Here is a 52,742-nt window from a genome sequence, read left to right on the forward strand (position 1 = left end):
CCGCCACCCGCCACCTCCCCAGACTCGATCCCGACGGGATCGAGTCTGGACACAGAACCCGCCCGAACCCGGCAAGCCCGACGGCGTGTCACCCAACCCGGTGATCATTTCCGGTCAGCGCACTAGTCGACCTGGGCGAGTTGGATGAGGTTGCCGCAGGTGTCGTCGAGGATGGCGGTGGTGACCGTGCCCATCGTGAGGGGGTCCTGGGTGAAGCGGACGCCGAGGTCGGTGAGGCGGCGGAACTCGGCCTGGACGTCGGCGACGGCGAAGGAGGCGGCGGGGATGCCGTCGGCGACGAGGGCGTCCTTGTAGGGCTTCACGGCGGGGTGGCCGTCGGGTTCGAGGAGGAGTTCGGTGTCGTCGGGGCGCTCGGGAGAGACGACGGTGAGCCAGCGGGCGGCGCCGACGGGGACGTCGTGCTTCGTCACGAAGCCGAGGACGCCCGTGTAGAAGTCGAGGGCCTTGGCCTGGTCGTCGACGAAGACGCTGGTGATGTAGATCCTCATGGTGCTTCCTCCGGCGGTGGGCGCCTGAGCCATCGGCGGGCGATGTGCTCGAGCGGTTCGGTGTTGAGGTCGTGGAACTTGTAGCGGCCCTCGCGGCGGGTGCGGACGAGGTCCGCGGCCTCGAGGACGGCGAGGTGCTGGCTGATGGCCTGCCGGGACAGGTCGAGTCCGTGCTTGGTGATCAGGCGTGTGCAGATCTCGAAGAGGGACTGGCCGTTCCGTTCGGTCAGTTCGTCCAGGATCAGGCGTCGCGTCGGGTCGGCGAGGGCCTTGAACAGCTCGTCCTCCACTACTCCATGTTAGGCAAGTGTCGGCTTGCCTATCAAGGCGGGGGTGGCGCGGACGCGGTCCGCGGCGGAGGTTTTACCTGGTCAGGACGTTGGGGCGTCCTCGGCGGGGGCGTCCTCGGTGGAGGGGGGCTCGGTGGAGGAGGGCTCGTCCGCGGGGACGCGGTGGCCTTCGGGGAGGCGTTCGGTGCGGCCCTGGCGGTGGAGGTGCTCGAGGAGCGCGACGGTGACGCGGCGTGGCGCGTCGAGGGCCTCGCGGGCCTGGCCGACGGTGAACGGCTGCGGCAGCCGGTGCAGGACGCGCAGCGCGGCGCGGTCGCCGCCGGGGAGCAGGACGACGTCGCCGGGGAGGCGGAGGACGGCTCCGGCGCGTTCGGCGACGGCGAGGATCGGCGGGGTGAGGCCGAGTTCGCCGAGGCGGTCGGCGGTGGGCGCGCGGAAGGGGGTGCCGGCGAGGTCGGCGCGGAGGCGGTCGACGGCGGCGACGACCGGGGGCGGGAGGCCGGGGCCGTGGACGCGTCCGGCGTCGAGGCGGAGCGGGGGCCGGACGAGGGCGGTGACGAGGCCGCGGGCGGGGAGGGACAGGCGGAGGCGGGCGGTCTCGACGGGCAGGCCGGGGGCGAGGGGCCGGTCGGCGGCGTTCCGGGCGACCTCGTCGGCGAGGCGGCGGTGCAGGGCCTCCCAGTGGGCGGGGTCGGCGAGCCAGTCGCCGTCGAGGGCGACGGCGCCGGGCGGGGGCTGGCAGCCCATGACGGTGAGGTCGGTGCGGCGCAGGACGCCGTGGCGGCGCAGGACGTGGGCGCCGTCGGGGCGGTCGGGCCAGGTGGCGAGTTCGCGGGCGCGTTCGGTCCCGGCGCCGCGGCGGACGAGGGTGGGCGGCCGGACGTCGAGGACGCTGGCTCCGGCGACGGCCCGGCGTCCGGGGTCGCGGAGCAGGGCGGTGTCGCCGATGTGGAGGGCGAGGCGGTGGTTGAGGGTGAGGCGGGCGGTGTCGGGGCCGAGGGGGCGGAGGCGGACGGGGACGGCGGCGGATCCGATGTGGAGGGTCATCTGCCGGGCGAGGCGTCCGGAGGCCTCGCCGAAGTGGGTGCGGACGTCGACGGTGGTGGCGGCGGTCCAGGCTCCGGGGGTGACGAGGGCCATGCCGCGGGCGACGTCCTCGCGGGCGACGCCGCGGAGGTTGAGGGCGACGCGGGCGACGCCGGTGGCGGAGTCGACGCGTTCCTTGGTGGTCTCGACGGCGCGGACGCGGACGCGTCGTCCGGCGGGCATGAGGAGGAGTTCGTCGCCGGTGCGGACGGTTCCGGCGGGCAGGGTGCCGGTGACGACGGTGCCGCTGCCGGGGACGGTGAAGGCGCGGTCGATCCAGAGGCGGACGGGTGCGGCGGCGTCGGGGACGGGGAGCCGGGCGGCGAGGCGGTCGAGGGCGGCGACGAGGCCGGGGAGCCCCTCGCCGGTGGTGGCGCTGACGCTGACGGCCTCGGCTCCGGCGAGTCCGGTGGTGGCGAGGCGGGTGCGGGCCTGGCGGAGGGCGTGCCGGGGGTCGGCGAGGTCGGCGCGGGTGACGGCGAGGACGGCGTGCCGGACGCCGAGCGCGTCGAGGGCGGCGAGGTGCTCCTCGGTCTGGGGCATCCAGCCTTCGTCGGCGGCGACGGCGAGCAGGGCGGCGGGGACGGGTCCGGCGCCGGCGAGCATGGTGGTGACGAAGCGTTCGTGGCCGGGGACGTCCACGAAGGCGAGGCGGGTGCCGGACGGCAGGTCGGTCCAGGCGAATCCGAGGTCGAGGGTGAGGCCTCGGCGGCGTTCCTCGGCGAGCCGGTCGGGTTCCATGCCGGTGAGGGCGCGGACGAGGGTGGACTTGCCGTGGTCGACATGCCCGGCGGTGGCGACGACCTGCATCAGTTCTCTTCCGCGGCGGTGGGGGTGAGGGTGGTGAGCACGGTGGTGTGGAGTTCTTCGTCGTCGGAGGGGTGGAGGGATCGGAGGTCGAGGAGGAGGCGGTCGTGGTCGAGGCGTCCGATGACGCGGGCGGCGCGGAGGGCGGGTTCGGTGGCCGCGGGGAGGGAGACGGCGTGGCTGGGGAGGCGGACGCCGGGTGCGCCGCCTCCTCCGACGACGGCGGTCGTGGCGGTGACGCGGACGTCGGGGAGGGCGGTGGCGAGGGCGGCGGCGAGGGTCTCGGCGCGGCGGCGGAGGTCGCGGGGGTCGGCGTCGAGGAGGGCGCGGACGGGCGGGAGGGGGCCGCGGAGGGTCGCCTCGAGGGCGGCGAGGGTGAGTTTGTCGACGCGCAGGGCGCGGTAGAGGGGGTGGCGGCGGAGGCGCGCGAGCAGGCCCGGGTCGCCGAGGAGCAGCCCGGCCTGCGGTCCGCCGAGCAGTTTGTCGGCGGACGCGGTGACCAGGTGCGCGCCGCCCCGCAGGACGGTGCGGGCGTCGGGTTCGCCCGGGAGGGCGGGGTGCGGGGCGAGGAGGCCGGAGCCGATGTCCACGATCAAGGGGACGCCGAGGGCCGCGAGTTCGTTGACCGGCGGGGCGTAGGTGAAACCCTCGATCCTGAAGTTGGACGGGTGGACCTTCAGGACGAATCCGGTGTCCGGTCCGAGGGCGTCGGCGTAGTCGGCGGTGGTGGTGCGGTTGGTGGTGCCGACCTCGCGGATCCGGGCGCCGGTGGCGGTGAGCAGGTCGGGGAGGCGGAAGCCGTCGCCGATCTCGACGAGTTCGCCGCGGCTGACGATGATCTCGCGGCCCTGGGCGAGGGCGGTGGCGGCGAGGGTGAGCGCGGCGGCGTTGTTGTTCACGATCTGGACGTCGGTGCCGGGCGGGCAGGCGTCGCGGAGCGCGGTGAGGGCTCCGGTGCCGCGTGGGCCGCGGCGTCCGGTGGCGAGGTCGTATTCGACGTCGGCGCATCCGGCGGCGGCGGTGAGGGCGTCGCGGGCGGCGTCCGAGAGGGGTGCGCGGCCAAGGTTGGTGTGGAGGAGGACGCCGGTCGCGTTGAGGACGGGCCGGAGGGTGGTGGCGTGTTCGGGGAGTGCCGCGAGCACGGCTGTGACCAGGTCGTTCGCGGCGAGTTCGCCGTCACGGACGCGCTGTTGGGCGTCGGTGACGGCGGTCTTCACGAGGCGGCGGCCGAGTCGCTCCCGCGCGTCGCGCAGGGCGGGGTCGGCGAGGACGGCGTCCGTGCGCGGGACGGCGCGGCGGGGGTCGCCGGTGGTCGCCGTGGCGGCGCGCGGGCCGTCAGAGGGGGTGTCAGAGGGGGTGTCGGCGGGGGTGTCGGGAGGGGTGGTGGTGTGCGGCCGGGGGTCCACCGACATCACCCTAAGGAGGGTGGACCGGTCTAGGAAGCCAGCCGCGCCCGCACTGTGAGACGAATGACATCTCCGGGATGCGGCGCCGTGGGCGTCATGTCCTGACGGGGGCGCGGGGCGGGGTCGTGGCGGGGTGGTCGGCGCAGCGGGGGCCGGTGGCCTCGGAGTGGGCGACGAAGTCGTCGACCATCCGGTGGACGAGGGTGGCGAGGTCGCGGAGTTCGCCGGGGGACCAGCCGGTGAGGGCGTCGTTCATCCAGGTGCGTCCGACGGCGCGGATGCAGTCGACGGCGTCGCGTCCGGTGTCGCTGAGCCGGACGCGCTGGGCGCGGCCGTCGTCGGGGTCGGGGACGCGGTCGACGTAGCCGGCGCGTTCGAGGCGCTGCACCTGGCGGGTGACGTGGGGGGCCTCGACGACGAGGCGGGCGGCGATCTCGCTCGGCCGCATGGGGCCGTCGTTGTCGGCGAGCAGGCGCAGCAGCGGGACGGCGGCGCGGTCGACGGCGATGCCGGACGCGGCGACGACGCGGTCGTGCTGGCGGGCGCGGGTGAGCAGGTGGGCGACGCGGGTGAGCGCCCGCTCGATCTCCATGATCTCGTCGGTCGTCGCCGCCGGGGTGGCCGGGGCGGGGGGCGGGTCGGGGTGGTGCGGGGACGTCATGTGACTCACCTTACAACCTAGTTGCTTAACTTAAGTAAGTATAATCGGCGGTCGAACGAACCCCCTCCCCCCGGCGCGTCCCCCCGGGCGCCCCCTGAGCACGGAAGGCCCAGACCTCCATGACCCGCGCCACCGCGGCGCCGCCCGGCACGACCGGGCGTTCCGCTCCCGCTTCCCACACCGGCCTCGTGCTGTTCGCGCTCTCCATCGCCGGGATGGTGGTGTCGGTGCAGCAGACCCTCGTCATCCCGCTGCTGCCCCGGCTGATGCGGCACTTCGACGCCTCGGTCACGACCGTGACCTGGGTCTTCACCGCGTCCCTGCTGGCCGGGGCGGTCGCCACGCCGCTGCTGTCCCGGTTCGGCGACATGTACGGCAAGAAGCCGATGATCCTGCTGGCGATGGCGCTGCTCACCGTCGGGTCGGTGGTGTGCGCGCTGTCGTCCTCGCTGGCGGTGCTGGTCACCGGGCGCGCGCTGCAGGGCGTGTCCTCGGCGATGATCCCGCTCGCCATCGGCATGATCCGCGACACCTTCCCCCGGGAGAAGGTGACCACCGCGATCGGCCTGGTCAGCGCGACCATGGGCGTCGGCGGCACCGCGGGCATGATCGTCACCGGGCTGATCGCGGACCGCACCGAGAGCTACCGGCCGGTGTTCTGGATCGCCGCCGGGCTCGCCGCGGTGGGCATGGTCCTGGTCGCGGTCAGCGCCAAGGACCGCGGCGCCAAGAACGGCGGACGGCCCGACCTGGTCGGCGCGGCGCTGCTGGCCGCGTTCCTGGTCTGCCTGCTGCTCGGCATCAGCGAGGGCAACGCGTGGGGCTGGGCGTCCGGGCGGGTGCTCGGGCTGTTCGCCGCCGCCGTCGTGCTGTGCGCGGTGTGGGTGGGCGTCGAGCTGCGCGTCCGGGAGCCGCTGGTGCGGCTGAACCTGCTGGTCGGGCCGAAGTCGCTGACCGCGAACCTCGCGTCGGTGCTGCTCGGCTTCTCGATGTTCGCGGCGTTCACGCTGATCTCCAACTTCGTCCAGTCGCCGAAGGACAAGATCGGGTACGGGCTGGGCGGGTCGGTGCTGGACGTCGGCCTGTACATGCTGCCGAGCACGGTCACGATGCTGGTCTTCTCGGCGCTGGCCGGGCGGATCGCCGCGCGTCTCGGCCCGGCGTTCACCCTCGCGATCGGGTCGGTGTTCGCGGGCCTCAGCTACGTGTGGCTGGCCGTGTCGAACGGGCACGTGTACGACGTGCTGGCGTTCAGCGCGATCCAGGGCATCGGGTTCGGTGTCGCCTACGCGGCGCTGGGGACGCTGGCGGTCCAGCACGTCCCGATGAGCCAGAGCGGGATCGCGTCCGGGATCAACTCGCTGGTCCGGACGGCGGGCGGCAGCATCGCGGGTGCGGTCACGGCGTCGGTGCTGACCAGCCGCGTCATCCCGCACACGCCCGTCCCGACGCTGGACGCCTACGTGCTGTGCTTCTGGATCGTGGCGGCGGGCGCGGGCCTGGCGGCGCTGGTGGCGCTGTTCCACGGGCTGCGGCACGGCGCGCACCACCCTCACGCGGCGGACGAGACGGCGCCGTCGGTGGTCGTCGACGGCACCGGCTGATCCGTCCCGCGCACCTTCCCGCCGGGCCGCGTCCGCACCGGACGCGGCCCGACGCGTCCGCGGCCGATCCCCAGGGCTCCCAGGCGGCGCACGCGGCGCGTCGGCGTGCGGGGCGGAGGCGACCGGTCACCCTGGCCGGACCGTGCGGGGCCCTTGACGGGAGGCGTCCGGGCCGTCCCTTATAGGGAGGCGCCCCGAAACACGCTTTGGGGCCGGGGAGCCGACGGAGGACGGCATGGGCGCTTACGCCGCTGCGTTCGAACGCAGCATCTCCGACCCCACCCGCTTCTGGGGGCTGGCCGCGCGTGACATCCGCTGGCTGGTGCCGCCCGACCGGGTGCTGGACGACGGCGCCCCGCCGTTCTACCGGTGGTTCACCGGCGGCGAGCTGAACACCTGCGACAACGCCCTGGACCGCCATGTCGAGGAGGGCCGCGGCGACCAGCCCGCGCTGGTCTACGACTCCCCCGTCACCGGGACCGTGCGGACCTTCACCTACCGGGAGCTCACCGACCTGGTCGCGCGGTTCGCCGGGGCGCTGCGCGCGCAGGGCGTCGACCGCGGCGACCGCGTCGTGGTCTACCTGCCGATGATCCCCGAGGCCGTCATCGCGATGCTCGCGTGCGCGCGGATCGGAGCGGTCCACTCGGTGGTGTTCGGCGGGTTCGCCGCGCCCGAGCTGGCCGCGCGCATCGACCACGCCCGTCCGAAGGCCGTGGTGTCGGCGTCCTGCGGGATCGAGGGGTCGCGGCTCGTCGCGTACAAGCCGCTGCTGGACGAGGCGCTGGAGCTGGCGTCCCACAAGGTCGACCGGTGCATCGTGCGGCAGCGTCCGCAGCTGCACGCCGACCTCGTGCGCCCGCGCGACGTGGACTGGGACGAGGCGGTCGCCGCGGCCCGGCCGGCCGGGTGCGTGCCCGTCGCCGCGACCGATCCGCTGTACATCCTCTACACCTCGGGGACGACGGGCCGCCCGAAGGGCGTCGTCCGCGACAACGGCGGGCACGCGGTCGCGCTGCGCTGGTCGATGGCGAACCTGTTCGGGGTCGGCCCGGGCGACGTGTTCTGGGCGGCGTCCGACGTCGGGTGGGTCGTCGGGCACTCCTACATCGTGTACGCGCCGCTGCTGACGGGCTGCACGACCGTCCTGTACGAGGGCAAGCCGACCGGGACGCCGGACGCGGGCGCGTTCTGGCGGGTGGCGGCGCGGCACCGGGTGAAGGTCCTGTTCACGGCGCCGACCGCGATCCGCGCGATCAAGAAGGAGGATCCGGGCGGGCGGCTGCTCGCCGGATACGACCTGTCGGCCCTGGACACCCTGTTCCTGGCGGGCGAGCGCCTGGACCCCGACACCTACCACTGGGCCGAGCGGATGCTGGGGCGTCCCGTCGTGGACCACTGGTGGCAGACCGAGACGGGCTGGCCGATGGTGTGCAACCCGCGCGGGCTCGAGCCGCTGCCGGTCCGGCCGGGGTCGCCGTCGGTGCCCGTCCCCGGGTACGACGTGCGGGTGCTCCGGCCGGACGGGGCCCCGGCGGGTCCGGGCGAGGAGGGCGACCTGGTCGTCCGGCTGCCGCTGCCGCCGGGCACGCTGCCGACGCTCTGGCAGGACGACGCGCGGTTCGTCGAGTCGTACCTGACGCGGTTCCCCGGCCACTACCTGAGCGGGGACGGCGGGCGGATCGACGAGGACGGCTACGTGTGGGTCATGGGCCGCACCGACGACGTGGTCAACGTGGCCGGGCACCGGCTGTCGACGGGGGTGATGGAGGAGGTCATCGCGGCGCATCCGGCCGTGGCCGAGTGCGCGGTGATCGGCGTCCGGGACGCGCTGAAGGGGCAGGTGCCGCGCGGCCTGGTGGTGCTGAAGAGCGGGGTGGCCGCCGCGCCGGAGACGGTGTGCGCGGAGCTGGTCGCGATGGTCCGGGAGCGGGTCGGGCCGGTCGCGGCGCTGAGGGAGGTCACGGTGGTGGCCGCGCTGCCGAAGACCCGTTCGGGGAAGATCCTGCGGGCCGCGATGCGCGGGATCGCCGACGGCCGGGACGTCCCGGTGCCGTCGACGATCGAGGACCCCGCGGTGCTGGAGGGGCTGCGGCCCGTCCTGCGCGGCTCCGACCCCGCCGCCGATCCCGGAGCGGGTTCGGGTCCCGCCCCCGGCGCGGGGGCGGGTTCCGGCCAGTGACGGCGGGTCGTCCCGCGCGTTAGTGCTGCTCGGTCCTCCTGGGCCAGAAGGTCGCCACCAGGTAGACGCCGATGACGGCGAACGCGATCTGGAAGATCGTCTCCCAGAAGTTCCAGCCGCGGGTGTTCAGGCCGAACAGGTGGGCGACGCCGGTGCCGAGGAACGCGGCGATGATCCCGACGACCACGGTGAGCCAGATCGCCATGTGCTGCTTGCCCGGCACGATGAGGCGGCCCAGCGCACCGATGATCGCTCCGAAGATGATCGCGGTGAAGATTCCCCCGATGGTCATGTCCGCTCCTCCGTCGAGAGGGGCCCCGCTCCGTCACGAAGCCGTCACAGATCAGATACCCCGCGAAGGATCATTGACACGAGGGCCCGGCGCGGACCGGCCGGTCAGTGCCGGGTGACGATCAGTTCGCGGCCCTCGCCCATCAGCCGCCGCAGCGACTTGACGAACAGGAACAGGACCACGCCCGCCACGACCGAGAACAGGCCGAGGACCAGGAAGTAGGTCACGTCGCCCCAGGCGTGCTGGAGGCGCGCGACCTGGCCGCCGACGGCGTCGCCCGCGGCGGTGGCCAGGAACCACACGCCCATCATCTGGCTGGCGAACGCGGCCGGGGCGAGCCGGGTCGTGACCGACAGTCCGACGGGCGACAGGCACAGCTCGCCGAGGGTCTGGAGCAGGTAGACGGCGACGAGCCAGAGCAGCGACACCTTGACGGTGCCGCCGTGGGTGGCGTGCGAGGCCAGGGACATGACGACGAACGACAGGCCGCTCAGGACGAGCGCGACGCCGAACTTCATGCCGGTGGACGCGCGGTCGCCGAGGCGCAGCCAGAGCCAGGCGAAGAACGCCGAGAAGCAGATCACCAGGATGGGGTTGATGTTCTGCGTCCAGGACGCGGGCATGTCCCAGCCGAACACGCTCAGGTTCGTGTTGTCGTTGGCGAAGATGTTCAGCGGGCCGGCGGCCTGGTCGAAGATCATCCAGAAGAGGGCGGCGGCGAGGAACAGCCACACGTAGGCGCGCAGCTTCACGCGCTCGTCCGCGCTGACCTCGTGGCTGCGGAACATGTAGCCGAAGTAGACGACCGGGACGACGATCGCCAGGACCGTCAGCGCGACGGTCACGGCGTCCACGGTGAGGGTGTCGGTGGCGATCGCGATGAGGACGATCGCGATCACGACGGCGACGACCGCCGTGAAGATCCGGAGGAACCGGGTGCGCTCCTCGGGGGTGAGCCGGTGGCCGGGCTCGTCGCCGACGCCGCGCAGGTGCTTGCCGCCGAGGACGTACTGGACGAGGCCGAGTCCCATGCCGACCGCGGCCGCGCCGAAGCCCAGGTGCCAGTTGATGTTCTGGCCCAGGTAGCCGACGACGAACGGGGCGAGGGAGCCGATGTTGATGCCCATGTAGAACAGCGAGAACGCCGAGTCGCGGCGGGCGCTGTCCTCGCCGACGTAGAGCTTGCCGACCATGGTGGAGATGTTCGGCTTGAGCAGCCCGGTGCCGAGGATGATCAGCGCGAGGCCGAGGTAGACGAAGCCGGCGCCGGCCGGGATGGCCATCGAGATGTGGCCCAGCATGATGACGAACCCGCCGACCAGGACGGCCTTGCGCGCGCCGAGGATGCGGTCGGCGACCCAGCCGCCGGGCAGTGCGACGAAGTAGACCATCGACATGTAGACGCCGAGGAGGGCCTTGGCGGTCCCCTCGGCCATGCCGAGCCCCGACTCGGACGGGGGCGCGATCAGGAAGAGGATCAGGATCGCGCGCAGTCCGTAGAAGCTGAACCGTTCCCACATCTCGGTGAAGAACAGCGTGGCCAGCCCCCACGGGTGGCCGAAGAAGGTACGCCCTTCGGGCGCGCCGTCCGACGTCGTTGTCGCCATGCGGTTTCTTTGTCCCCCCACAGTCGCCGCGCCCGGTGCTACCAGCACTCCTCGCGGAACGTACCCGTGTGATCGCAGAATGAAAGACCGGACAAAAGGGTACTTCGGTGACGAGTGTGCCGAATCCGATCTTGCCCGTGGCGTGTTCCACATGATGCGATGACCCTCCGCACGACGTCCGCAAGCGCTTACTGACCATCGGAGGGGCGCGATGACCACCATCTGCACGGCGCTGGCCGGAACCGCCGGACGGCACGGCGACCGGCCCGCCTACTCCGACCGGGTGGACGGCGCGTGGCGAACCCGCACCTGGTCACGGCTCCGGGACGACGCCCTGGAGGCCGCCGCCGGATTCGCCGCGCTCGGCCTCTCCCCCGGCGACGTGGTCGCGCTGATGATGCCGAACCGCACCGAGCACGTCCTCGCCGACCTCGGCGCGGTCCACGCGGGCGGCGTCCCCACCACGGTCTACGCCACCCTCGCCGCCGACCAGATCGGGTTCATCGCCGCCGACTGCGGCGCCCGGATCGCCGTCCTGGACGGCCGCGACCAGCTCGCCCGCTGGCTGCCCGTCCTCGACCGGCTGCCGGACCTGCGCCACGTCGTCGTCCTGGACGCCGACGCCTGCCCGCCCGGCGACCGCTTCCTCACCTGGGACGCCTTCCTCGGCCTCGGCCGCGCCCACCTCGCCGCGCACGCCGACGACGTCGAGGCCCGCTGGCGCGCGGTCGGCCCGTCCGACGTCCTGACGCTGCTCTACACCTCGGGCACCACCGGCGACCCGAAGGGCGTGCGGATCACGCACGCCATGGCGCTCGCCGAGACCGCCATGGTGGACGGCGCCTCGATCCTGCCCGAGCACGACGTCGCGGTCTCCTACCTGCCGTTCGCGCACATCGCCGACCGCGTCCTCAGCTACTACCTGCCGATCCGGCGCGCCGCGCACATCCACTTCTGCCCGGACCCGTCGCAGCTCACGACCGTGCTGGGAGAGGTCCGGCCGCACGGGTTCTTCGGCGTCCCGCGCGTCTGGGAGAAGATCATGGCGGGCGTCCAGGCCGTCATGGCGGGCGAGCCGGACCCCGCGCGCAAGGCCGCCGTCGAGGCGGCGCTCGACGCCGGGCGCGCCCACGTGACCGCCCAGGAGCACGGCAACGCCCTCACCCCCGAGATCGAGGAGGCGTTCGCCCGCGCGGACGCGGCCGTGCTCGCGCCCGTCCGCGCGCTGCTCGGGCTGGACCGGGTCCGGCAGGCGTCCAGCGCCGCCGCGCCGCTGCCCGTGGAGGTCGCCCGGTTCTTCGCGGGCCTCGGCCTGAAGATCTTCGACGCGTACGGCATGACCGAGACGACCGGCGCGATCACCGCCAACCTCGACGACTGCTTCCGGCTCGGCACGGTCGGACGCCCCTTCCCCGGCGTCGACCTCAGGCTGGACGACGACGGCGAGATCCTCGTCCGCGGCGCGACCGTCACCCCCGGCTACCTCGGCCGCCCGGACGCCACCGAGGCCGCGTTCACCCCCGACGGCTACCTGCGGACGGGCGACATCGGCGTCCTGGACGCGGACGGCTTCCTGCGCGTCGTCGACCGCAAGAAGGAGATCATCATCACGGCGGGCGGCGAGAACATCGCCCCGTCGCTCATCGAGAACCTCCTCAAGGAGCACCCCCTGATCGGGCAGGCCCTCGCGTTCGGCGACCGCCGCCCCCACGTCGTCGCCCTCATCACCCTGGACGCCGAGGTCGCCCCCGTCTGGGCCGCCGCCCGCGGCGTCGACGCCACCGACACCGCCGCGCTCGCCGACCACCCCCTGGTGCTGGAGGAGATCGGGCACGCCGTCGCGGACGCCAACACCCGCCTGGCCCGCGTCCAGCAGGTCAAGAAGTGGCGCCTGCTGCCCGCCGAGTGGACCGCCGAGTCCGAGGAGCTCACCCCCACCCTGAAGCTCCGGCGGCGCGTCGTCCACGCCAAGTACGCCGACGCGCTCGCCTCCCTTTACGCCTCATGACACCGCTAAGCTCCCGTCCGGAGGCGGATGAGCGCCTGGTGGTCTCCCCTGCCTTCAAAGCAGGTGGTCCCGAGGACCTCGGGACGGCGGGTTCGATCCCCGCCCGCCTCCGACAGCCTCTCGGGCGGGGTCCCCCTCGGGGAGGAGGGGCGGGTACTTCGTTCCGGGGATGGGGAAGTGCTTCTCGGCGATGATGAAGTCGCAGGTCCGGGGCCCGACCATGGGAGGACGGGTTACGGAGCGGGAGGTTTCCGATGCGGGTTCTCGGTGTGGTCGTCGCGGTTCTCGGGTTCGGATCGCTGATCGCCTTCAACGGCGACAACGACAACGTGGGGCCGATGAGCTGGGCGTCCGGTCATCAGCCGGTCGCGGGGATCGCCGTGGGGCTGCTGGGCCTGGTGGTCGCCGGGCTCGGGTTCGCGTCCCGCTCCAGGCGGTGACCGCTTCGCGCGGCGGGTGACGCGCGTTCCCCGTCGGGCTCCGGAGTCTTTCGGTGACGTGTGGTGATGTATTCGAGTCCGGACGGGCAACACTCTCTTCAGGGATCGTGAACGGCCCGGCGCGGCGCCGGGAGCGGGGTCCCGTCAGGAGGCCGTCTGTTGACAACGCGCGCCGAGGCCGATCCGCTGACCGTCGTATGGATCACCGCGAGTTTCCCGCCGGAGGTCAGCGGGGTGTCGCTGGGGAACGTGGAGCGGGCCCACTGGTTCGCCGGACGGCGGGACGTGCGGCTGTTCCTGCTCGTCCCCGAGGCCGCCGACCATCCCGCCGAGCCCGACGACCCCGACGACGAGCCCCCGGCCGGGATGGACACACGCGGTCTCGAACTGCACGCCTACGCCTCCAAGCGGTGGCTGCCCTATCCGGTGATCCGCGCGCCGAGGCATGCCGCGCTCGCGCAGATCGACGCGGCGCTGGAGAAGATCTCGCCGGATCTGGTGGTCGTCACCGACCCCGAGCGGTGCTTCATGTTCGGCGCCTGGGGAATGCCGGGGGACGCCTACGCGCGGCGACGCGGCGTCCCCTATGTGGCCCAGTATCAGAGCGATTACTACAACTTCGCCCTGAGTTATCCGATCTGGCGTCACCTGCGGACGCCCGTCTTCCGGCCCGTCATGCACGTCGTGTACCGGCGCTTCGACGCCGCCATCTGCGCGACCCCGCACGCGGCGTCCACGTTGCGCGAGTTCAGCGACATCCCGATCGAGCAGGTCCCCTTCGTCGGGGTCGACCTGGACGCGTTCAGTCCGGACCGCGCCGACCCCGCCGTCCTCGGCAGGCTGGCGCCGGGCTACGACGGGCGGGGACGACGCGTCCTCTACCTGGGACGACTCGCCCGGGAGAAGCGCCTGGACCTCATCATCGACGCGTTCCTCAAGCTGAGCACGGCGCCGGGCGACGAGGACCTGTCGCTGTTCATCGCCGGTGAGGGCCCCGCCGACATCACGGGGCAGGTCGCGAAGCTGGCCGCCGCCTCGCCCCGGATCCACATGCTCGGGTACGTCCGCGGCGCCGACCGGGGCGCGCTTTATGCGTCCTGCGACGCGTTCTGCACGGCGTCCCCGTACGAGACGCTCGGACGCACCGTCGTCGAGGCGATGGCGTCGGGGACGCCGGTGGTCGTCCCCTCCAGCGGGGGCATCACCAACGTCCTCGCGGACGGGCGGAACGCCTACCTCTTCCCGCCCGGCGATCCGGGCGCGCTCCTCGGCGCGCTCCGCAGGGCGCTCGGCGACGAGGACCACGTGACCGCCGAGGCGCGCGCCGAGGCCGCGCAGTTCACCACCGAGAACGGCTGCCTGCAGCTCCTCGCCTGCTACCGCCGCCTCGCCGCCCGCCACTCCGGGGCCGCGGGCCGAGCGCGCGGCACGCCGTGAGCGGCGGGCGGCCTCGGCGGGCGGGTGTCAGAGGGTGGCCGACATCCGCTGGACGGCGCCGGTGAGCAGGTCGGGGCGGGTGGCGAAGTTGAGGCGCGCGAAGCCGCGCCCGACCTGGTCGGGGTCGCCCTCGGGGGCGAACCTCGGGCCCGAGGAGAGACCGATCCGGGCGTGGTCGAGGAAGTGGCGGGCGGGGTCGGTGCCGAGGTCCAGCGCGCGGAGGTCGAGCCAGGCGAGGTAGCCCGCCTGCGGCCGGTGGTGCCGGACGGCGGGGAGGTGCTCGTCGAGGAGCGCGGCGAGGTGGCGGTGGTTGCCGGCGAGGGCGGTGACCAGCTCGTCCAGCCAGGGCTCGCCGTGGGCGAAGGCGGCCTCGGCGGCCAGGACCCCGAGGAGCCCGGCGCTCTCCTCGATCTCCTCGCGGATCGCGGCGCCGACGGCGCGGGCGTCCGGCCCGGGGACGACCAGGGAGGCCTTCAGCCCGGCGAGGTTCCACGCCTTGGACGCCGAGTGGAACGCGACCGAGCTCGCTGCGGCCGGGGCGTCCAGCGACGGGAAGGGGACGTGCACGGACCCGGGGTGGACGAGCGGCGCGTGGATCTCGTCGCTGAGGACCTGGACGCCGTACCGGGCGGCCAGGTCGGCGACGGCCTTCAGGTCCTCCTCCGGGAACACGGCGCCGGTCGGGTTGTGGGGGTTGCACAGCAGGTAGGCGCGGACGCCCGAGGCGAGGTCGCGTTCCAGGCGGTCGAGGTCGAGACGGTATCCGGTGTCGTCCCTGACCAGCGGGTTCGTGACGATCTCCCGGCCCATCCCCGGCAGGCAGGAGAAGTACGGCGGGTATCCCGGGGTGTTGAACAGGACGCGGTCGCCGGGCTCGGTGACGACGCCGAGGACCTCGAGGATCCCGGCCATCACGTCGGGCACGAGCCGCATGGCCGCCGGGTCCGGCCGCCAGCCGAAGCGGCGCGCGGCGAACGCGGCGAAGGCCTCGGGCAGCCGCCCGGTGGTGGCGTATCCGGTGTCTCCCTGGGCGATGGCGCGGGTCAGGGCGTCGGCGATGGGCGGGGCGAGCGGGGTGTCCATCTCGGCGATGTGCATCGGCAGGACGTCCTCGGGGAACTCGCGCCACTTGACGCTGTGGCGGGTCCTGAGGTCGTCGAGCGTGAAGGCGGTGAGCGGGGACGGCGCCGGGACGGCGGGCATGGCAGCCTCTCCACGAAGGAACATGGTTCGCAAATGCCACCATTTCACCTCACGGGAGGCCCGTTCCACCGCGCGGACGGACGGTAAAGATCACTGGCAAAGCGTTCTCGCACGGGCGGCAAAGGCCGGTGGCGCGGGGCCGCCGTTCGGCGAGACTGCGGGCGACGTCCGTCCGTGAGGAGTCCGCATGTCCGCCAGCGTTTCCCGTCCCCTCCCCCACGCGCCGTCCGCCCGGTCGCTGCTGGAGCGGTCCCGGACGCTGATCGAGCCCGGATACCGGGGCGCGGTGGACCTGCTGCCCTCGCCCGTCCGCCGGGTCATCGGCTACCACGCGGGGTGGTGGGACGCCGACGGGCACGCCGCCGACGGCGGCGGCAAGGCGATCCGCCCCGCGCTCGTGCTCGCCGCCGCGTCCACTCTCGGCACGCGGGCGCCCGAGACGGTGGTGACGGCCGCGGTGACGGCGGCGGGGGTCGCGGTGGAGATGGTCCACGACTTCTCGCTGCTGCACGACGACGTCATGGACCGGGACACCACGCGGCGGCACCGCCCCGCGGCCTGGACGGTCTTCGGGACGGGTCAGGCGATCGTCGCCGGGGACCTGCTACTCGCGACGGCCCTCGGCCACCTGCCCGGCGCGGCGTCCGGCGACGTCCCGGCCCCGTTCGCGCGCGACGCCCGCGCCGTCCTGTCGGACGCGGTCGTCCGCCTGTGCGCCGGGCAGTCCCTGGACCTGCGGTTCGAGCAGCGCAGCCGGGTGACGCTGGACGAGTGCCTGAAGATGTCGGACGGCAAGACCGCCGCGCTGCTGGAGGCGTCCTGCCGCCTGGGCGCGCTGGCCGGCGGGGCCGACCCGCAGACGGCGGCGTCCCTCGCGGCGTTCGGACGGCACCTCGGCATCGCCTTCCAGCTCGTGGACGACGTGCTGGGCATCTGGGGCGACCCCGCCGTGACCGGGAAGCCCGCGGGGTCGGACCTGGCGTCCCGCAAGAAGAGCCTCCCGGTGGTCGCGGCCCTCCACTCCAAGAACAACGCCGCCGCCGAGCTGGCCGAGCTGTTCGGGGCCCCGGCCGAGCTGAGCGAGGGCGAGCTGGCCCGCGCCGCCGGGCTCGTGGAGCAGGCGGGCGGACGGGCCTGGGCCGAGCTCGAGACCCGCCGCCGCCTCACCGCGGCCTTCACCGCGCTCGACCACGCCGCGATCCCCGCCGAACGCCAGGCCGGCCTGCGCGCCCTGGCCTCCCTCCTCGCCACCCGCGACCGCTGACCCCGCCGTATCCGCCGGCGTCGCCCGGCGCTCAGTGCGAGGGGTGGACGCGGCCGGGGTCGGTGGCCACTCCCGCGAGGACGACGGTGACGACGTCCTCGGCGAGGCCGGGCGTGATCGGCAGGTGGCCGAACAGGACGCGGTAGTAGGTGGTGGCGGCGAGCATGTCGAGCAGCAGGTCGATGTCGGCGTCCGGGCGGATGTCGCCGCGTTCGATGCCGCGCCGGAGGGCGGCGGCGGTGGTCGCGCGGCGCGGTTCGAAGTAGGAGCGGCGGAACTCCTTCTCCAGGTCGGGGTCGCCCGCGAGGTCGGCGACCAGGGCGGGCAGGACGCGGCGTCCGACGGTCGTGGTGAACGCCCTGCTCAGGGTGCCGATGCCGGTGACCAGGTCGCAGTGCGTGCAGCCGGTGTCGGGGGTCGGCGAGGTGCCGACCGTCCGGGCGAGCGCCTCGACGACCATGTGCGGGAGCGAGCGCCAGCGGCGCCGCAGGGCCGGTTTGCTCGTGCCCGCGCGGGCGGCGACGCCCTCCATCGTGAGGCCCGCGTAGCCGACCTCGTCGAGCAGGTCGAGGACCGCGCGCGGGACGGTCTCGTCGATCCGCGCGTCCCGGGGACGTCCCGGGCGCGCCGGAGTGGTGTCCCGCCCGGTGGGGCGCCCGGTGGGGCGGCTGCCGCTGTTGACCATGCGATCATTATAGGTACTATTTCGTTCCGATCCGGAACGAAATGAAATAGAGGTGATGATCGTGTCCCCCTCCACGAACACCGGAGACCCGCAAGCCCCTCCCGACCGGGCCCCGGCCGAAGAGGGCGTGTTCGGGGCGTCCCACCGGGCGCTCAGCGCCGGGGTCCTGCTGTCGGTCGGCATGGTCGCGTTCGAGTCGCTCGGGGTGGCCACGATCCTGCCCGGCGTCGCGGGCGACCTGCACGGACTCGGCTCGTACGGGTGGGGCCTGTCGGCGCTGATGCTGGCGAACATCGTCGGGACCGTCCTCGCCGGACGGTCGGCCGACCGGGGCGGGCCGCGGCGTCCCATGGCGGCGGGGATGCTGGTGTTCGCGGTCGGCTGCGCGGTCGCGGGGGCGGCCCCGGACTGGCCCGTGTTCCTGGGCGGACGGGTCCTGCAGGGGCTCGGCGTCGGGGCGGTCATGGCGACGGCGTACACGCTGATCGGCCTCGCCTACCCGGAGCGGCTCCAGGCGCGGATGTTCGCCCTGCTGTCGTCCGCGTGGACGCTGCCGTCCCTGGTCGGGCCGGTCGTCGCCGGGACGCTGAGCGACGCGGTGAGCTGGCGGGCCGTGTTCGTCCTCGTTCCGCCGATCACCCTGCTGGCCGCCGCCCTCACCCTGCCCGCGATGGGCCGCCCGCCCGCGCCCTCCGCCCCGGCCCCGGACGCGGCGGGCGCCGTGTCCTGGTGGAGGCGGCCGCTCACGGCGTCGGTCCGGCTGACGCTGGGCACCGGCCTGCTCCTCCAGGGACTGCTGCTGGACGACCCGGTCCGCCTCGCCGTCGTCGCCGTCGCCGGGCTGGTCGTGGCCGTCCCCGCGTTGCGGCTGGTCACCCCGGACGGCACGCTCGGCGCACGACCGGGTCTGGGCGCGGGCGTCGCCGTCCGGGCGCTGCTGTGCGGGGCGTACTTCGGGAGCGAGGCGTTCCTCCCGCTGGGGCTCCAGGAGCTGCGCGGGATGGGCGCGACCGAGGCGGGCCTCGGGCTGTCGGCGGGCGCGATCACCTGGGTCGCGGGTTCGGCGTTCCAGGCGCGCCGCGACTCCGGACGCGTCGCCGCGACGGCCGCCGGGTTCGCGGTGCTGCTCGGCGGGGTCGTCCTGACCGGGGCCGCCGTGGTGACGAGCGCGGTGCCGAGCTGGATCGCCGTCCTCGGATGGGCGGTCGCCGGGCTCGGGATGGGCGTCGCGTTCAACGCGTCCACGACCGCCGCCCTGCAACCCGTCCCGGCCGCGCGGCAGGGACAGGCGAGCGCCGCGCTCCAGCTCGCCCAGACGCTGTCGACCGCGCTGGTCGCGGGCCTCGGCGGGGCCGCCGTCGCGGCGGCCGGGCACACGTCGGCGCTGAGCTCGCGGGGCGCGCTCCTGCTGCTCTTCGCCTTCACGGCGCTCCTGGCCCTCGCGGGCACCCTGCTGTCGCGCCGCCTGACGCCTCGCTGAACCCCCGCTCCCGCCTTCCGCGGTGAAGGACAAGGGGAGGCGCGCCCGTTCGAAGGGTGCATGATCGCACGGTGCCTGGTCGGTGGCGGTCTGGTCGTGTTTGACTGAACGGATGGGAGCCGGTGGACGCACGGGGCCGTGGCAGAGGGTCGGGGGGTGGGCGTTCCTCGCCCTCCAGGTCGTCCTCGGGGCGGTCGTCGTCGCGCTGGCCGTGGTCCTCATCGTCATCGGGGTGGGGGTGGTCTCCCACGGTGTCGACGGCATGACCGGCGCCTCGTCGCTCCGCTCGACCGCGGACGGGACCGTCCTCGCGCACTGGCGGGAGAACGAGTCCCGGGGCGGGCGGATCGACCGGATCCAGGTCCGGTTCACCGCCGCCGACGGGACGTCCCACGAGTTCACCGAATCCGGCCGCGCCAAGGCGGGCGACCGGATCCGGGTGCACTACAAGGCCGGGAACCCCGGGGACGCGTCCGTCCACTCGGCGACCGGCAACCGGGCCATGGCCGGGCTCGGCGTCCTCATCGGCCTCGCGATGGTCGTCTGCATGCTCGGCGTCCTCCTCAGGGGAGGCTGGGACGCGTTCCACGCTCTTCGAGAGTGGGCTCCCGAGAGGCCGGCGCGGAAGGCGCGGCGTCCGCTGCCCGTGGACTGACGCGTCCCGCCGCCGGGGGCGTCCGCCAGAGCCGGTCGCCGAGGACGGCGAGGGCCGCGGGCAGCAGCACGCCCCGGACGAGCGTCGCGTCGATGAGGATCGCGGCGGCCAGGCCGACGCCCATCATCTTGTACTCGATCGCCGTCAGCACGGCGAAGACGCTGAACGCGCAGGTCATGATGGCCGCGGCGCTCGTGACGACGCCCGAGGTCGCGCCGACCCCGGCGACGACGGCGGCGCGGGCCGGGAGGCCCTCGGCCCGGTGCTCGCGGATCCGGCTCAGGATGAAGATGTGGTAGTCCATGCTGAGCCCGAACAGGATCACGAACATGAACAGCGGCAGCCAGCCGACCACCCCGCCGTAGGACGTGAAGCCGAGCGCGCCCCCGAGATGGCCGTCCTGGAATCCCCAGGCCAGCACGCCGATCGCGGCGCCGATCGACAGCAGGTTCAGCGCGATCGACACCAGCGGGACGGCCAGGGAGCGGAACGTCAGCGCCAGCAGCACGAACGCCGGCGCGAGGACGGCGCCGACGACCACGGCCGTCCGGTTCTTGATGACGCGCGTGAAGTCGTAGGCGAACGCGGTCTTGCCCGCGACCGCGTGCCCGACGCCGTCCGCTCCCCCGAACGCCGTGTCGGCGCGGTGGCGCAGGTCCAGGAGCGAGCGGTTCGCCTCGGCGCCGGTGCCGAAGTGCGCGAGCGGAACACGCGCGACCAGGACGTTCCCGCTGCGCGCGGTGACCGTCGGGCCCAGGCCCGCGACCGCGGACGTGACGGCCGGGTCGTCCAGCGCGCCGGGCCGCTTCTCCCACAGGACGACCGACGCGGGTGACGGGGCGCCGGGGAACGCCTCCTGCATGCGGAGCGCCGCGTCCACGACGGGGACCGATCGGGGCAGGCTGTCGGTGACCGCCGCGTCCTGCAGGCGCAGGCCGAACGCGGGCACCGTCAGCAGGACCAGCGCGAGCACGGCCAGCCCGCCCCACACCAGCGGACGCCGCACGACGCGTTCCGCCACGGCCGTCCAGAAGCGGGACGGGGTGGCGGCCGTGCGGCGGCGGCCGATCCACGGCAGGCGCACGGCGTCCACGCGGGCGCCGAGCGCGGCGAGCAGCGCGGGCAGGAACGTGACCGAGCCGGCCATGGCGAGGCCGACGACCAGGACCGTCCCGGCGGTCAGGCCCTTGAAGTTGTCGAGGCCGGTGAGCGGCAGCCCCGCGAGGCAGAGCATGACGGTCACGCCGGACACGACCACGACGTGCCCGGACGTGCGGGTCGCGACCCGCAGCGCCTCGTCCGGGGACCGGCCCGCCGCGCGCTCCTCCCGCGTCCGCCGCAGGTAGAACAGCGAGTAGTCGACGCCGACGGCGATCCCGATCAGCAGGACGATCGACGACGCGGCGCTGTTCACCGGCACCCAGTGCCCGGCGAGCCGCAGCAGCCCGAACGTCCCGGCGACCGTCGTGACCGCCAGGAGCAGCGGGATCCCGGCGGCGACCAGCGAGCCGAACACGGCCAGCAGGATCAGGACGGTGAGCGGCAGCGAGAAGTACTCGGCCCGCTTCATGTCGTCCTTGATGCCGCCGTTCACCGCGTCCGAGAGGCTCTTGTCCCCCGCCTGCGCCAGGCGGACGCCGGGGTGCCGCGCCGCGACGTCCCGGACGGCCCGGACGACGCCGTCGTAGTGCGCGCGGAACTCCTCTTCCGGTCCGGCGATCTGCACGCTGACCAGGCCGGATCGTCCGTCCCGCGACACCAGCGGCGAACGGACGGCGCCGTACGGGCGCAGGGCCTCGCTCAGCTCGCGGGCGGTGGCGCGGAGTCCGGGGTCGTCCGCGAACCGGGCCGTCCCGTTCCGGCTCTGGACCAGGACGTTCTCCAGCGGGGGGATGTAGCCGGTGTGGACGTCCAGGACGCGGTCGGCCCGTCCGGACTCGCCGGGGTCGGTGCTGTGCCTCTGGCCGAGCCCGAGGGCCCCGGCGCCGAGGATCGCCGCGACGACCAGGACCAGCCATCCGGTGATCGCGACCGTCCGGTGCCGTGCCGACCACCCCGCGACGCGCTCGGTGATCGGTTTGCGTTCAGGCAGCATGAAGTGCTGTCCTTTCGGTGAAGGGGTGCTGCTGTGAGAGTCCGCCCGGAAACGGGCGGGATGTGGTTCCTCTTCACGCCGGGTCGTCGAGTGGCCGCTCGACGACCCGGCTCCGTTCTGTGGCTCACTCCACGGTGAGCAGGATCGTCTCCAGGGCGTCCATCCTCTTCTCCATCTCGCCGAGGCTCCGCGCGCTCTCGGTGAGTCGCGTCTCGATCAGGCGCTGGGTCTCCAGGCTCGTCTCGGCGATCCGGCGGTACTCCGCCTCCCGGGCCAGCGCCGCGCGCGCCCGCACGGTCGCCCCCACCTGCACGATGATCACCGTGACCACGGTGGTGACGAAGGCGAAGATGCCGACGGCGCCGGCCACCTCCGCGAGCTCGTGACCGTCCATCACCCGTCCACCTTCCTGTTGTCCGGCCTGCCCTCCGGCACGGTCAGCGTCCGCGCCGCCCGCCGTACGTCCTCGGGGGTCAGCTCGAGCCGGAACGGGGCGACCTCGTAGAACTTCATGGCCTTCCCCTCCGGCGACACCTCGACGTGACTGGTCACCAGCCCGGCCGCCTCCAGCTTGCGCAGGTGCACCTGGAGCAGCGGACGGCTGATGCCCAGCTCGCGCGCGAGGTTGCTGACGTAGTCGCGCTCGCCCGTGAGCGCCGCGAGGATCCGCAGCCGGTGCGGGTTGTCGAACGCCGCCAGCACGCGGAGCAACTCGTCCCCGGTCCTCACGCCACCTCCTCCGCACATGCAAAAGAAAATTAGCATGTGCCTAACGCACTTACCACCCAGCAGACGGAGGGCGAGACCCCGACACGGACATGCGAAGGCCCCCGCGTGCCGGACACGCGGGGGCCACTACTCGTTCGCGCTAGACGCCGTAGCTTCCGATCCCAGCGACGTGCGTGCCGAAACCCGGCTTGAGCGTCCACGCGACCGGGCCGACGCAGCCGGGGAAGGCGTACAGCTTGATGTCACCGTCGGTTCGGTTGTTGATCTCATGGGCGAGAGGGGCCATCTGGTGACAGCCCGTGGGGTTGCTCTGCACATCCAGCTGCTGGAACTCGGTGGAGTAGACCACCACGTCGCCGGTGTTCGCCAGGGCCGGGACGGCCGTGGCGAGCGGGCCGACGGCGACACCCACGGCGGCGACGGAGACGAGCGCGAGGCGGGACTTCATGGACACTCCTGGGTCTTCTCTGGGACGGCCGGAAGATCATCGGTGCCCAGGGATCTTCCCTGGACACCGACACCCAATCACAATTCGCACTCGATCGACCACGTTGCGCGATCACCCGGGCGAGCCTCACGGCAGGATCGCGTCGACGTATCCGCCGTCGACGCGCACCGCGCCGCCGGTGGTGGCCGAGGCGTACTCCGAGCCGAGGTAGACGACCATGTTGGCGATCTCCTCGGGCTCGATCAGGCGCTTGAGCAGGGAGTTCGGGCGGTGCTCGGCCATGAAGCGGCGCTGCGCGTCCTCCCAGGGCAGATCGGCGCCGACCAGTTCGCCGACGAAGTTCTCCACACCTGAGGTGTGGGTCGGTCCCGCGAGGACGGTGTTGACGGTGACGCCCGTCCCGGCGGCGGCCTTGGCGTAGCCGCGCGAGACCGCCAGCAGCGCCGTCTTCGACATGCCGTAGTGCACCATCTCCTCGGGAATGACCACCGCGGAGTCACTGGCGATGAACTGCACCCGTCCCCAGCCCCGCTCGGTCATGCCCGGCAGGTAGACACGGGTGAGCCGCACACCGGACAGGACGTTGACCTCGAAGTAGCGTCGCCATTCGTCATCGTCGATGTCCAGGACGGCTCGAGCCCCGAAGATGCCGAGATTGTTGACGAGGATGTCGACGTCGGGCACCTGGCCGTACACGGCCTGGGCGCCCTCCGCGGTGGCGACGTCGGCCGCCACTCCCCGCAGGTCGGCTCCCGGCACCTCCGAGCGCAGCGTTTCGAGGGCGCCGGTGACGCTCGCTTCCGAGCGCCCGTTGACGACCGTGGCCGCTCCGGCCCGTGCCAGTCCCGCGGCGATGGCGAGGCCGATGCCCTTGGTGGAGCCCGTGACCAGCGCGGTCCGTCCCTGGAGATCGATGTCCATGACGATGATCATTCCCATCCCGGCCTGGGGCAAAAGAAGCGGAGCGCGACCCGGCGGTCTGAACCGCCGAGATCGGGATCGGCGTCGGTGAGCGGGCGCAGCCCGGGGCGTTCTGTGGGGATCATGATCGTTCGTCCATGCTCTCTGCGCAGATATGGGGGACGGCGTTCTCTTCGATCCGCGACGGCGGGGCCTCCGCCGGCGGAGCGCTGTACGGGGGGTTTCGCCGGATGGTGGCGTGAGCCGCCTCCGCGGTACCGAGGCCGAGCACGATGAACAGCGCACCTACCGGCCCCAGCCAGTGGGCCCCGAACCACGCCATCCCCACCTGGCCGACCAGGGGAGCCACGGAGACACCGACGTAGACCATGGCCGAGGCGAGGCCGGTGAGCAGAGGTGCCGCCGCCGGCATGGCGCCGATCAGGCGATGGGTCTGCGGTGCCAGGAGTCCCCATCCGCTGACGCCCCAAACGACGAGCGCCACGATGGCGGACGCCAGGTGCGCGCTCGTCCAGGGCAGCAGGACGAAGTCGATCGCGGCGAGGACGATCGAGGCGTTGATGATGCGGCGGCCGCCGAGGCCGTCCACCAGGCGCCCGGAGCCGAGGGTTCCGGCGGTGGCGGCCAGGCCCCACACGAACAGCAGGGCGGCGAGGGTGATGCCGCTGCCGCCGGTGGCGCGGTCGAGGCTTTCGCCGATGAAGGAGTAGACGGTGTACAGACCCGTGTAGACGAGGAGGGTCGTCAGCAGGGTCAGGACGATGCGACGGTCGGCCAGCGGGGCGACGCGCGTACGCAGCGGAACCGCCGCCGGTGCGGGGAGGGCGGGCAGGAGCAGAGCGACGCCCGCGGCGGCCAGCATGCCGAGCGCGGAGACGAACAGCATGGTGGCGTGCCAGTCGCCGGCGAGGCTGCCGATCGCGGTGCCGAGGGGCGCGCCGAGCGCGGTCGCGGCGCTGAGGCCGGTCATGACGGTCGCGATGGCACGGCCGCGGCGTTCCGGCGGCGCGAGCGCGGCGGCCGCGGCGACGGCGGCGGGGGTGACCATGGCGCCACCGAATCCGGCGAGCGCCCGCGAGGCCAGGACCACACCGAAGACGGGGACGAAGGCCGTGATGAGGTTGCCCGCGGTGAAGATCGCGAGCCCGGCCAGGAACACCGTCCGGCGTGGCCAGGTCGCGGTGAGCGCCGCCATGACGGGGCCGAGGATCGCGTAGGTGAAGGCATAGGCGGTGATGAGCCACCCCGCGGTGCCGACGGAGACGCCGAGGGAGTCCGCCGCACCCGGAAGGACGCCGGCGATGACGAAGCTGTCGGTGCCGATGGCGAACACCCCGGCGGCGAGGACGGCAAGTGATCGGTACACGACGGATGGACCTCCTGGATGTAACAGAAATGGTTACGACAATGCCTCGAAGAAAGGCCGGTCCTCGCGGACCAGCCGAATGAGGCGGAGGAAGCGGACAGGGTGGCGCGGCGCGACCTCCGGGAAGGGCCTGACCGACCTGGCCTGGCCTGGCCTGGCCTGGCCTGGCCTGGCCTGGCCTGGCCTGGCCTGGCCTCAGGCGACCGTGTCTCTCAGCACGTCGGCGACGGTGACGGCGGCCAGTTCCTCCTTCATCGACTCCTCCGCACGGCCGTACGCCTCCCGCAGCACGGGCGGGATCCCCCTGCCGACAGGGCACGCCTGGTTGGGCTGCGCGGCGTGCGGCGCGATGAGCGGATCGGGTTCGACGGCCAGGTAGACGTCCCGCAGCGTGATCGACTCCGGCGCGCGCGCCAGCATCCAGCCCGCCCCCTGGCCGCGCCGCGAAACGACCAGACCCGCGTCACGCAGACTGCCCAGGATGCGCCGGATAACCACGGGGTTGGTGTTGACGCTGTCGGCGATCTGGTCGGACGTCACGACGCCGTCCGGCCGCCGGGGGCACACCAGCGCCATCCACGTCAGCGTGTGCGTGGCCACCGTCATGCGACTGCTCACACTCATGGAACCTCCGATCGCCCCAGCGGACGACGCCCCGCTGTCGCAACCGATTCTGTTACGACTGGGCCGCGCGTGTCCAGCCGCGCCGCCGGCATGTGGCCCCCGACACCCGCCCAGGAGGGCCCGCCGCCCCGGCCGGGCAGGTGCGAAACCCGCTCCCGCCCGTCCGCCTGCCGGCACTCCCTGCCACCCGCCTGCGGTCATCGCTCTCAGCAGGCCGCGTCGAGGACCTCGGCGACCCGATCGAGCACGCGCGGCGGCGGGGTGTACGGGACGCGCAAGTGGTGGGTGAGGGTGGCGTCAGCCGCGAAACGCGGGCCGGAGGTGAGCTCGACCCCGCTCCTGCCCGCCCGCTCGACGACCGTGTCGGCGGGAGTGGCGGCGAGTCGCAACCACAGCGCGAGGCCGCCGGACGGAACCGTGAAGTCCCAACGATCGTCCTGGCCGAGCAGCGCGGCGAGGTGGTCGCGCTGACGCCTGAGTTCACCCCGGCGTCGATGGAGCACCGCCTCCAGGTCACCGAGGAGTTCGGCGGCGATGAGCTCCTGCACGGGAGAGGCCGACAGCGGACCGGCGAGGGGATGACTCTGAAGCCGCCTGATGAGCGGCGTCGCCGCCCGGATCCAGCCGATGCGCAGGCCGGACCAGATCGCCTTGCTGGTCGAGCCGATCAGCACCGCGCCGCGGATCCGGGGCACGGGCTCCGGCCGGTCGCGGAGATCGAGGTCGCGCATGGTCTCGTCCGCGACGACGGTCACCCGGTGCCGGTCGGCCAGCTCGGCGACGGCTCGACGGGTTCGCTGCGGCATGAGCGCACCGGTGGGGTTCTGGAAGTCGGGCACCAGGTAGGCGAGCTGTCCCCGGGCGGCGGCGAAGGCGGCCTCGAGCTGGTCGAGGTCCCAGCCCCCGGCGGTCACCCTCACGCCGACCAGCTTCGTCCGGGAGCCGCGCAGCACGCGGAGCGCGTCGAAGTAGGTGGGGGTCTCGACGGCGGCCACCCGGGGTTCGAAGTACGCGGTGAGCAGGGCCAGCGCGGCGCGCGCACCGCCGGTGACGAGGATCTGCCCGGGCCGGGTGGCCAGCCCCTGACGGGTGTACCGAGCGGCGATCGACGCACGCAGCTCGGGCAGACCCGGACCTGGTTCGCCATGCTCGGCCAGCAGCGGAGCGGCCCGTTCCAGGGCCCGCCGCGACGCCGCCAGGTAGGCGTCCCGCGGCGCGGCCGGCACCGCCCGGCGCAGATCGGTGACGGCGCCGCCCTCCCCCGTCGCCGAGACGGGAGCGATCCGATCCGCGGCGGCCGGGGGCAGCCGCACCGTGCTGGCGCTGCCGTGCCGCGTCACGACCCATCCGCCGTCGCGCAACCGCGCCAACGCGGCCGTCACCGTGCCGCGGCTCACCCCGAGGGCGGCGGCGAGGTGCCGTTCGGCCGGCAGCCCGGCGCCGGTGCGGATGCGGCCGTCGAGCACCGCCCGGTCCAGCGCCGCGACCAGTGTCGCGTCGGACCGCCGCCAAGGCCCCAACGCCCGTACCAGCTGCTCGGCTCCCATCCGCACTGGTCCACTTTCCCATGACTGGACCATGCCCTCCCTCCAGCGCCCGCCTACCGTCGTGGACAGCCGACACGAAGGGAGTCACCCCTCATGCACCCGCGACTCGCGGAAGACCGCGAGGAACTGCCGAAGCTGCTCAGAGACGTGCAACGGCACGCCGCCTCCCTTCTCGCGAGCCTGGACGAGCGGGACGTCGTCCCTTCCCCACCGGTCCCGCCGCCCACACCGCTGCCCGCGCGGGGCGTCGGCCTGAAGGCGACCCTGGAGGAGTTCGCCGAGCGCTGGGAACCGACACTGTCGGCGAGCGCGGGGCCCCGCTACCTCGGGTTCGTCACGGGCGGCGCGACCCCGGCGGCGCTGGCCGGTGACTGGCTGACCTCGACCTGGGACCTGAACGCCTTCTCGTCCCTGGACGGAGCGGGCCAGCACCTGGAACGCGAGACGATCACCTGGCTGCGCGGCCTCTTCGGGCTGTCCGACCGACACCACGGGACGTTCGTCAGCGGCGCCACCATGTCCACGACCGTCGGCCTCGCGACCGCCCGCGAATGGCTCGGCGAACGCAAGGGCGTCTCACCGGCCGAGGACGGCGTCGGCGCCCTCGGCCCGGTGCGGGTCCTCTCCGGGGCCGCGCATTCGAGCGTGTCCAAAGCCCTGTCGGTCCTCGGCGTGGGACGCACCGCCCTGGTCCCGGTGGACACCCTCCCCGGCCGCGAGGCCGTCGACATCGCCGCACTCGAGCGCGCACTGCGGGAGCACCAGGCCGACGGGCCCTGCCTGGTCATCGCCAACGCCGGCACCGTCAACACCGCCGACTTCGACGACGTCCTCGCCATCTGCGCGCTCCGGGAGCGCTACGACTTCTGGCTGCACGTGGACGCCGCCTTCGGCGCCTTCGCGGCCCTGTCCCCGGACCACGCGCACCTGGTCGACGGCCTCGACGCGGCCGACTCGGTCTGCGTCGACCTGCACAAATGGCTGAACGTCCCCTACGACAGCGCCGTCCAGTTCACCCGCCGACGCGACCTGCAGACCGCCGTCTTCCAGAACGCGGCCGCCTACCTCGGCCCTCTCGGCGACACCCCCGACACGGCCCACCTCACCCCGGAGAACTCCCACCGCCTGCGGGCCATCGCCGCCTGGTTCACCCTGCGCGCCTACGGACGCGACGGCCACCGGGAGATCGTCGAACGCAGCATCGCCTGCGCCCGCACTCTGGGCGACGCCGTCGACGCCATGCCGGAGCTTCGCCTCCTCGCGCCCGTCCACCTGAACGTCGCCTGCTTCACCCTCGCGGAGGAGCCCACCGCCGAACGCCTCACCGCCCTCACCGACCTGCTCGCCGCCGAGGTCTTCCTCACCCCGACCGTCCTGGACGGCGTTCCGGCACTACGAGCCGCCTTCAGCAACTGGCGCACCGACGAACCCGACATCCACCGAATCATCACCGCCCTGCAAAAAGCGCTCCACAAACTGCAACCATCCTGAACAACCTCGGGAGAGCACACCCTGACCTGCAAATACGTCGCCGCGACCAGCATCACCGCGGTCTCGGCCGCGCCGCGCCAGGACAGCTCGTCGTGCAGGTGCACGACGAGCTGTCCGACGGCGAAGACGAACACCGGGTCGAGAACGGCTCCAGCGGGGAGACCGGGGGCGCAGGGCGCCCTCCGGCGCCGCGCTCACGTCGGAACGCCCTTCAGGAACGCGGCGCGACCTGCCATGCATTCACTAGCCTCGCGCTTTCACGAGGGGTTAGACCAATCTGATCGTCTACATGCGAAAAGTGCCTCTGACCAGGAAGGGTTCGGATTGCGAAGTCAGAACCGGTTCCTGATCGGAAGGCACTTTTCTCGTGCATGGTAGCGGCCAGAAGGCCAAGATCGTGGTGTCGTCGGATGGTTCGGGGATCGTGTGCCAGGCGGGTGGCCTGTTGCTGACCGAGACGCTGCGGGTCTCTGGCCTGGGCCGGGGCCTGGCCGGGGCGCTGGAGCCGTGGCGCAGGGACCGGGCGGTCCACGATCCGGGGAAGATCTTCGCGGATCTGGCGGTCGCGGTCGCGTTGGGCGGCGACTGCCTCGCCGACATCGCGGTGCTGCGCGAGTGCCCGGAGGTGTTCGGGCCGGTCGCCTCGGATCCGACGGTGTCCCGGCTGGTCAGCGCCCTCGCCGACGGAGGGGCGAGGGCGCTGGCGCGGTTGCGTGCCGCTCGGGCGGCAGCGCGTGAACATGTGTGGGAGCTGGCCGGAGAGCGGGCGCCTGGCGCTGGTGGCGGGCTGATCCCCCTCGACCTGGACGCCACGATCGTGATCGCGCACTCGGAGAAGCAGGATGCCGCACCGACCTGGAAACGGACGTTCGGGCATCATCCGCTGGGCGCGTTCATCGACCACGGCCCCGTCGGGACCGGTGAGGCCGCGCTCATCGCGCTCCGGCCGGGGAACGCCGGGTCGAACACGGCCGCCGACCACATCACCACCGCCCGCACAGCCCTCACCCAGATCCCCTCGCATCTGCGGAAACAGGTGCTGGTCAGGACCGATTCCGGGGGCGGCACCCGCGAGTTCCTCACCTGGATCACCCGATCGAGGTTGCAGTACTCGATCGGGTTCAACCTGACCGACGACATCTGCGCCGCGATCCTCGCCCTGCCCGAACAGGTCTGGGAGACCGCCTACGACGCCGACCGGCAGCCCCGGCCGGGCGCGTGGGTGGCCGAACTGACCGGCCTGCTCGACCTGTCCTCCTGGCCGAAAGGGATGCGCGTCATCGTCCGCCGCGAACGCCCCCACCCGGGCGCTCAGCTGCGGTTCACCGACCTCGACGGACACCGCTTCACGTGCTTCGTCACCGGCACCCGGCCCGGCGCAGGACACGGCCGGCTCGCCGACCTGGAGCTCCGTCATCGGCAGCGGGCCCGCTGCGAAGACCGCATCCGCACCGGCAAAGACACCGGGCTACGGAACCTCCCGCTCCACGGCACCGGCCAGAACCAGCTCTGGCTCGAGATCGTCGCGATCGCCCTGGACCTGCTCGCCTGGACGCAGCTCCTCGCCCTGCACGATCATCCCGCCCGCCGCTGGGAACCCAAACGCCTGCGCCTGCGGCTGTTCACCGCCGCTGGACGCCTGGTCCGCGGAGGGCGACGCCTCCGCCTCCGCCTCGCCCGCACCTGGACCTGGTCCCCACTCATCGCATCCGCGATCGGCCGGCTCCAAGCCCTGCCGGCACCCTGACCAACACCTCCCGCCCCGACAACCCCAGGAAGGAACACCACCAGGGCCCGTGGAACCCCGCACACCCGGCGCGACAGCCGGGCCACCAAGCTGACCCACCACCGGAAAGACACCACTGGTCGGGTCGCTACACGACCCGACCAACATCACGAAAGATCGAGGCTAGGAGGTGTTGACTCCATTCACTGCGCAGGAATGAGCGGAGCCAACACTTGATTGACGGCGGCCCACCTGGAATCCGCACGGACGGCCAGTTCCACCGGTGACTGTGAGTGACTGTCGGAGTCTAGGCATCAGGACGTCATCGCCCCCGGGCCGGCTCGGGACAGCTCCAGGCGGGTTGGGTCCTGTGGCCGACTCGGCAGACCGCGACGTGCGGGCGGGCGAACCCCCACCAACAGGGCAAGATCTTGCCGACCGACGATGCGGGAACGGTCTACTGTTGATCTTCATGACCGATTCGCAGGTAGAACGTGTGGTTGAAGCCAACTTCGAGATCATTGACTTCGAGGAGAAGGTGTACGAGGAGCCCGCTGACGGCCCCAAGCTGACGCGGGTCACGATCCGGAAGCGCTACCAAGGAGCGATCGACGGCACGGGCGTAGCCGAGGTGCTCACGGCACAGGGCGCCGCCGGCGGTGGCTACGTGGCCTCCGAGCGGATCGAAGGCACCCTCGACGGCCATCAGGGCACGTTCGTGATCCAACACCACGGGCTGGCCGACGGAGACGACCAGAGCAGCGACGGGAACATCATCCCCGGCTCCGGGACCGGAGGGCTCGCCGGGATCTCAGGTCGCGCGATGGAGCGCCAGTTCCAGGTCCTCACCCTCAGCTACAGGTTGTAAGACCTCGACGAAGAGGACTCCGTCCGGCTTCAGCCATCCCACCACACCCCACCGGAAGTGAGAGGGGACCACCACGCCGCTGGTGGGCCGCCTACTCGGACAGCATCAGGAGGGGGAGGGGGATGAAGGCGGCGCCGGCTGCGAAGCAGGCCAGTGGTCCGGCCGCCCATGCCGCCGCTCGTGCTTGCCGCGCAGTGGCGCCTCTCCTCACCAAGGCCCCCCGGATCCGCTTGTAGGGCGGCTGCGTCCTGGCGGGCACGAAGCCGTAGGCGAGCGGTGCGCTGACCAGAATCATCGGGATGCCCCACAAGGCTGCGAGCCAGCGCTCGCCGGTGCTCTCCCCCGTGGTGATCGCACCGGCCCAGCAGGCGATGCTCAGCAGCATGCCGCCCAGTTGCACGGTCGCCGCGAACACCGCGGCACCGGCCACGCTGCCACCCGTCCATCGCGGGACCGCCCGGCTGACCCAGGCGACGAGCGATGGGCTCGCCTGGTCGGCCCAGACCACGACGACGACCAGGTAGGCCATGACGAGGATGCCCGTCAGCATGGCGTCTCCCGCATCACGTCGCCGCCGGTGATCACGGCTACATCCTCCTCAGATCCCGCCGCCCCGCGCCAGGCCCCACTTCAGGGCACGGCTCGTCCCAGCGGTGACCACGCGGCTTCTTCAGGTGCGCTGGTTCGGTGGGTGGCCATGGCGGGGGCTCCGCCGTTGCGGATGACGGTTCTGTGGTCGCATGGGACGAGTTCGGGGAGCCGCTGGATCAGCCGTGCAGGTCGTCCGCCCGGGTTGCGACTCGGCCGAACAGGTCGGCGATCGTGGTGAGGGCGGCGGTGTGGAGGGCGTCCGCGGGGAGCGGGGTGCCGTCCGGGGCGGGGAGGGGACGGGTCGCGCAGGCCTCGGCGACGACGACCGGGCTGTAGCCGAGGTTGAACGCGCCCTGCGCGGTGAACTGGACGCACATGTGCGTCATGAAGCCCGCGAGGATCAGGTCGGGTCCGGCGTCGAGGCGGCGCAGGACCGCTTCCAGGTCGGTCTCGTGGAACGCGTTCGGGAAGCCCTTGACCACGACCGGCTCGCCGTCGCGGGGGGCGACGCGGGGCTCGATCCGTCCGATCTCGGCGCGGATGTCGTACGGGGTGCCCTCGCCGCCGTCGTTCACGACGTGGACGACGGGGGTTCCAGCGGTCCGGGCCGCGGCCAGGAGGCGGGCTCCGGCGTCCAGCGCGGCGTCGGCGCCGGGCAGCGCCATCACGCCGGTGGTGTAGGTGTTCTGGAAGTCGATCATGATCAGGGTGCTCGCCGACAGCGCGGGCAGCGCGCCGGGCAGGCCGATCACGTCGCGCAGGGTGGTCGAAACGGTCATGCGTGGCTCCTTCTCGGCAGGGTGGATCGCCCGTCCTGGTCAGGACGGGGAAGCAGGTGAGGAATCAGGCGGCCGTGCGGAAGCGGCGACGGTAGGCCGCCGGGGTCGTACCGAGGCGGCGGCGGAAGGCCCGGTGCAGGGTCTCCGGCGAGCCCAGCCCGGACGCGGCGGCCACCCGGTCGAGCGACTCGTCGGTGCCCTCCAGCAGCCGCCGGGCCGCCTCGACGCGGGCGGCCTCGACAAAAGCGGCGGGCGTCGTGCCGGTTTCCTTGCGGAACACGCGGCTGAAATGCCGCTCGCTCAGGCACATCCGGTCGGCGAGCGCCGCCGCCGACAGGTCGGCGGCGAGGTTCGCCGTGATCCACGCCCGCAGCTCGTCGATGTCGCGGCGCTCGGCCGGGGCCTGCCACAGCGGGACGCTGAACTGGCTCTGCCCGCCCTGCCGCTTCAGGTACATGACGAGCTGCCGGGCGACGTCCAGCGCGACCCGCTCACCGTGGTCCTCGGCGACGAGCGCGAGCGACAGGTCCATGCAGGCGCTGATGCCCGCGCCGGTCCAGACGTCCCCGGACCGGACGTAGATCGGGTCCGGGTCCACGAGGACGTCGGGGTGGTCGGCGGCGAGCCGGTCGGCGGTGGCCCAGTGCGTGGTCGCCGTCCGTCCGGTGAGCAGGCCGGCGGCGGCGAGCAGGTGCGCGCCGACGCACACCGAGGCGACACGGCGGGCGTGCGGCGCGGTCTCCGTGATCCAGTCGACCAGCGCCGGATCGATGACCGGCGCGCCCGCGCCGTCGACGGCTCCCGGCACGACCAGGGTGTCGACCCGGCCGCCGACCTCGTCCAGGGTCAGGTCGGTGGCGAGCCGGACGCCCGCGCTGGTCCGAACGAGCCCGCCGTCCGTCCCGGCGAGCAGGACCTCGTACGGGGTCCGCCCGTCCGGCATCTCCCGGTTGGCCAGCGCGAACACCTCGGCGGGCCCGGTGACGTCGAGGAGGTCGACGTCCGGGAACACGGCGATGACAACACGGTGCGAAGCGGGCATGCGTCCATTCTGGACGCGCCGGACGCGTGTCCGCCATGACGCCCTCCTGTCACATCCGGCCACGCTTCAGATCACGGGCGGCCGTCCCGCCCGGGTGAGGCGCGCGACGGTGCGCCAGGCGATCGGCTTCCGCATCTGCTCGTGGCGTGTGGCCAAGCCCTCGCGGAAGCCGCGCAGGGAGGCGCCGAGCGCCGCCCGTGACCGCACTCGCGCGAGCGTCAGGAGTATCCACAGCCCCAGGTAGACCGAGGTCAGCGGCATCGGGAGGTTGCGGTGGGCGGCCCAGACGCGGTTCCGGGCGCTGAGCCGGTGGAAGCCCGCGTGCCGGGCGGGATCGGTGACCGGGTGGTGGACGACGATCTGCGGTGCGTAGCGTCCGGTCCGTCCCAGGTCCCAGAGCCGCCAGGCCAGGTCCAGGCCCTCGTGGAACAGGAAGTAGTGCCCCGGCCACCCGCCCGCGCGTTCGAAGGCGTCCCGGCGGACCAGGACGATGCCCTCCGACATCGTCGCGACCGCTCCCCCGCGCTCCGGACGCGCCCCTCGTGGGCGGGGCACCCACCGCGCCAGTGTCACGCCCGTCACCGGGTCGGCGATCCGCGGCTGCGCATAGGCGGCCTCGGGGTGCCGCTCGAGCTCGGCGACCAGCCGTGCGACGTCGTCGCGGCGCGGCAGGACGGCGTCGTTGTCGAAGAACAGGACGTACTCGCCGCCGCTGAGCGCGCCCGCGCCCACGTTCCGTCCCTCGGGGATGCCGACGTTGGAGGGCAGCGTGACGACCGTCCGGACGCCGTCGGGCACGCCCTCGGGGACGCAGCCGTTGCCGACGACCACGACGTCCAGGGTGACGCCCTCCTGGGCCAGCAGGGACGCCATGGCCTGGGCGAACTCGTCCGGACGGTCGTTCATGGTCAGGACCACCGCGTCAACCCCGCTCATGCCCGGAAGTGAAGCAGGCCGGGGCTCGGCGGATCAGGGGATGAGGATGATTTTGCCTCGGGTGTGGCCGGTGCGGCTGGCGTCGAAGGCGGCGGCGACCTCGGGGAGGGGGAAGATGCGGGAGACCTCGACGGTCAGGACGCCCTGGTCGGCGAGGCCGGCGAGTTCGGTGAGGGCGGCGCCGTCGGGACGGGTCCAGATGGAGGAGCCGCCGTGGCGGCCGACGGCGGGGTCGGCGATGGAGGCGTGGCGGCCGCCGAAGGCGAGGACGGCGAGGGTGGTGTCGAGCTGGCCGCCGACGCAGTCGGCGACCGCCGTGACGCCGCCCGGGGCCAGGTCGCGGAGGCGGGCCGTCTGGCCGTCCCCGTAGGCGACGGGCTCGGCGCCGAGGGTGCGGACGAAGTCGTGGTTGCGGGCCGAGGCGGTGCCAATGACGCGGGCGCCGCGCTCGCGGCCGAGCTGGACGGCGACGCTCCCGACGCCGCCGGAGGCGCCGTACACCAGCAGGACGTCGCCGGGCCCGACCTCGAGGCGGTTCAGCATGCGCAGCGCGGTGAGGCCCGCGAGCGGGAGGCCCGCGGACTGGGCCCAGTCGAGCGCGACCGGGCGGCGGGCGAGGAACCCGGCCGGGACGGCGACGTACTCGGCGAACGTGCCGTGCCGGACGATCGGCATGCGGGCGTAGGCGATCACCTCGTCGCCGTTCGCGAACTCGGGTGTGTCGGGGCCCGCGCCGGTGACGACGCCCGCGACGTCCCAGCCGGGGACGACCGGGAAGACCGCCTCGATCATGGGGTCCAGGCCGCCCGCCATGACCTTCCAGTCCACCGGGTTGACGCCGGCGGCGCGCACCTCGACCAGGACCTCGCCCGGTCCGACGCGGGGGTCGGGGACGTCCCCGAACCGCAGGCGCGCGTTGTCGGCGGCGTAGGCGTCGTAGCTGGCGGCCTTCATCGTGGACGGTCCCTTCCGGGCGGGGTCAGTGGTCGCTCTCGGTGGGCCGGAAGTCCGGCGGGATCACCCGGTACCCGATGTATCCGGACACGAGCAGCAGGATTCCGGCGATGGCGAACGAGACGCCGAGCGCGTGCGTGAACGAGGACGCCGCGGCCGCCATGATGCGGAGGCCGAGCCCGCCGCCGTTCTGCGCGGCGACGACGGCGGCCTCGCCGATCGAGTCCCGGACGCGCGCCATCTGCGCCTCGCCGAGGCCGAGGCTCGGCACGTCCCCTCGGTAGACGACGGCGGCGAGGCTGCCGATCCCGGCGACGCCCATCGCGGTGCCCAGCTCGTAGGAGATCTCCTCGACCGCCGCGGCCCCGCCCGCCTCCTCCTGCGGCGAGGACGACAGCAGCGCCACGGACGCGGCCGTCGTGGCGATCCCGAACCCGGCGCCGAGGCACAGCAGCGCGATCGCGATCTCGACGTACTCCAGCCGCCCCGCGAGGTCGGCGACCCACGGCACGGCCATCCCGACGGCCGCGAGGGCCATGCCCGCGCCGAGCACGACGCGGACGGAGAACCGCTCCATGAGCCGGGGCGTGAACAGCGGCGCGACGATCAGCATGGACGGGGCGGGCAGCAGCCGCAGCCCGGCGGCGAACGGCTCCAGGCCGCGCGCGTACTGGAACCACTGGGTGAGCAGGAACAGGACCGCGCCGAGCGCCATCATCCCGAGGAAGATCGCGACGGCCGAGACGCTGAAGACCGGGTCGCCGAACATCCGCACCGCCAGCAGCGGGTTGGCGATCCGCAGTTCCCGCCGGACGAACAGGGTCAGCGTGACCGCGGCGACGACCAGCAGCGCCAGGCCGCTCGGGACGTCGTGCCCGCCGACCAGCTTGATGCCCCCGGCGAGCGAGACCATCCCGACCACCGACAGGACGACGCCCCACCAGTCCCAGCGTCCCTCGCGCGGATGGGACGACTCGGGCACCAGCCACAGCGCGAACGCGACGCACACGACGGCGACCGGGATGTTCAGCAGGAACGCGGCCTTCCAGCCGTAGGCCTGGACGACCAGGCCGCCGACGAGCGGGCCGAGCGCCATGCCCGCGCCGATCACGGCCGTCCAGACGCTGTAGGCGACGGCGCGTTCGCGCGGGTCGGTGAACACCACGCGCAGGATCGAGATCGTGGACGGCATGATGGCCGCGCCGCCGACGCCGAGCAGCGCCCGCGCGGCGATCACGACCCAGGGCGCGGTGGCGACGACCGCGAGCAGCGAGGCCGCCGCGAAGATCCCGAAGCCGATGAGCAGCAGGCGGCGCCGTCCCCAGCGGTCGCCGAGCGCGCCCGCGGTGATGAGCAGCCCGGACAGGACCAGCGCGTACGCGTCGATGATCCACAGCTGCTCGACCGAGGTCGGCCGCAGGTCGGCCACGAGCGACGGGAACGCCACGTTGAGGATCGTGGCGTCCATCGCGATGATCAGCAGGCTGCCGGACAGGACCGCCAGGACGGCCCAGCGCCGCCGCGTCCCGGTCCCGGTCCCTGTCCCGGCCGCGTCCCCGGTCACCCGTAGTACCCCGGCGGCGGCGGCCGGGGCTCCTCGGGCCGCTGCACCGCCGCGGACGCGACCGCGCACAGCAGGCTGACGATGGCGACGCCGGTGACGAGGTTGATCGCCGCGGTGGCGAGCGCGGAGTCGACGGGGTCGGTCACGGTCAGCGGCAGCAGGACGGCCGCGGCGGTCGCCAGGCTCCCGATCCAGCCGAAGAACGCGACCGGCCTCGGCACCGCGACGAGCAGCAGGTGCAGCAGGGCGGTCGCGAGCAGCGCCGCGGCGGCCGCGGCGACCGCGTAGCTCGTGGTCGAGGAGTCGCCGTAGGTGCCCCGCCCGCTGGGCGCGAGCACCGGGATGTTCAGGACGCCGCGGACGAGCAGCACCCCGACCACCACGACGAGGGCGGCGACGACGGCCGTCGCGAGGCCCCCGGCCCACAGCCGTCCGGGGCGGAGCCGGGCCCGGGACGCCGCCGGGTCGTCCGGCCGGGACGAGGGCCCGTACATCGAGTCCGACACGAGCCCTGCCTCCTCCCGCACCGCCCGTCATGGGACCCGTAGCCGCAACCTCTCAGCGGGAAGCCCACAATCCGCCCCAGGTTGGGCAAAAGGTGAGGTCAGGGGGCGGGTGGACGCGTCAGGAGACGGCCTGCGCGAGGACCATCCCGACCCACGCCGCGCCCAGTCCCGCGCCGAGCGAAGCGACGACGTTGAGCACGGCGGACGGCCGCGCCCCGGTCTCGGCGAGCCGGACGGTCTCGTACCCGAACGTGGAGTAGGTGGTCAGCGCGCCGCAGAACCCGGTTCCGGCGAGCGCCATGAGCCCGCCGCCCGCGGGGTAGGCGGCGAGGAACCCCAGCAGCAGGCACCCGACCACGTTGACGGCGAACGTCCCCCAGGGGAAGGACGAGTCGTGCCGGGCCTGGACGGCGCGGTCGGTCAGGTAGCGGGCGGGCGCGCCGAGGGCCGCGCCGAGGGCGACGAGGAGCAGCGTCATCGGGCGTCCCCCTCGGACGCCACGGCGCTCACCCTGGCCCCGGCCTCCCCGGGCGCGACGGCCCCGGGCTCGGCCGCCCCGGCGGCGTCCCTCGACCGTGTCCGGGCCGGGGTGAGCGCGCGGGTCAGCCGGACGCCGGTCCAGACGGCGGCGAGCGCCGTCACCAGGGTCGCGGCCAGGTAGGCGAGCGCGATGCCGGGCGCGCCGTTCCCGACCGCCTGCTGGACGTCCACCATCGCGGTGGAGAAGGTGGTGAACCCGCCGAGCACCCCGACCCCGAGGAACGGGCGCAGCAGCGGGTGCGGGCGCAGCACCTCGGTGATCACCACCATGAGCACGCCGATGATCAGGCAGCCGGAGACGTTCGTCCCGAAGGTGGCCCAGGGGAACGCGCCGGGCCGGTGCGGGAAGGCCGTGGCGAGCCCGTACCGGGCGAGCGCCCCGCAGACGCCGCCGAGCGAGATCGCGCCGAGCGTCGCCCAGGGCGCGTGGGCCAGCTCACGGCGCTGCTGCGGGATGCTCAGCTCCACGTCGGGGTCGACGGGCAGCCGGGGATCGGACATCGGTTCCTCCTACCAGGGCACAGCTGATCACTCTGGTAGGGACCGTTGGCGAGCGGGTCAGGCTTCGCGGTTGCCCCGGGCCCGTCTCGGCGGGCGGCCGGGGGCGGCGGGCCCCACCGCCGCGGGCTCGTTCTCACGAGGACCTCGGATCAGTCTAACCGGCCCCGCCCCGTCCGGCATGCGAGCGGGATCACACCCGCCCTTGATCACGCGGGACGCCCGCCCCCGGCCGAGCGGCGGGGACGGGCGTCCCGAGCGGAAGGCCGCCGGGGTCAGTGACGGCGCGGGTGGGCGTTCGGGTGCGCCGGGACGGTGAGGCGCGGCGCGGCGTGCGCGAGCGGCGGACCGGCGTTGACCGGCCAGGCCCCGAAGACGCCGGTGTAGACGTCCGTCGGGTCGGACGCGTCGCCGGTGGTGGCGACGAGCGCGGGCCGGAACGCGGTGCCGCCGCTGACCGCGACGGACTCGTAGTCGCCGAGGAAGTGGCCCCATCCGGCGTACGGCGCGAGCAGCCAGTCGAACACGCCGGAGACCCGGCGCTCGGACGGCTGCGTCCCGCCGCGCCCGTAGGTCACCATCCACATGGCCGTCGGCAGCGTGGTCGTGTTACCCGGCTGGAGGTAGCGCAGGTCGTAGTAGGTGACCGCGAGCTGGCCGCGGTCGTTCACCGCGATGGACGGCGTGAACGCGGCCGCCGCCGGGGCCCGGTTGATCTGGACGGGCGCGGACCAGGTCCGGCCGTGGTCGGTGGAGTGGACCAGCTCGACGTCGTCGTACTTGCCGCCGGTGAACGCCGATCCCTCGAACGCGGCGTACAGCTCGCCGGTGACGGGGTCGATGGCCGCGCTGATCAGGTTCGCGCCGCCGCGCAGGGCCTTGCTCGCGTCGTCCGGCGCGTTCGGGTCGACCTCAGGGACGGACGTGTCGGCGGCGATGGTCGTGGGCCTGCTCCAGGTGCGGCCCTGGTCGTGGGACGTGACGAACGCGAAGTGCAGGTCCGTCGCCTGGGTCCCGGTGGCGTCGCTGTAGGTCTGCCACTCGAAGAAGTCGTAGAGGGTGCCGGTGCGCGCGTCGGGGACGATGACGTTGCCGATGGTCTGCGAGTTCGGGACGCCGCTGGTGTCGACGAACGCGTGCGCGGTGCCCCAGGTGCGCCCGTGGTCGCGGGTGATCGCGATGTAGGACGGCCCGTCGTAGTGCGCGCCGGGTCCGCTCGCGACCTGGTCGATGCGGTCCCAGACCTGGTAGGCGGTGCCGGGGTGGAGCGGGTCGGCGGTGACCGAGTTCTTGTCGTCGGTGAACGCCGCGTCGGTGTCGTCGATGAGCTGGGTGACGTGCGTCCAGGTCTTGCCGCTGTCGTAGGACGTGGCGGCGCCGACGCCGTTGCGCGGGCCGTTGGTGTCGAAGTCCAGGCCGCTGGAGTAGGCGACGCCGTCGGGGCCGAAGTCGACCCAGGCGTCCGAGGCGCGCTCGTAGTTCAGGCCGCCCGGCGCGCACTTGCTGAAGGGCAGCGGCACCTTGGTGAAGTGCCTCCCGTCGGTGCTGTAGGACTCGGCGACGCCGCGCGCGCCGCCGTTCGACCAGCGGTCCTGCTGGTAGGCGGAGATGACGTGGCCGGGGTCGTGCCGGTCGACGGCGATCCAGGGCTCGTCCTCGGAGCCGGGTGAGACGACCGAGCCGGGCTTGTCCCCGGCGGTGCAGGAGGCGTAGGGGTTGCCGGGCGAGATGTTCTGGAGGGACGACCCGGCGGCGGCGGACGCGACGGCGGTCAGCGCCCCGCCCAGCACCAGGGCGAGCCCGGCGGCGGTCAGACTTCGTGTTCGCATGCGGACTCCTCGACGAGCTTCCGCTACAGAGGCGTAGATCTTCACGGCCTTCGCAGGGAACGTAGATCTGCCCTGGGCCCCCTACAACCCCCGCTGGCCGACCCCGGTCAATCCCGTCCCGTCCGGTTCCGGACGGGACGGAGGATCAGGTCAGGGGCGGGTTCGGCGCTTCCGGGTGTTTCCGCGCAGCCCGAAGGCGACGACGCCGAGGCCCGCCGCGATCAGGACGATCAGTCCGGTGCGTCCGCCGAAGAAGCCCTTGACGGAGTTTCCCGTGCGGTCCCAGAAGCCGGCCGTGGGCGCGGCGGTGCGCTGGCCGAGCCAGATCGAGCCGTCCGGCGCGGTGGCGGCGCGGGTTCCCGAGGTCTTCGCGGTCTCGGGCAGCCTCGGGTACCGCCGGTCGGTCTCGGCCGCGTCGAGCTTGGTCGGCGACAGCCTGCTGAAGTCCACGCCGCCGAACGTCATCTTCGTGACCAGCTCACGGTCGCCCAGCCGCGTCGTCTCGGTGAACGTGAAGTCCCCCCGCCGGAAGGACCGGACGAACGCGTCGTAGACCTGCCTCGGCCGCCACCCGTCCGTGCTCTCGGCCGGTCCGAGGTCGCCGGACCCGATCAGCCCGTCGAAGGACGTGCGCTCGCCCGCGTCGTGCCGCCGCCTGATCCACTCGGCGATGACGCGGGCGGTGAACGCGCGCCGCAGCGGCGCGTACTCGGGCGCGGTGTTGACGGCCCGCACGATCTCCGGCAGGACGAGCCGCTTCTCGGCGGCCTCCCCCGCCGCCTGGACCTTCGGGTCGGTGCCGCACCCGCCCGGGACGGTCAGCGCCTGCACCTTCACGTCCAGCGCGGCCTTGAGGATCGACAGGGTGTCGCCGTCCTCGCGCACCTGCACGTCACCCGGCACGATCCACATCCGGGAGGTGTAGCAGACCTGCCCGGACGGTCCCCCCAGCGTGTTCCAGTACTCCGCGCCGAGCCGCGTCCTCGGGTCGAGCAGTCTGCCCTCGGTGCGCTTCATCGCGTAGTCCGCCTCGAGGAGGGCCCGTCCGGCGCCGGTGCGCCCGAGCCGCGGGTCGATGATCCGGTCGGGCTCGCTCGGGTTGAGGTTCACCCAGAAGCGCGACGGGTCGAGGACGAGCCAGGTCCGCAGGTCGGCGGCGCTGGAGATGACGGCGTCCCCGCCGTCCAGGAAGCTCTGCCGGGCGCCGGGCGCGGCGGGCCGTCCGGAGAACGCGTACTGGACCCGCCCGTGGGACGGATCGTCCGACATGTACCGCATCTGGAGCGTCGAGAAGTCCACCCCGCCCAGGTCGCGGGATCCCAGCGCCTGCCCCAGCGGCCCTGCCTGCGGCGCCGTGCGCGTGCGGCCGCACGGGCCGTCGTCCGCCGCGAGCGCCAACGGGACGAACGCCATCGCGACGGGCTTCGGCTTCGGTTTCGGCTTCGGCTTGGCACCGGGCTTGGCCGGGCAGGGCAGGGCGAGCTGCGCGAGGGTCGCCGCCGTGGGCTTGACGACCTGGCTCCCCTTCGCACGCCACTGGGCCCGGAGCGCCGCAAGGTCCCGGTCGACGTTCTTGGCGGTGCGGCCGAAGGTGTAGTTCATCCCCCCGTTGTCGCGGAGCGTCCGGTACCGGTCGTGATCGGTGCCGGGCGCGGAGCCGAGGAGGAACCAGCAGCGCGAGTCGCACTCCTCCCGCTCGGACTCGGCCGAGAACACCCGGCTCGTAGAAATCTGGTTCTCGGCGAGCCAGAGGTCGAGCAGTTCCTCGGAGTGCTCGTTCTCGTGGTGGGTCCCGATCGTGTCCTGCACGATGTTGTAGTCCTCGTCGAACACCAGGAAGAGGCTGTTCGTGAGGATGCCGCCGGTCACATGCGGGCCGGGCGCGTTGGCGGTGACCACGCGTCGCACCGGGCCGCCGTTCACGAGCGTGAAGGCGAACACGGCGACGTTGCGTCCCGGGGTGATCGCGGGCCACTCCATCGGCGCGCTCGCCCCGAACCGCGACTCGTACTCCCGGATGAACGCCTTGATCGCCATGCCGTCCGGCGTCGTCCCCCAGGGGACGGTGTTGCCGCCCGGCATGGTCGGCGCCACGAGGCCGGGCGCGGCCGGGGGCGTCGCCGCGACCGCTCCCCCGGGCGCGAGCCAGGCGGCGAGGAGGACGGCGACGACGGCGATCCGGCCCGCTGTGGCCCGCATGGCGGTCAGTTCCCCCGTCCCGGCCCGGACGGCGGCGAAGACGGCGTCACGAGGCCCGTGGCCTGGAGGTAGTCGGTGAGGGCCTGGTCCCGGCCGGGCGGGCCCGGCAGCCGGGACGCACCGCGCCGGACGACGGCGGACCCGGCGGCGGCCAGCCCGCCGAGCACCACCACGGTCACCAGCAGGACGCCCACGGACGAGGTGCCGGTCGAGCACGTCCCGCCGCGTCCCAGGTGCGGCTTCCCGAGCTCGAGCCGTGGCCGGTAGCCGTAGCCGACGTCGCAGGCGGACGCCTTCTGCGGCGCGAGCGGCAACGCGAGACAGGCCGCGAGCGCGCCGAGCACGACGACCCGGGCGGCGCCGGAGAACACCCCGCGGACGGCGGTCATGACGCCGCCCCCGCCCGGGTGAGGCCGTTCGCCTTCAGTCGCATGACCTTCGCACGCAACGGTCCACCTGCTTCCGGGTCGGACGACGCGAGGTCGAGCTGGGCGCATTGGAGCCGGTACACGGCGAGCGCGGCGGCCGGGCCGTGCCGCTTCCAGGTGCCCGCGAGCGTCCACAGCCGAAGGGGCGGGTCGGCGAGGAAGTACGCCTCGACGGACGTGATCGGGCCGCCTGGCTCGGCCCGCGCGAGGATCGCCGTCCGGGCCGTCGCGGCACGCGCCCGCAGGCCCGTGACCAGCAGCAGAACGGCCACGACGGCGAACGGGAGCTGAGGCAGCAGCCACAGCGCCGGCGACGCGATCAGGGTGTCGAACGTCCCCCCGGCGGACAGGTGCTCGTGGGTGATCTTCGACAGCCATCCCGCCAGCGTCTCGGAGCCCGCCGTGCCGCCGACCGCCGTGGCGAACGCCGCGAGGACGGTCCGGGTGCGGTTCTCGCGCGGGCCGGTCAGCGCCAACGCCAGGCCGCCGCCGAGCAGCGCGCCGAACAGCACGGACCCGCCGAGCAACCCGATCGACTGCCGGATCCAGTACTCGAACCCGCCGGTCGCGCCGTTGACGAACGTCAGCGACCCGTACAACCGGATGAACAGGACGCTCTCCACGAACGCGCAGCCCAGCCCCGTCGCCGCGCCGAGGACGAACCCGGTGACCACGTCCACGACCCGGTGCCGCAACAGGAGCAGCAGGACGACGACCCCGGCGGCGACGGCCAGCGCGTTCACCACGAACAGGTGGAGGACCGCGAGGTCGATCATGCGGAACTGGTCCCGCACCTGGCCGCCGAGCGCGTTCAGGTCGTCCAGCGCGGATCCCGAGCTCGTCGGACGCGGCAGCAGGTAGCCGCCGATCGTGCCGAGCGCGAGGCCGCTGAACGCCCGGCCGAGCCCGAACACGATCAGCGCGCCCCAGCCGAACGCGGCGGCCAGGAGCGTGAGCGGCACCCGCCCGAACCGCTGCCCGAGATGCAGGACGGCCAGCACGAACGCCGTTCCGGGCACGCACAGCAGCGCATCCCCCGGATAGGAGAACACGACCGTCAGCGCGAGCAGCGCGAACGGGCCGAGCAGCACGGCGACCGTCGCCCAGACGAGGGCGGCCTCGCGGCGTCCCTCCGGGCGGGTGATCCGCGCGTACACCTGGAGCGCCGCGCCGAGCACGATGCCCGCGACGACCGTCCAGAAGACGGCTTTCGGCATGGAGAGCAGCCGTCCGAGCGACCCGGACGCGCCGGGGTCCCGCACGAAGATCGACAGGGTCGGCTCGTTCGGCGAGAGGTGCGGGCGCATGAGGTTGAGCAGGAGTTCCAGCAGGTAGAGCGCGATCGTGACGCGGGCGAACAGCAGCGCCCGGTCGCGCGCCGGGGAGTCCTCGCGCGGCGGTTCCGCGGCCTGCGGGCCGGTCACGGCGCGCCTCCCGGGAAGCTCGGCATGCTCGGCAGCGCGGGCATGCTCGGCACGGACGGCATGCTCGGCATCCCGGTCGGGAAATCGGACGGCAGGTCCGTGGGGAAGTCCGTCGGGAAGTCCGTGGGCATCTGTGGCACGGACGGTGTCCGCTGACCGCCCGGGGCCTGGCCGGGCATCCGCGGGAGCGCGGGCATCGCCGGGGCGGGCGGGTCGTTCGCCCCCGAGAAGTCGATCACCAGCCCCGCGGCCAGCGCCGCCAGGCCGACGACCGCCCCCATGGTCATCAGCCGGGTCAGGCGCCGCGTCCCGGATGCGGTCCCGCTCACCATGCTCATCGTCCCGGATCACCCCGTTCACCCGTCGGTGCGGACAGGGTGGCCCCCTCCGGTACACACCGGGTACACGGGGCGGCCGCCGGCTGGCGGGAGCCGTCCCCCGTGCGGGCGTTCAGAGCGCCGAAGCGGCCCGGTTCCGCCTGAGGCGGAGGGTGGTGACGAGCGCGGCCGTGGCCGATGCGCAGACGAGGTAGCCGACGAGTCCCGCCTCGCCGACCAGGGTCAGGGCGCGTCCGGTGGTGTCGTAGGCGGCGATGAACGCGCCGCCGGGCGCGCCGAGGTGGTCGCCGAGCCCGAACAGCGCCGCCGCCGGGACGGCGATCTCGTTCGGGGTGTCGCGGACGTCCGGGTAGGCCCAGGCGAAGGCGAGGAGCGCCAGGTCGGTGATCGCGAACGCCGCGACCGCCGCCGTCGCGACCCGTCCGCGCGGCAGCGCCAGCGTCGCGGTGATCAGGGGCGCGAGCAGCACCAGCGGCACGAGACCGAGGGAGAACAGCATCATCGCCGCCAGCCACCCCGGGGCGAGCAGGCGGGCGGCGAGGGCGACCAGGGTCACGGCGATCTGGAGGAGCAGCAGGGCGCGTCGGGTCATCCTCCGAGCCTCACCGCCCGGACGCCCCGGCGGCAGCCCCCCGGATACTCAGATCGCCCCGCCCCGGTACTCAATCACCCTGCGTGACCTCGGCGGCGGGCGCGCGCCGGGGCGTGTCCGGGCCGGCGCTACCATCGACGCGTGCCCACACTCATGCTTCCGTTTCTGCTTGTCGTCGCCGTTCTGACCGTCACTCCAGGGCCGGACATGGCCCTGGTGCTCCGAAACGGCGTCCGGGGCGGGCCCAGCGTCGCGTGGTGGACGGGCCTGGGCTGCTGCCTCGGCATCGCGGTGCACGCCTGCGCCGCCGTGGCCGGGCTGTCGGCGCTGCTCGCCGCGTCCGCCGCGGCGTTCACGGTCGTCCGGCTGGCGGGGGCCGCCTACCTGGTCTACCTCGGGGCGTCCGCGATCTGGCACGCCCGGCGCGGCCGGAAGGCGGGGCCCGTGACCGTGACCGTGACCGTGCCCGTGACCGTCGCGGCGGTCGGCCGGAAGGCCGCGTTCCGGCAGGGGCTGCTCAGCAACCTGCTCAACCCGAAGATCGTGCTGATCTTCCTGACGCTGCTGCCGCAGTTCGTCGCGGACGGCGAGCCGCGCCTGGCGACCACGGCCGTGCTGGCCGGGGTGTTCCTGGCCTGCGCCGTCCTGTGGTGGCGGCTGTTCTCGCTGCTCGTCGGGGCGCTCGGCCGGGTGCTGTCGCGGGAGCGGGTGCGCCGGGTGTTCGACCGCGTCACCGGGACGGTCCTGGTCGGCCTCGGCCTCCGTATGGCGCTGGAGCACGGCTGATCCTCGCGCCGACCGGCGGCACCGGGGCCGCGCAGGCCGGTCCGGCGGGCGACGACGTAGCCTGGAGGCATGAGGCGCCGCAAGGTGGCGTACGGCATCATGATGGGCACGTGCCTCACGCTGTTCGTCCTGTCCTGGACGGTGGTCGCCCGGTTCAGCCCGCCGGCCGCCATCGTGATGTCGATCGTGGCCATGGTCATCCCGCCGTTCGCCGCGATCGTCGCCAACTGGGGCATCGACCGCCGGGAGTGACCGGGCGGCCTGAGATGATCGCCCGGTGAGTGACCTCGGTATTCCCGGCGCGCTCGACCTCGCCGGGATCTTCGTGTTCGCGGTGTCGGGGGCGCTCGCGGCGGTGCAGAAGCGGCTGGACGTCGTCGGCATGGTCGTCCTGGCCGAGATCACCGCGCTCGGCGGCGGCATCCTGCGCGACGTGGTGATCGGCGCCGTGCCGCCCGCCGCGTTCACCAGCGTCGGCTACGTGCTCGTCCCGCTGCTGGCGACCGCGATCGTGTTCTTCTGGCATCCCCAGGTCACGCGGATCATGCCGACCGTCATGCTGTTCGACGCGGCCGGGCTCGGCCTGTTCTGCGTCACCGGCGCGATCAAGGCGCTCGACTACCACCTGTCCCCGCTGCACGCGGTGCTGCTCGGCGTCATCACGGCGGTCGGCGGCGGCATCCTGCGCGACATGATGAGCGGGCAGATCCCGTCGGTCCTCTACGACCGGCAGCTGTACGCGCTGCCGTCGCTGGTCGGCGCGACGGTCGCGACGCTGCTGTGGCAGGAGGGACTGCACGGGGCGTCGGTCTCGGCGGGAGCGGCGCTGCTGGCGTTCGGGCTGCGGGTGGCGGCGATGCGCTGGAACTGGCGGACGCCGCGCGCCCGGGGCGTCCGCGACTGACGTCCATGGAGCATCCGTCCGGCCGGCCGGCGGACGGGGAACGAGGGAGTAGTTTCGAGGCATGGGGCGGATCACGGTGCGCAGGCCGGTGGAACGGCTGGTGGTGGGGGGCGCGCGGAACCGGCGGGCGGACACGCTCGCGGTCGAGGAGCCGCTGGAGATCCGGGTGGCGGGCACGCCGCTCACGATCACGATGCGGACGCCCGGCGACGACTTCGACCTGGTGTCGGGGTTCCTGGCGGCGGAGGGGATCGTCGGGTCGGCGGACGACATCGCGGCCATGCGGTACTGCGCCGACACCCATGAGCAGAACACCCTGGACGTCGTGCTCGCCCCGGGCGTCCGGCCGCCGGACGCGTCGCACGTCCGCGCGTTCACCACGACCAGCGCGTGCGGGGTCTGCGGCAAGTCGAGCATCGAGGCGCTGCGGGCCGAGCGGCGGCGGTACGACGTCGCGGCCGACCCCCTCGAGCTGGACGCCGGGGTCCTCGCCGGGATGCCCGACGCGCTGCGCGCGGCCCAGCGCGTGTTCGACCGGACGGGCGGCCTGCACGCGGCGGGCCTGTTCGACGCGTCCGGGAAGCTGCTGGCGCTGCGCGAGGACGTCGGACGGCACAACGCGGTCGACAAGGTCGTCGGGTGGGCGCTGCGCGACGGCCGCCTCCCCCTGACCGGGACGGTGCTCATGGTGAGCGGCCGGGCGTCGTTCGAGCTGACGCAGAAGGCGACGGGCGCGGGGATCCCCGTCCTGGCGGCGGTGTCGGCCCCGTCCTCGCTGGCGGTGGAGCTGGCCGAGGACGCCGGGATGACCCTCGTCGGTTTTCTTCGTGGTACGACGATGAACATCTACAGCGGTGAGCACCGAATTCGCGCGTGATGTGACTACTCACCGGTAGCCCACGTCGGTAGCCTGCTCCCCATTCCACTTGTGCGGAAGTGGCGGAAGTGAAGGAGCGGTCATGACCGAGTCCCTGTCACCCCGGGGGACGGACTTCACGATCGACGAACGGCATCCCCCGATCCGGCCGCGCCGGGTGACCTTCGACTGGTCGTCCACGCCGCTGCACTGGATCCCGGGGGACCCGGTCGCCACGCACATCATCAACTCCTTCCATATCGTCCTGCCCGAGGGCGAGAAGTGGTTCATCCAGGCCGTCCGGGACGCCCGGCCCTACCTGCGCGACGAGAAGCTGCTGGAGGAGATCCGCGGGTTCATCGGCCAGGAGATGGTGCACGCGCGGTCGCACCAGGGCGTGCTCGACCAGCTCCTGGAGGCCAACGGGATCGACACCGAGAAGATCACGTCCCAGATGGCCGCGGGCAACGCGCAGCGCCCGGCGGACATGGAGCGGCTGAAGGCCAGGTCGCCGCGCGCCTGGCGGCGCCGGCTGCGGTTCGAGCTCGCCGCGGTCTCCTCGATCGAGCACTACACCGCCGTCCTGGGCCAGTGGATCATGGACAACCGGCGGCTGGACGCGGCGGGCGTCGACCCGACCATGCTGGACCTGCTGCGCTGGCACGGCGCCGAGGAGGTCGAGCACCGGTCGGTGGTGTTCGACACCTACCAGGCGATGGGCGGCCGCTACCCGATGCGCGTGGCCGCGTGGGCCGCGTCACTGTTCTTCCTGTACTGGGCGCTCATCGGCGGCTCGCTCTACCTGATGAAGCAGGACCCGACCGTCCGGGGGAAGGTGACGCTGCCGCGCGTGTGGCTCTCCTACCGCCGCTCGGTGCGCAAGGGGCACGTCCCGGGCATCTTCCGGCTGCTGCTCGGCGAGGCCCCGGTCTACCTGCGGCCGTCCCACCACCCGTCGCAGATCTGCTCGACGCCGCGCGCGCTCGACTACCTCATGGCGTCCCCCGCCGCGAAGGCCGCCGGGCACGACCCGTACTAAGCCCCGCCGCGGGCGCCGCGCCCGGACGACGTCCAGGCGCGGCGTTCCGGCATGCCCGAGCGCCTCTGGAAGCACGCGCCCGCGCGGGCGGGCCGGGCATGGTGGTGTGAGTCACTCGTGACCCGGCGCGACTTGACCGGTGACCCGTCCGCGCGATTAATTAACATCGTGTCCAATAATGTCGCGCTCGCCCGCACCGACAACGCGGCGGAGCTTGAGCGCTTCCGCGAGGTCCAGCGATTGTGCTACCAGTGCGCCGAGGAGATCGCGGCCACCCTCGAACCCGGCGTGACCGAACGCGAGGCGTGCCGCCGCATGCGGCGCTGGCTGCGCGAACGCGGCGTGGACGACTGGCTGCACACGCCGTTCGCCTGGTTCGGCGACCGCACCGCCTTCCAGGGCTTCAAGGTGCCCACCCAGTTCCTGCCGAGCAACAGGCGGCTGGAGGAGGGCATGCCCTACATCCTCGACATGGCCCCGGTGAAGAAGGGCTTCTCCGCCGACATCGGCTACGGGGGCGTGCTCGGCGAGAACCGGATCTGGGAGCGGCTCGACACCGACCTCGCCGAGTACCGGACGCTCATCCTCGGCCTCGTGCGCGAGCGCCGCACGTTCGCCGACATCTACACCGAGGTGGACGCCCTGATCGACCGGCAGGGCCACCAGAACCGGCACCGCAAGTACCCGGGACGCGTCATCGGGCACCAGGTCGGGATCATCGGCGGGCCGCTGCCGAAGGGCGTCGGGTTCCCGTTCGGGGTCCGGTTCCTCCAGACCATCGGCCGCGAGCTCGTCAAGGAACGCCTCGAGGGCCGCTCGCCGCTGTGGAACGGCGCGAAGCAGTCCCAGCATCCGCCGACACCGGGCCTCTGGGCCGTCGAGCCGCACATCGGGTTCCGCGGCGTCGGCGTGAAGTTCGAGGAGCTCCTCGTCGTCACCGAGGACGACGCGTACTGGCTCGACGACGACCTGCCCCACGTCCACCGCTGGGCCGCACGAAAGGCCGCCTCATGACCACCCCGCAGACCTCAGGAGCGGTCCGCCGCCGCCGCGTCCGGGGCGACGGCGTCGACCTGGCCGTCTACGAGCAGGGCGACCCGGCCCGTCCGACCGTCCTGCTGATGCACGGCTACCCCGACACGCACGCGGTCTGGGACGAGGTGGCCGGACGGCTCGCCGAGCGGTACCACGTCGTCCGCTACGACGTGCGGGGCGCGGGCGCGTCCTCGCGGCCGTTCGGGAAGCGCCACTACACCTTCTCCTACCTGATGGCCGACATGCGGGCCGTCCTCGACGCGACCGCGCCGGAGCGGAAGGTGCACCTGGTCGGGCACGACTGGGGATCCATCCAGGCGTGGGAGGCCGCCTGCACGATGGCGGACCGGTTCGCGTCGTTCACCTCGATCTCCGGGCCGTGCCTGGACCACGTCGCGCAGTGGACGCGCGGGAACCTGCGCCGTCCGACGCCGCGGAACGTGCGGCACGGGCTCGGGCAGGCCGCGCGGTCCTGGTACATCTACTTCTTCCAGACCCCGCTGCTGCCGGAGATCGTGTGGCGGGCCGGGATGGGCGGGCCGTTCGCGAAGGCCCTCGAAGTCGGCGAGGGCGTCGCGTCCCGCGACGGGCACCCGGCGCGCACGCTGCCGCGCGACGGCGCCGCCGGGGTCGGCCTGTACCGGGCGAACATGCTGAGCCGGATGCGCGCCCCGCTCCCCCGCCGCACGGACGTCCCGACGCAGGTCATCATCCCGACCAAGGACCTGTTCGTGTCGCCGCACCTGGTCGGCGGGCTCGGCGACCGCGTCCCGGACCTGTCGCTGCGGACGATCCCCGCCGGGCACTGGGTGGTGCGCAGCCACCCGGACGTCATCGCGCGCTGGATCGGCGAGCACATCACCGGCACGACCGGCGGCGCGCTCACGGCCGCCGAGTCCCGCGCGCTGCGCCGGGCCCGGGTCGTCCCGGGCCGGCGTCCGTTCGAGGGCTCGCTGGTGGTGGTGACCGGCGCGGGCAGCGGCATCGGCCGGGCGACCGCGCTGGCGTTCGCCGAGCGCGGCGCGGAGGTCGTCGCCGCCGACCTGGACCCGGCGTCCGCCCAGCGCACCGCCGAGCTGGCCGGCCTGCTCGGCCCGGACGCGCACGGCCTCCAGGTGGACGTCGCGGATGCCGCCGCCATGGAAGACTTCGCCAAGACCGTCCTGAACGACCACGGCGTCCCCGACGTCGTCGTCAACAACGCCGGGATCGGCATGGCGGGCGGGTTCCTCGACCACACGCCGGACGACTGGAAGCGCGTCCTGGACGTCAACCTGTGGGGCGTCGTCCACGGGACGCGGCTGTTCGCGGCGCAGATGGCCGAGCGCGGGCAGGGCGGCCACATCGTGAACACGGCCTCGGCCGCCGCGTTCACGCCGTCCCGGGCGCTGCCCGCCTACTCCACCAGCAAGGCGGCGGTGCTGATGCTCAGCGAGTGCCTGCGCGCCGAGCTGGCGGGCCGGGGCATCGGCGTCACCGCCATCTGCCCCGGCGTCGTCAACACCAACATCACCAGGACGTCCCGGTTCGTCGGACGGGACGAGGCGGCGCAGGAGAACGACCGCAGGCGCGCCTCCCGCGCCTACGCGCTGCGCGGGTACGGCCCGGAGAAGGTCGCCGAGCAGGTCGTCCGGGCCGTCCTGAAGGACCGCGCGGTCGTCCCGGTCACGCCCGAGGCGCACGCGAGCCGCCTGCTCTCCCGCCTGTCCCCCGGCGTGATGCGCCTCCTGGCCCGCGTCGACGTCGGCTGACTCACCAGCCCGGCACCTCCCCGGGAACGCACTCCGGCGTGCGCACGACCGCATGGTCGGAGGCGTTCCCGAGGACGTACTCCAGGACATGCTCCGAGGCGCGCTCGTCGGCGTGCTCGGAGGCCCGCTCGAGGACGTGCTCGGAGGCCCCCTCGGGGACGTGCTCAGAGGGGCGCTCGGAGACGTGCTCGGAGGCCCCCTCGGGGACGTGCTCAGAGGGGCGCTCGGAGACGTGCTCGGAGGCCCCCTCGGGGACGTGCTCAGAGGGGCGCTCGGAGACGTGCTCGGATGCGTGCTCAGAGGGGCGCTCGGGGGCGTGCTCAGAGGGGCGCTCGGGGGCGTGCTCGGAAGGGTGTTCGGAGGGGCGCTCGGAGGCGTACTCGATCGCGTAGAGGCGCAGCAGCTCGGGGAAGCGGTAGGCGTCGTGGCCGCTGGGGTCGTACCCGGCGAACTCCACCAGGCCCGCCCCGGCCAGCTCGTCGATGACGTCCTCGGCGTGCTCCAGGCTCATCCCCAGCACCACCGCCGCCTCGGCGGCGCAGAACCGGAGGGGCCGCACGCCGAGAACGGCGAAGGCCTTCCTGGCGGGGACGGTCAGCGCCGGCGGGGCGGTGGCCAGCACCCGGCGCAGGTCCAGGTCCGCGGCGTGCAGCTCGTCCAGGCGGCGGGGCGCGTCGCGGAGCCGGGCGGCGAACCGCGCGACCTGGCCGTGCGGGCGCA

At 73.4% G+C, this 52,742-nt stretch carries 50 protein-coding genes, 1 tRNA gene and 1 pseudogene; 19 read left to right on the top strand and 33 right to left on the bottom strand.

Annotated elements, in window-relative coordinates; all coding sequences use genetic code 11:
• Nucleotides 1-122: 122 nt before the first annotated feature.
• The 5 genes from EBO15_RS26440 to EBO15_RS26460 form a co-directional block, all read right to left on the bottom strand.
• A complete protein-coding gene (locus EBO15_RS26440; protein WP_122197158.1) occupies nt 123-509 on the bottom strand; it encodes a VOC family protein in 387 nt (128 codons plus the stop codon).
• Entirely contained in the window at nt 506-799 is a 294-nt protein-coding gene (locus EBO15_RS26445) for an ArsR/SmtB family transcription factor (protein ID WP_122197159.1), read from the bottom strand. Before EBO15_RS26445 ends, EBO15_RS26440 begins: the two co-directional genes overlap by 4 nt.
• 81 nt (nt 800-880) lie before the next feature.
• Entirely contained in the window at nt 881-2,695 is a 1,815-nt protein-coding gene (gene selB, locus EBO15_RS26450) for a selenocysteine-specific translation elongation factor (protein WP_122197160.1), read from the bottom strand.
• On the bottom strand, nt 2,695-4,098 hold the full coding sequence (gene selA / locus EBO15_RS26455; RefSeq protein ID WP_233616447.1) for an L-seryl-tRNA(Sec) selenium transferase: 1,404 nt from the start codon (nt 4,096-4,098) through the stop codon (nt 2,695-2,697). Before selA ends, selB begins: the two co-directional genes overlap by 1 nt.
• 94 nt (nt 4,099-4,192) lie before the next feature.
• Complete coding sequence (locus EBO15_RS26460; RefSeq protein WP_122197162.1) at nt 4,193-4,759, bottom strand: MarR family winged helix-turn-helix transcriptional regulator; 567 nt, start codon at nt 4,757-4,759, stop codon at nt 4,193-4,195.
• A gap of 119 nt (nt 4,760-4,878) precedes the next feature.
• On the opposite strand from EBO15_RS26460, the gene EBO15_RS26465 reads away from it, so the two are divergent.
• Both EBO15_RS26465 and EBO15_RS26470 read left to right on the top strand, forming a co-directional pair.
• Nucleotides 4,879-6,363: an MFS transporter gene (locus tag EBO15_RS26465; protein WP_122197163.1), complete on the top strand. Its 1,485-nt coding sequence runs from the start codon at nt 4,879-4,881 to the stop codon at nt 6,361-6,363.
• Between the two features lie 235 nt (nt 6,364-6,598).
• On the top strand, nt 6,599-8,545 hold the full coding sequence (locus EBO15_RS26470; protein WP_122197164.1) for a propionyl-CoA synthetase: 1,947 nt from the start codon (nt 6,599-6,601) through the stop codon (nt 8,543-8,545).
• A gap of 19 nt (nt 8,546-8,564) precedes the next feature.
• Here EBO15_RS26470 and EBO15_RS26475 read toward each other — a convergent pair whose 3' ends face one another.
• A complete protein-coding gene (locus EBO15_RS26475) occupies nt 8,565-8,837 on the bottom strand; it encodes a GlsB/YeaQ/YmgE family stress response membrane protein (protein ID WP_122197165.1) in 273 nt (90 codons plus the stop codon).
• Nucleotides 8,838-8,941: 104 nt separating this feature from the next.
• A complete protein-coding gene (locus tag EBO15_RS26480; protein ID WP_122197166.1) occupies nt 8,942-10,444 on the bottom strand; it encodes a peptide MFS transporter in 1,503 nt (500 codons plus the stop codon).
• 211 nt (nt 10,445-10,655) lie between these two features.
• Here EBO15_RS26480 and EBO15_RS26485 point away from each other — a divergent pair, with 211 nt between their 5' ends.
• The 4 genes from EBO15_RS26485 to EBO15_RS26500 all read left to right on the top strand — a co-directional run bounded on the left by EBO15_RS26485 (nt 10,656) and on the right by EBO15_RS26500 (nt 14,329).
• Entirely contained in the window at nt 10,656-12,452 is a 1,797-nt protein-coding gene (locus EBO15_RS26485; RefSeq protein ID WP_122197167.1) for an AMP-dependent synthetase/ligase, read from the top strand.
• Nucleotides 12,453-12,471: 19 nt separating this feature from the next.
• Nucleotides 12,472-12,564, top strand: a tRNA-Sec gene (locus EBO15_RS26490).
• A 142-nt stretch (nt 12,565-12,706) separates the two neighbouring features.
• The gene (locus EBO15_RS26495) at nt 12,707-12,892 is read left to right on the top strand and encodes a hypothetical protein (RefSeq protein ID WP_122197168.1); all 186 of its coding nucleotides are present in this window, start codon (nt 12,707-12,709) and stop codon (nt 12,890-12,892) included.
• Between the two features lie 159 nt (nt 12,893-13,051).
• Nucleotides 13,052-14,329 (top strand): glycosyltransferase, encoded by a 1,278-nt coding sequence (locus EBO15_RS26500; protein WP_122197169.1) that lies wholly within the window; start codon nt 13,052-13,054, stop codon nt 14,327-14,329.
• Between the two features lie 27 nt (nt 14,330-14,356).
• On the opposite strand, the gene EBO15_RS26505 is transcribed toward EBO15_RS26500, so the two are convergent.
• Nucleotides 14,357-15,532, bottom strand: coding sequence for a MalY/PatB family protein (locus EBO15_RS26505; protein WP_122197170.1), 1,176 nt, complete (start codon nt 15,530-15,532; stop codon nt 14,357-14,359).
• Nucleotides 15,533-15,719: 187 nt separating this feature from the next.
• Here EBO15_RS26505 and EBO15_RS26510 point away from each other — a divergent pair, with 187 nt between their 5' ends.
• A complete protein-coding gene (locus tag EBO15_RS26510) occupies nt 15,720-16,796 on the top strand; it encodes a polyprenyl synthetase family protein (RefSeq protein WP_122197171.1) in 1,077 nt (358 codons plus the stop codon).
• Between the two features lie 31 nt (nt 16,797-16,827).
• Here EBO15_RS26510 and EBO15_RS26515 read toward each other — a convergent pair whose 3' ends face one another.
• Nucleotides 16,828-17,481, bottom strand: a complete 654-nt coding sequence (locus EBO15_RS26515; RefSeq protein WP_122197172.1) for a TetR/AcrR family transcriptional regulator — start codon at nt 17,479-17,481, stop codon at nt 16,828-16,830.
• Nucleotides 17,482-17,542: 61 nt separating this feature from the next.
• Between EBO15_RS26515 and EBO15_RS26520 the strand changes: the two genes are divergently transcribed.
• Both EBO15_RS26520 and EBO15_RS26525 read left to right on the top strand, forming a co-directional pair.
• Nucleotides 17,543-18,961 (top strand): MFS transporter, encoded by a 1,419-nt coding sequence (locus EBO15_RS26520; RefSeq protein WP_199744822.1) that lies wholly within the window; start codon nt 17,543-17,545, stop codon nt 18,959-18,961.
• 112 nt (nt 18,962-19,073) lie between these two features.
• On the top strand, nt 19,074-19,616 hold the full coding sequence (locus EBO15_RS26525) for a DUF3592 domain-containing protein (RefSeq protein ID WP_122197174.1): 543 nt from the start codon (nt 19,074-19,076) through the stop codon (nt 19,614-19,616).
• Here the strand turns inward: EBO15_RS26525 and EBO15_RS26530 are convergent.
• The 8 genes from EBO15_RS26530 to EBO15_RS26565 form a co-directional block, all read right to left on the bottom strand.
• Entirely contained in the window at nt 19,525-21,711 is a 2,187-nt protein-coding gene (locus EBO15_RS26530) for an MMPL family transporter (RefSeq protein WP_122197175.1), read from the bottom strand. The two genes, EBO15_RS26525 and EBO15_RS26530, sit on opposite strands and share 92 nt — an antisense overlap.
• A 124-nt stretch (nt 21,712-21,835) precedes the next feature.
• Nucleotides 21,836-22,105, bottom strand: coding sequence for a hypothetical protein (locus tag EBO15_RS26535; RefSeq protein ID WP_199744823.1), 270 nt, complete (start codon nt 22,103-22,105; stop codon nt 21,836-21,838).
• Nucleotides 22,105-22,440: an ArsR/SmtB family transcription factor gene (locus EBO15_RS26540; RefSeq protein WP_233616448.1), complete on the bottom strand. Its 336-nt coding sequence runs from the start codon at nt 22,438-22,440 to the stop codon at nt 22,105-22,107. Before EBO15_RS26540 ends, EBO15_RS26535 begins: the two co-directional genes overlap by 1 nt.
• A 139-nt stretch (nt 22,441-22,579) precedes the next feature.
• Nucleotides 22,580-22,888, bottom strand: a complete 309-nt coding sequence (locus tag EBO15_RS26545) for a hypothetical protein (protein ID WP_147481657.1) — start codon at nt 22,886-22,888, stop codon at nt 22,580-22,582.
• 126 nt (nt 22,889-23,014) lie between these two features.
• Entirely contained in the window at nt 23,015-23,809 is a 795-nt protein-coding gene (locus tag EBO15_RS26550) for an SDR family NAD(P)-dependent oxidoreductase (RefSeq protein WP_122197203.1), read from the bottom strand.
• Between the two features lie 121 nt (nt 23,810-23,930).
• Nucleotides 23,931-25,175 carry an MFS transporter gene (locus EBO15_RS26555; protein ID WP_122197179.1) on the bottom strand — a complete coding sequence of 415 codons (1,245 nt, stop codon included), beginning with the start codon at nt 25,173-25,175 and terminating at the stop codon, nt 23,931-23,933.
• Nucleotides 25,176-25,370: 195 nt separating this feature from the next.
• Nucleotides 25,371-25,799 (bottom strand): Rrf2 family transcriptional regulator, encoded by a 429-nt coding sequence (locus EBO15_RS26560; RefSeq protein ID WP_122197180.1) that lies wholly within the window; start codon nt 25,797-25,799, stop codon nt 25,371-25,373.
• Nucleotides 25,800-26,005: 206 nt separating this feature from the next.
• A complete protein-coding gene (locus EBO15_RS26565) occupies nt 26,006-27,346 on the bottom strand; it encodes an aminotransferase-like domain-containing protein (protein ID WP_122197181.1) in 1,341 nt (446 codons plus the stop codon).
• Nucleotides 27,347-27,439: 93 nt separating this feature from the next.
• Between EBO15_RS26565 and EBO15_RS26570 the strand changes: the two genes are divergently transcribed.
• The 3 genes from EBO15_RS26570 to EBO15_RS26580 all read left to right on the top strand — a co-directional run bounded on the left by EBO15_RS26570 (nt 27,440) and on the right by EBO15_RS26580 (nt 31,431).
• On the top strand, nt 27,440-28,837 hold the full coding sequence (locus EBO15_RS26570; protein ID WP_122197182.1) for a pyridoxal phosphate-dependent decarboxylase family protein: 1,398 nt from the start codon (nt 27,440-27,442) through the stop codon (nt 28,835-28,837).
• Between the two features lie 367 nt (nt 28,838-29,204).
• Nucleotides 29,205-30,584, top strand: coding sequence for an IS1380 family transposase (locus tag EBO15_RS26575; protein ID WP_122197183.1), 1,380 nt, complete (start codon nt 29,205-29,207; stop codon nt 30,582-30,584).
• Between the two features lie 451 nt (nt 30,585-31,035).
• The gene (locus EBO15_RS26580; RefSeq protein ID WP_122197204.1) at nt 31,036-31,431 is read left to right on the top strand and encodes a DUF3224 domain-containing protein; all 396 of its coding nucleotides are present in this window, start codon (nt 31,036-31,038) and stop codon (nt 31,429-31,431) included.
• A 91-nt stretch (nt 31,432-31,522) separates the two neighbouring features.
• Here the strand turns inward: EBO15_RS26580 and EBO15_RS26585 are convergent, their stop codons facing one another.
• The 15 genes from EBO15_RS26585 to EBO15_RS26655 all read right to left on the bottom strand — a co-directional run bounded on the left by EBO15_RS26585 (nt 31,523) and on the right by EBO15_RS26655 (nt 45,651).
• On the bottom strand, nt 31,523-31,981 hold the full coding sequence (locus EBO15_RS26585; RefSeq protein ID WP_122197184.1) for a hypothetical protein: 459 nt from the start codon (nt 31,979-31,981) through the stop codon (nt 31,523-31,525).
• Nucleotides 31,982-32,198: 217 nt separating this feature from the next.
• Entirely contained in the window at nt 32,199-32,801 is a 603-nt protein-coding gene (locus tag EBO15_RS26590) for an isochorismatase family protein (RefSeq protein ID WP_122197185.1), read from the bottom strand.
• A 64-nt stretch (nt 32,802-32,865) separates the two neighbouring features.
• Nucleotides 32,866-33,843 carry a GlxA family transcriptional regulator gene (locus EBO15_RS26595; protein ID WP_122197186.1) on the bottom strand — a complete coding sequence of 326 codons (978 nt, stop codon included), beginning with the start codon at nt 33,841-33,843 and terminating at the stop codon, nt 32,866-32,868.
• A 66-nt stretch (nt 33,844-33,909) separates the two neighbouring features.
• Nucleotides 33,910-34,779 (bottom strand): glycosyltransferase family 2 protein, encoded by an 870-nt coding sequence (locus EBO15_RS26600; protein ID WP_122197187.1) that lies wholly within the window; start codon nt 34,777-34,779, stop codon nt 33,910-33,912.
• Nucleotides 34,780-34,812: 33 nt separating this feature from the next.
• Nucleotides 34,813-35,733, bottom strand: a complete 921-nt coding sequence (locus EBO15_RS26605) for an NADP-dependent oxidoreductase (protein ID WP_122197188.1) — start codon at nt 35,731-35,733, stop codon at nt 34,813-34,815.
• A gap of 25 nt (nt 35,734-35,758) precedes the next feature.
• Entirely contained in the window at nt 35,759-37,297 is a 1,539-nt protein-coding gene (locus tag EBO15_RS26610) for an MFS transporter (protein WP_233616449.1), read from the bottom strand.
• Complete coding sequence (locus EBO15_RS26615) at nt 37,294-37,803, bottom strand: DUF6069 family protein (RefSeq protein WP_122197189.1); 510 nt, start codon at nt 37,801-37,803, stop codon at nt 37,294-37,296. Before EBO15_RS26615 ends, EBO15_RS26610 begins: the two co-directional genes overlap by 4 nt.
• A gap of 118 nt (nt 37,804-37,921) precedes the next feature.
• On the bottom strand, nt 37,922-38,281 hold the full coding sequence (gene crcB, locus EBO15_RS26620; protein ID WP_122197190.1) for a fluoride efflux transporter CrcB: 360 nt from the start codon (nt 38,279-38,281) through the stop codon (nt 37,922-37,924).
• Complete coding sequence (locus tag EBO15_RS26625) at nt 38,278-38,844, bottom strand: fluoride efflux transporter FluC (protein WP_122197191.1); 567 nt, start codon at nt 38,842-38,844, stop codon at nt 38,278-38,280. Before EBO15_RS26625 ends, crcB begins: the two co-directional genes overlap by 4 nt.
• 272 nt (nt 38,845-39,116) lie before the next feature.
• Nucleotides 39,117-40,670 (bottom strand): sialidase family protein, encoded by a 1,554-nt coding sequence (locus EBO15_RS26630; RefSeq protein ID WP_199744824.1) that lies wholly within the window; start codon nt 40,668-40,670, stop codon nt 39,117-39,119.
• A 150-nt stretch (nt 40,671-40,820) separates the two neighbouring features.
• Nucleotides 40,821-42,869: a hypothetical protein gene (locus tag EBO15_RS26635; protein ID WP_122197192.1), complete on the bottom strand. Its 2,049-nt coding sequence runs from the start codon at nt 42,867-42,869 to the stop codon at nt 40,821-40,823.
• A 5-nt stretch (nt 42,870-42,874) separates the two neighbouring features.
• Nucleotides 42,875-43,258 (bottom strand): hypothetical protein, encoded by a 384-nt coding sequence (locus EBO15_RS26640; RefSeq protein ID WP_122197193.1) that lies wholly within the window; start codon nt 43,256-43,258, stop codon nt 42,875-42,877.
• On the bottom strand, nt 43,255-44,721 hold the full coding sequence (locus EBO15_RS26645) for a PrsW family glutamic-type intramembrane protease (protein WP_122197194.1): 1,467 nt from the start codon (nt 44,719-44,721) through the stop codon (nt 43,255-43,257). Before EBO15_RS26645 ends, EBO15_RS26640 begins: the two co-directional genes overlap by 4 nt.
• Nucleotides 44,718-45,059: a hypothetical protein gene (locus EBO15_RS26650; protein WP_147481658.1), complete on the bottom strand. Its 342-nt coding sequence runs from the start codon at nt 45,057-45,059 to the stop codon at nt 44,718-44,720. Before EBO15_RS26650 ends, EBO15_RS26645 begins: the two co-directional genes overlap by 4 nt.
• Before the next feature lie 112 nt (nt 45,060-45,171).
• Complete coding sequence (locus EBO15_RS26655; protein ID WP_122197196.1) at nt 45,172-45,651, bottom strand: hypothetical protein; 480 nt, start codon at nt 45,649-45,651, stop codon at nt 45,172-45,174.
• A gap of 141 nt (nt 45,652-45,792) precedes the next feature.
• Between EBO15_RS26655 and EBO15_RS26660 the strand changes: the two genes are divergently transcribed.
• From EBO15_RS26660 to EBO15_RS26690, 7 genes are all read left to right on the top strand, one after another.
• The gene (locus tag EBO15_RS26660; RefSeq protein WP_122197197.1) at nt 45,793-46,437 is read left to right on the top strand and encodes a LysE family translocator; all 645 of its coding nucleotides are present in this window, start codon (nt 45,793-45,795) and stop codon (nt 46,435-46,437) included.
• Nucleotides 46,438-46,506: 69 nt separating this feature from the next.
• The gene (locus EBO15_RS26665; protein WP_122197198.1) at nt 46,507-46,689 is read left to right on the top strand and encodes a DUF3099 domain-containing protein; all 183 of its coding nucleotides are present in this window, start codon (nt 46,507-46,509) and stop codon (nt 46,687-46,689) included.
• A gap of 25 nt (nt 46,690-46,714) precedes the next feature.
• Nucleotides 46,715-47,341, top strand: a complete 627-nt coding sequence (locus EBO15_RS26670; RefSeq protein WP_233616450.1) for a trimeric intracellular cation channel family protein — start codon at nt 46,715-46,717, stop codon at nt 47,339-47,341.
• Between the two features lie 61 nt (nt 47,342-47,402).
• On the top strand, nt 47,403-48,218 hold the full coding sequence (gene fdhD / locus EBO15_RS26675; RefSeq protein ID WP_122197199.1) for a formate dehydrogenase accessory sulfurtransferase FdhD: 816 nt from the start codon (nt 47,403-47,405) through the stop codon (nt 48,216-48,218).
• 82 nt (nt 48,219-48,300) lie between these two features.
• A complete protein-coding gene (locus EBO15_RS26680) occupies nt 48,301-49,236 on the top strand; it encodes a metal-dependent hydrolase (RefSeq protein ID WP_122197200.1) in 936 nt (311 codons plus the stop codon).
• Between the two features lie 168 nt (nt 49,237-49,404).
• Nucleotides 49,405-50,250 (top strand): M24 family metallopeptidase, encoded by an 846-nt coding sequence (locus EBO15_RS26685; RefSeq protein WP_233616452.1) that lies wholly within the window; start codon nt 49,405-49,407, stop codon nt 50,248-50,250.
• Nucleotides 50,247-52,022 (top strand): SDR family oxidoreductase, encoded by a 1,776-nt coding sequence (locus EBO15_RS26690; protein WP_122197202.1) that lies wholly within the window; start codon nt 50,247-50,249, stop codon nt 52,020-52,022. The genes EBO15_RS26685 and EBO15_RS26690 overlap by 4 nt, the downstream gene beginning before the upstream one ends.
• Before the next feature lies 1 nt (nt 52,023).
• Here the strand turns inward: EBO15_RS26690 and EBO15_RS44450 are convergent.
• Nucleotides 52,024-52,742: pseudogene (locus tag EBO15_RS44450) on the bottom strand (hypothetical protein); the annotation flags it as partial.

Source organism: Actinomadura harenae (assembly GCF_003696215.1).
Taxonomy (GTDB): Bacteria; Actinomycetota; Actinomycetes; order Streptosporangiales; family Streptosporangiaceae; genus Spirillospora; species Spirillospora harenae.

Coding starts and splice junctions, on each gene's coding strand:
- EBO15_RS26440 (WP_122197158.1), bottom strand. CDS start 509: ATGAGGATCTACATCACCAGCGTCTTCGTCGACGACCAGGCCAAGGCC.
- selB (WP_122197160.1), bottom strand. CDS start 2,695: ATGCAGGTCGTCGCCACCGCCGGGCATGTCGACCACGGCAAGTCCACC.
- EBO15_RS26460 (WP_122197162.1), bottom strand. CDS start 4,759: ATGACGTCCCCGCACCACCCCGACCCGCCCCCCGCCCCGGCCACCCCG.
- EBO15_RS26465 (WP_122197163.1), top strand. CDS start 4,879: ATGACCCGCGCCACCGCGGCGCCGCCCGGCACGACCGGGCGTTCCGCT.
- EBO15_RS26470 (WP_122197164.1), top strand. CDS start 6,599: ATGGGCGCTTACGCCGCTGCGTTCGAACGCAGCATCTCCGACCCCACC.
- EBO15_RS26475 (WP_122197165.1), bottom strand. CDS start 8,837: ATGACCATCGGGGGAATCTTCACCGCGATCATCTTCGGAGCGATCATC.
- EBO15_RS26480 (WP_122197166.1), bottom strand. CDS start 10,444: ATGGCGACAACGACGTCGGACGGCGCGCCCGAAGGGCGTACCTTCTTC.
- EBO15_RS26485 (WP_122197167.1), top strand. CDS start 10,656: ATGACCACCATCTGCACGGCGCTGGCCGGAACCGCCGGACGGCACGGC.
- EBO15_RS26495 (WP_122197168.1), top strand. CDS start 12,707: ATGCGGGTTCTCGGTGTGGTCGTCGCGGTTCTCGGGTTCGGATCGCTG.
- EBO15_RS26505 (WP_122197170.1), bottom strand. CDS start 15,532: ATGCCCGCCGTCCCGGCGCCGTCCCCGCTCACCGCCTTCACGCTCGAC.
- EBO15_RS26510 (WP_122197171.1), top strand. CDS start 15,720: ATGTCCGCCAGCGTTTCCCGTCCCCTCCCCCACGCGCCGTCCGCCCGG.
- EBO15_RS26515 (WP_122197172.1), bottom strand. CDS start 17,481: ATGGTCAACAGCGGCAGCCGCCCCACCGGGCGCCCCACCGGGCGGGAC.
- EBO15_RS26525 (WP_122197174.1), top strand. CDS start 19,074: ATGGGAGCCGGTGGACGCACGGGGCCGTGGCAGAGGGTCGGGGGGTGG.
- EBO15_RS26530 (WP_122197175.1), bottom strand. CDS start 21,711: ATGCTGCCTGAACGCAAACCGATCACCGAGCGCGTCGCGGGGTGGTCG.
- EBO15_RS26535 (WP_199744823.1), bottom strand. CDS start 22,105: ATGGACGGTCACGAGCTCGCGGAGGTGGCCGGCGCCGTCGGCATCTTC.
- EBO15_RS26545 (WP_147481657.1), bottom strand. CDS start 22,888: ATGAAGTCCCGCCTCGCGCTCGTCTCCGTCGCCGCCGTGGGTGTCGCC.
- EBO15_RS26550 (WP_122197203.1), bottom strand. CDS start 23,809: ATGGACATCGATCTCCAGGGACGGACCGCGCTGGTCACGGGCTCCACC.
- EBO15_RS26560 (WP_122197180.1), bottom strand. CDS start 25,799: ATGAGTGTGAGCAGTCGCATGACGGTGGCCACGCACACGCTGACGTGG.
- EBO15_RS26565 (WP_122197181.1), bottom strand. CDS start 27,346: ATGGGAGCCGAGCAGCTGGTACGGGCGTTGGGGCCTTGGCGGCGGTCC.
- EBO15_RS26570 (WP_122197182.1), top strand. CDS start 27,440: ATGCACCCGCGACTCGCGGAAGACCGCGAGGAACTGCCGAAGCTGCTC.
- EBO15_RS26580 (WP_122197204.1), top strand. CDS start 31,036: ATGACCGATTCGCAGGTAGAACGTGTGGTTGAAGCCAACTTCGAGATC.
- EBO15_RS26585 (WP_122197184.1), bottom strand. CDS start 31,981: ATGCTGACGGGCATCCTCGTCATGGCCTACCTGGTCGTCGTCGTGGTC.
- EBO15_RS26590 (WP_122197185.1), bottom strand. CDS start 32,801: ATGACCGTTTCGACCACCCTGCGCGACGTGATCGGCCTGCCCGGCGCG.
- EBO15_RS26595 (WP_122197186.1), bottom strand. CDS start 33,843: ATGCCCGCTTCGCACCGTGTTGTCATCGCCGTGTTCCCGGACGTCGAC.
- EBO15_RS26600 (WP_122197187.1), bottom strand. CDS start 34,779: ATGAGCGGGGTTGACGCGGTGGTCCTGACCATGAACGACCGTCCGGAC.
- EBO15_RS26605 (WP_122197188.1), bottom strand. CDS start 35,733: ATGAAGGCCGCCAGCTACGACGCCTACGCCGCCGACAACGCGCGCCTG.
- crcB (WP_122197190.1), bottom strand. CDS start 38,281: ATGACGCTGCTCCTCGTCGCCCTCGGCGCGGCCCTCGGCGCGCCCGCC.
- EBO15_RS26625 (WP_122197191.1), bottom strand. CDS start 38,844: ATGTCCGATCCCCGGCTGCCCGTCGACCCCGACGTGGAGCTGAGCATC.
- EBO15_RS26630 (WP_199744824.1), bottom strand. CDS start 40,670: ATGCGAACACGAAGTCTGACCGCCGCCGGGCTCGCCCTGGTGCTGGGC.
- EBO15_RS26635 (WP_122197192.1), bottom strand. CDS start 42,869: ATGCGGGCCACAGCGGGCCGGATCGCCGTCGTCGCCGTCCTCCTCGCC.
- EBO15_RS26640 (WP_122197193.1), bottom strand. CDS start 43,258: ATGACCGCCGTCCGCGGGGTGTTCTCCGGCGCCGCCCGGGTCGTCGTG.
- EBO15_RS26650 (WP_147481658.1), bottom strand. CDS start 45,059: ATGAGCATGGTGAGCGGGACCGCATCCGGGACGCGGCGCCTGACCCGG.
- EBO15_RS26655 (WP_122197196.1), bottom strand. CDS start 45,651: ATGACCCGACGCGCCCTGCTGCTCCTCCAGATCGCCGTGACCCTGGTC.
- EBO15_RS26665 (WP_122197198.1), top strand. CDS start 46,507: ATGAGGCGCCGCAAGGTGGCGTACGGCATCATGATGGGCACGTGCCTC.
- fdhD (WP_122197199.1), top strand. CDS start 47,403: ATGGGGCGGATCACGGTGCGCAGGCCGGTGGAACGGCTGGTGGTGGGG.
- EBO15_RS26680 (WP_122197200.1), top strand. CDS start 48,301: ATGACCGAGTCCCTGTCACCCCGGGGGACGGACTTCACGATCGACGAA.
- EBO15_RS26690 (WP_122197202.1), top strand. CDS start 50,247: ATGACCACCCCGCAGACCTCAGGAGCGGTCCGCCGCCGCCGCGTCCGG.